This is a genomic window from Acinetobacter indicus CIP 110367 (genome assembly GCF_000488255.1).
GTDB classification, from domain to species: domain Bacteria; phylum Pseudomonadota; class Gammaproteobacteria; order Pseudomonadales; family Moraxellaceae; genus Acinetobacter; species Acinetobacter indicus.
Window position 1 is genome coordinate 519,043 of record NZ_KI530754.1, and the last position, 57,671, is coordinate 576,713.

43 protein-coding genes, 8 tRNA genes and 2 pseudogenes (2 of these 53 only partly in view) are annotated in these 57,671 nt (G+C 45.9%); 18 read left to right on the forward strand and 35 right to left on the reverse strand.

Going from position 1 to position 57,671, the window contains the following annotated elements:
- The 5 genes from P253_RS07220 to P253_RS07240 all read right to left on the reverse strand — a co-directional run.
- Positions 1-547, reverse strand: the start of a protein-coding gene (locus tag P253_RS07220; protein WP_016659320.1) for an MFS transporter. The gene continues 653 nt to the left of window position 1, outside the view; 547 of the gene's 1,200 nt are visible here — the first part of the coding sequence; it begins with the start codon at positions 545-547; its stop codon lies beyond the left edge, outside the window.
- A 4-nt stretch (positions 548-551) separates the two neighbouring features.
- Entirely contained in the window at positions 552-1,133 is a 582-nt protein-coding gene (locus P253_RS07225; RefSeq protein ID WP_016659321.1) for a TetR/AcrR family transcriptional regulator, read from the reverse strand.
- Positions 1,134-1,284: 151 nt separating this feature from the next.
- Complete coding sequence (locus P253_RS07230; RefSeq protein WP_005179490.1) at positions 1,285-1,800, reverse strand: acyl-CoA thioesterase; 516 nt, start codon at positions 1,798-1,800, stop codon at positions 1,285-1,287.
- Positions 1,801-2,085: 285 nt separating this feature from the next.
- On the reverse strand, positions 2,086-2,265 hold the full coding sequence (locus P253_RS07235) for a hypothetical protein (protein ID WP_227543056.1): 180 nt from the start codon (positions 2,263-2,265) through the stop codon (positions 2,086-2,088).
- 270 nt (positions 2,266-2,535) lie between these two features.
- Positions 2,536-3,567: a patatin-like phospholipase family protein gene (locus P253_RS07240; RefSeq protein WP_016659322.1), complete on the reverse strand. Its 1,032-nt coding sequence runs from the start codon at positions 3,565-3,567 to the stop codon at positions 2,536-2,538.
- A 129-nt stretch (positions 3,568-3,696) separates the two neighbouring features.
- Between P253_RS07240 and chrA the strand changes: the two genes are divergently transcribed.
- The gene (chrA, locus tag P253_RS07245) at positions 3,697-4,896 is read left to right on the forward strand and encodes a chromate efflux transporter (RefSeq protein ID WP_016659323.1); all 1,200 of its coding nucleotides are present in this window, start codon (positions 3,697-3,699) and stop codon (positions 4,894-4,896) included.
- Positions 4,897-4,960: 64 nt separating this feature from the next.
- On the opposite strand, the gene P253_RS07250 is transcribed toward chrA, so the two are convergent.
- The 3 genes from P253_RS07250 to P253_RS07260 form a co-directional block, all read right to left on the reverse strand.
- Positions 4,961-6,436: an alanine/glycine:cation symporter family protein gene (locus P253_RS07250; protein ID WP_016659324.1), complete on the reverse strand. Its 1,476-nt coding sequence runs from the start codon at positions 6,434-6,436 to the stop codon at positions 4,961-4,963.
- 74 nt (positions 6,437-6,510) lie between these two features.
- Positions 6,511-7,749: a sodium/glutamate symporter gene (gene gltS, locus P253_RS07255; protein WP_016659325.1), complete on the reverse strand. Its 1,239-nt coding sequence runs from the start codon at positions 7,747-7,749 to the stop codon at positions 6,511-6,513.
- 597 nt (positions 7,750-8,346) lie between these two features.
- Positions 8,347-9,600 carry a DcaP family trimeric outer membrane transporter gene (locus P253_RS07260; RefSeq protein ID WP_016659326.1) on the reverse strand — a complete coding sequence of 418 codons (1,254 nt, stop codon included), beginning with the start codon at positions 9,598-9,600 and terminating at the stop codon, positions 8,347-8,349.
- A gap of 383 nt (positions 9,601-9,983) precedes the next feature.
- Here P253_RS07260 and P253_RS07265 point away from each other — a divergent pair, with 383 nt between their 5' ends.
- Complete coding sequence (locus P253_RS07265; protein WP_016659327.1) at positions 9,984-10,688, forward strand: nitroreductase; 705 nt, start codon at positions 9,984-9,986, stop codon at positions 10,686-10,688.
- 93 nt (positions 10,689-10,781) lie between these two features.
- Here P253_RS07265 and P253_RS07270 read toward each other — a convergent pair whose 3' ends face one another.
- Complete coding sequence (locus tag P253_RS07270; protein WP_016659328.1) at positions 10,782-12,005, reverse strand: multidrug effflux MFS transporter; 1,224 nt, start codon at positions 12,003-12,005, stop codon at positions 10,782-10,784.
- A 135-nt stretch (positions 12,006-12,140) separates the two neighbouring features.
- On the opposite strand from P253_RS07270, the gene yccS reads away from it, so the two are divergent.
- From yccS to P253_RS07290, 4 genes are all read left to right on the forward strand, one after another.
- A complete protein-coding gene (gene yccS / locus P253_RS07275) occupies positions 12,141-14,315 on the forward strand; it encodes a YccS family putative transporter (protein ID WP_016659329.1) in 2,175 nt (724 codons plus the stop codon).
- Positions 14,316-14,399: 84 nt separating this feature from the next.
- Positions 14,400-14,960: a YcxB family protein gene (locus P253_RS07280; protein WP_005179510.1), complete on the forward strand. Its 561-nt coding sequence runs from the start codon at positions 14,400-14,402 to the stop codon at positions 14,958-14,960.
- Between the two features lie 166 nt (positions 14,961-15,126).
- Positions 15,127-17,748 carry a PepSY domain-containing protein gene (locus P253_RS07285; protein ID WP_016659330.1) on the forward strand — a complete coding sequence of 874 codons (2,622 nt, stop codon included), beginning with the start codon at positions 15,127-15,129 and terminating at the stop codon, positions 17,746-17,748.
- Positions 17,749-17,862: 114 nt separating this feature from the next.
- Positions 17,863-18,657: a YdcF family protein gene (locus P253_RS07290; protein ID WP_035363296.1), complete on the forward strand. Its 795-nt coding sequence runs from the start codon at positions 17,863-17,865 to the stop codon at positions 18,655-18,657.
- Positions 18,658-18,670: 13 nt separating this feature from the next.
- Here the strand turns inward: P253_RS07290 and P253_RS07295 are convergent, their stop codons facing one another.
- The 11 genes from P253_RS07295 to P253_RS07345 all read right to left on the reverse strand — a co-directional run bounded on the left by P253_RS07295 (position 18,671) and on the right by P253_RS07345 (position 21,340).
- Positions 18,671-19,132: a DUF2750 domain-containing protein gene (locus tag P253_RS07295; RefSeq protein WP_005179520.1), complete on the reverse strand. Its 462-nt coding sequence runs from the start codon at positions 19,130-19,132 to the stop codon at positions 18,671-18,673.
- A gap of 75 nt (positions 19,133-19,207) precedes the next feature.
- Positions 19,208-19,283 (reverse strand) — tRNA-Val (locus P253_RS07300).
- 99 nt (positions 19,284-19,382) lie between these two features.
- Positions 19,383-19,459, reverse strand: a tRNA-Asp gene (locus P253_RS07305).
- Positions 19,460-19,510: 51 nt separating this feature from the next.
- Positions 19,511-19,586: transfer RNA gene (locus P253_RS07310), tRNA-Val, on the reverse strand.
- Between the two features lie 65 nt (positions 19,587-19,651).
- A tRNA-Asp gene (locus tag P253_RS07315) sits at positions 19,652-19,728 on the reverse strand.
- Positions 19,729-19,743: 15 nt separating this feature from the next.
- Positions 19,744-19,819, reverse strand: a tRNA-Val gene (locus P253_RS07320).
- 20 nt (positions 19,820-19,839) lie between these two features.
- A tRNA-Asp gene (locus tag P253_RS07325) sits at positions 19,840-19,916 on the reverse strand.
- Between the two features lie 51 nt (positions 19,917-19,967).
- Positions 19,968-20,044 (reverse strand) — tRNA-Asp (locus P253_RS07330).
- A 26-nt stretch (positions 20,045-20,070) separates the two neighbouring features.
- Positions 20,071-20,146: transfer RNA gene (locus tag P253_RS07335), tRNA-Val, on the reverse strand.
- 277 nt (positions 20,147-20,423) lie between these two features.
- On the reverse strand, positions 20,424-20,954 hold the full coding sequence (gene elsL / locus P253_RS07340) for a cell wall-recycling L,D-carboxypeptidase ElsL (RefSeq protein ID WP_005179524.1): 531 nt from the start codon (positions 20,952-20,954) through the stop codon (positions 20,424-20,426).
- The gene (locus P253_RS07345; RefSeq protein WP_005179527.1) at positions 20,951-21,340 is read right to left on the reverse strand and encodes a YbaN family protein; all 390 of its coding nucleotides are present in this window, start codon (positions 21,338-21,340) and stop codon (positions 20,951-20,953) included. Before P253_RS07345 ends, elsL begins: the two co-directional genes overlap by 4 nt.
- 90 nt (positions 21,341-21,430) lie before the next feature.
- Between P253_RS07345 and P253_RS07350 the strand changes: the two genes are divergently transcribed.
- The 3 genes from P253_RS07350 to dapE all read left to right on the forward strand — a co-directional run bounded on the left by P253_RS07350 (position 21,431) and on the right by dapE (position 23,841).
- Positions 21,431-22,333: a DUF1853 family protein gene (locus P253_RS07350; protein ID WP_016659332.1), complete on the forward strand. Its 903-nt coding sequence runs from the start codon at positions 21,431-21,433 to the stop codon at positions 22,331-22,333.
- A 100-nt stretch (positions 22,334-22,433) separates the two neighbouring features.
- Positions 22,434-22,580, forward strand: coding sequence for an entericidin A/B family lipoprotein (locus P253_RS07355; RefSeq protein WP_005179532.1), 147 nt, complete (start codon positions 22,434-22,436; stop codon positions 22,578-22,580).
- A gap of 127 nt (positions 22,581-22,707) precedes the next feature.
- A complete protein-coding gene (gene dapE, locus P253_RS07360) occupies positions 22,708-23,841 on the forward strand; it encodes a succinyl-diaminopimelate desuccinylase (RefSeq protein WP_005179534.1) in 1,134 nt (377 codons plus the stop codon).
- Between the two features lie 69 nt (positions 23,842-23,910).
- Here the strand turns inward: dapE and P253_RS07365 are convergent, their stop codons facing one another.
- The 6 genes from P253_RS07365 to pilG form a co-directional block, all read right to left on the reverse strand.
- Positions 23,911-24,372, reverse strand: a complete 462-nt coding sequence (locus tag P253_RS07365; RefSeq protein WP_016659333.1) for a hypothetical protein — start codon at positions 24,370-24,372, stop codon at positions 23,911-23,913.
- On the reverse strand, positions 24,369-28,862 hold the full coding sequence (locus tag P253_RS07370; RefSeq protein ID WP_016659334.1) for a hybrid sensor histidine kinase/response regulator: 4,494 nt from the start codon (positions 28,860-28,862) through the stop codon (positions 24,369-24,371). Before P253_RS07370 ends, P253_RS07365 begins: the two co-directional genes overlap by 4 nt.
- 156 nt (positions 28,863-29,018) lie before the next feature.
- A complete protein-coding gene (locus P253_RS07375; RefSeq protein WP_016659335.1) occupies positions 29,019-31,091 on the reverse strand; it encodes a methyl-accepting chemotaxis protein in 2,073 nt (690 codons plus the stop codon).
- A gap of 45 nt (positions 31,092-31,136) precedes the next feature.
- On the reverse strand, positions 31,137-31,673 hold the full coding sequence (locus tag P253_RS07380) for a chemotaxis protein CheW (RefSeq protein WP_005179538.1): 537 nt from the start codon (positions 31,671-31,673) through the stop codon (positions 31,137-31,139).
- A 3-nt stretch (positions 31,674-31,676) separates the two neighbouring features.
- Complete coding sequence (locus P253_RS07385; protein WP_005179539.1) at positions 31,677-32,045, reverse strand: response regulator; 369 nt, start codon at positions 32,043-32,045, stop codon at positions 31,677-31,679.
- A gap of 16 nt (positions 32,046-32,061) precedes the next feature.
- Positions 32,062-32,445 (reverse strand): twitching motility response regulator PilG, encoded by a 384-nt coding sequence (gene pilG, locus P253_RS07390; protein WP_005179541.1) that lies wholly within the window; start codon positions 32,443-32,445, stop codon positions 32,062-32,064.
- Positions 32,446-32,774: 329 nt separating this feature from the next.
- Here pilG and P253_RS07395 point away from each other — a divergent pair, with 329 nt between their 5' ends.
- From P253_RS07395 to P253_RS07410, 4 genes are all read left to right on the forward strand, one after another.
- A complete protein-coding gene (locus tag P253_RS07395) occupies positions 32,775-33,368 on the forward strand; it encodes a hypothetical protein (protein ID WP_171525083.1) in 594 nt (197 codons plus the stop codon).
- 54 nt (positions 33,369-33,422) lie between these two features.
- A complete protein-coding gene (locus P253_RS07400; RefSeq protein ID WP_016659336.1) occupies positions 33,423-34,568 on the forward strand; it encodes an efflux RND transporter periplasmic adaptor subunit in 1,146 nt (381 codons plus the stop codon).
- 6 nt (positions 34,569-34,574) lie between these two features.
- Positions 34,575-37,679: an efflux RND transporter permease subunit gene (locus P253_RS07405; protein WP_016659337.1), complete on the forward strand. Its 3,105-nt coding sequence runs from the start codon at positions 34,575-34,577 to the stop codon at positions 37,677-37,679.
- A 97-nt stretch (positions 37,680-37,776) separates the two neighbouring features.
- Entirely contained in the window at positions 37,777-39,492 is a 1,716-nt protein-coding gene (locus tag P253_RS07410) for a proline--tRNA ligase (protein ID WP_016659338.1), read from the forward strand.
- A 55-nt stretch (positions 39,493-39,547) separates the two neighbouring features.
- On the opposite strand, the gene P253_RS07415 is transcribed toward P253_RS07410, so the two are convergent.
- From P253_RS07415 to P253_RS07440, 6 genes are all read right to left on the reverse strand, one after another.
- Positions 39,548-40,867 (reverse strand): hypothetical protein, encoded by a 1,320-nt coding sequence (locus tag P253_RS07415; protein WP_016659339.1) that lies wholly within the window; start codon positions 40,865-40,867, stop codon positions 39,548-39,550.
- A 29-nt stretch (positions 40,868-40,896) separates the two neighbouring features.
- A complete protein-coding gene (locus P253_RS07420; protein ID WP_016659340.1) occupies positions 40,897-43,152 on the reverse strand; it encodes a DUF6160 family protein in 2,256 nt (751 codons plus the stop codon).
- Between the two features lie 27 nt (positions 43,153-43,179).
- Positions 43,180-43,833, reverse strand: a complete 654-nt coding sequence (locus P253_RS07425; protein WP_016659341.1) for a hypothetical protein — start codon at positions 43,831-43,833, stop codon at positions 43,180-43,182.
- A 13-nt stretch (positions 43,834-43,846) separates the two neighbouring features.
- A complete protein-coding gene (locus P253_RS07430; protein WP_016659342.1) occupies positions 43,847-45,307 on the reverse strand; it encodes a hypothetical protein in 1,461 nt (486 codons plus the stop codon).
- 244 nt (positions 45,308-45,551) lie between these two features.
- Positions 45,552-46,121, reverse strand: a complete 570-nt coding sequence (dcd, locus tag P253_RS07435) for a dCTP deaminase (protein ID WP_005179553.1) — start codon at positions 46,119-46,121, stop codon at positions 45,552-45,554.
- A gap of 112 nt (positions 46,122-46,233) precedes the next feature.
- Entirely contained in the window at positions 46,234-46,827 is a 594-nt protein-coding gene (locus tag P253_RS07440) for a LysE family translocator (protein WP_016659343.1), read from the reverse strand.
- A 407-nt stretch (positions 46,828-47,234) separates the two neighbouring features.
- On the opposite strand from P253_RS07440, the pseudogene P253_RS07445 reads away from it, so the two are divergent.
- Positions 47,235-48,236: pseudogene (locus tag P253_RS07445) on the forward strand (TAXI family TRAP transporter solute-binding subunit).
- A gap of 48 nt (positions 48,237-48,284) precedes the next feature.
- Here P253_RS07445 and P253_RS07450 read toward each other — a convergent pair.
- Complete coding sequence (locus tag P253_RS07450; protein WP_016659346.1) at positions 48,285-49,436, reverse strand: IS4-like element ISAbe18 family transposase; 1,152 nt, start codon at positions 49,434-49,436, stop codon at positions 48,285-48,287.
- Between the two features lie 123 nt (positions 49,437-49,559).
- Between P253_RS07450 and P253_RS07455 the strand changes: the two genes are divergently transcribed.
- The gene (locus tag P253_RS07455; protein WP_016659347.1) at positions 49,560-50,012 is read left to right on the forward strand and encodes a DUF1850 domain-containing protein; all 453 of its coding nucleotides are present in this window, start codon (positions 49,560-49,562) and stop codon (positions 50,010-50,012) included.
- Positions 50,009-52,031 (forward strand): annotated as a pseudogene (locus tag P253_RS07460) (TRAP transporter permease). Before P253_RS07455 ends, P253_RS07460 begins: the two are co-directional and overlap by 4 nt.
- A 53-nt stretch (positions 52,032-52,084) precedes the next feature.
- Here P253_RS07460 and apbC read toward each other — a convergent pair.
- Positions 52,085-53,362: an iron-sulfur cluster carrier protein ApbC gene (gene apbC, locus P253_RS07465; RefSeq protein ID WP_016659350.1), complete on the reverse strand. Its 1,278-nt coding sequence runs from the start codon at positions 53,360-53,362 to the stop codon at positions 52,085-52,087.
- A 250-nt stretch (positions 53,363-53,612) separates the two neighbouring features.
- On the opposite strand from apbC, the gene metG reads away from it, so the two are divergent.
- The gene (metG, locus tag P253_RS07470; protein ID WP_016659351.1) at positions 53,613-55,673 is read left to right on the forward strand and encodes a methionine--tRNA ligase; all 2,061 of its coding nucleotides are present in this window, start codon (positions 53,613-53,615) and stop codon (positions 55,671-55,673) included.
- Positions 55,674-55,742: 69 nt separating this feature from the next.
- On the opposite strand, the gene P253_RS07475 is transcribed toward metG, so the two are convergent.
- Positions 55,743-56,798, reverse strand: coding sequence for a hypothetical protein (locus P253_RS07475; protein WP_016659352.1), 1,056 nt, complete (start codon positions 56,796-56,798; stop codon positions 55,743-55,745).
- A gap of 98 nt (positions 56,799-56,896) precedes the next feature.
- On the opposite strand from P253_RS07475, the gene P253_RS07480 reads away from it, so the two are divergent.
- Positions 56,897-57,671, forward strand: the 5' portion of a protein-coding gene (locus P253_RS07480; RefSeq protein ID WP_016659353.1) for an MBL fold metallo-hydrolase. Its footprint extends 197 nt past the window's final position; the window shows 775 of its 972 coding nt (coding positions 1-775); its start codon is at positions 56,897-56,899; its stop codon lies off the right edge, out of view.

The following is a 57,671-nucleotide window of genomic DNA, read 5'->3' on the forward strand; positions in this document are numbered from 1 at the left end:
ACAGAAAACCCATCGCCATAATCACTGCCAGCACGGCAAACAACACCCGAAAACTGGTGAACTGGATGGTGGTTAAGGCAATTAAAGGCCCAAAAACCACGCCCAAATTGGTCGACATCACAAAATAACCAATGCCCTCGCCTTTACGCGCTTCTGGAATAAAGTCACTGGCCACCGGCACCGCCACCGTGGTTAAAATACTGAACCAGATGCCATGTAAAAAACGCACCAGCAGCAGGCTCCACATGCTGTCAATCCAGATATAGCAAAAGGCAAACAGCACAAAGCACAGCTCAGAACCACGAAAAGACAGTTTCTTGCCCAGCTTTTCCACGATTAAACCGGAAAACGGCCGGATGGCAATCGAGGACACCAGAAACAGGGTCAGAGCCAAACCGGCTTCTTTGACCGTGCCGCCCAGATCATTCATGATATAAATTGGTAATACGGCTAGCAGGGCAAAATAATAAACAAACAGAAACAGGTTATTGAAAAGACACAGAATAAATGCACGATTCCATAATGCAGCAGAACTTTGAGCAGACATAGGCTTAGCGCTCCTGCGCATCAATAAGCGGCTGAACCCGGACTGGTGCCAGCACCATCTCAATCAGCTGCTGAATATAGTCGGCATCGGGCATCCGGTTAAAGAAAATAATCTGGTAATGAATCGGTGCATATAGCGTGTCGAGCATCAGTTCAAACGGATACTGCGCCACAATTTCGCCACGCTGAATCGCCAGCTGAATCAGCTTGCGCATCTGTTCACGCCGTGGCAGCAAATATTCACGAAAAAATGCTGCGGCAGTTTCACGCTGCTCGGCCATCACCACCAGTACCGCCCGCCCAACCTGATGGTTCAGCGCCTGACTCAGCTTAAACAATTGCTGGGTCAGGTTAAACTGCAAAGACTGGCTAAAGTCGAGTTCAAAAATCGAGGCGGTTTGCAGCTTAAAGGCATCGAACACCAGTTCGGATTTATGTTTCCACCAGCGGTAGATGGTCGATTTCCCTACGCCGGCCCGCGCGGCAATATCCTCAATGGTCAGATGGCTATAGTCATACTCTGCCAGTGCCTCGACTACGGCATTTAAAATACATTGCTGCCGCCGTGATGATTTTTCAGTTTCCATACCCAGCCCAAAACGAAACGATACGTATCGTTTTATAATAAGCCAGTTGGTGCCAGATGGCGAATGATTCTTCTGTCGTCTGGTATAAAAAATGTGGCAATAAAAAAGACCTGAAATTTCAGGTCTTTCTTCAACACAGTGAAAGTCAGACTTAAATCGACTTCTTGTAAATACTGCAAGATGGATGAGTACCTTCCTGTAAACGCGCCACTTTACGCTGTTCTGCCGCTTCAAAACGGCAGCGTTTCCAGTCATTGTCCAGATTTAAGGCCGGCACCTGTTTGGGTTTGCCCTGCTCATCAACTGCGACCATGGTAAAATAGCAACTGTTGGTATGACGCACGGTGCGTTTTTGAATGTTCTGCGCTTCGACGCGAATGCCAATTTCCATGGAAGTACGGCCTACATGGTTCACACTGGCCAGGAAAGTCACCAACTCGCCGACATGAATTGGTTCCTTAAAGTTCACTTTATCTACCGAAAGTGTCACCACATAGCTGCCTGAATAACGGCTGGCACAGGCATAAGCCACCTGATCCAGTAATTTTAGAATTGTTCCCCCATGAACATTACCGGAAAAGTTTGCCATATCTGGCGTCATTAACACCGACATGGTTAATTCAGATTGATCTTCTAAGATGGGTTTAAGCTGATCTAATGGGGACATCTTGTTTTCGGCTCTTATAAAAGACAGGATATGTGAATATTATTATATCGTTTTTAACACAAATTAAATGTTCAATTCGGCAATAAAGTCATCATTATTATTTATGGTGATTGGGGTATTATTTAGAAAAATATATAGTGTTTTGTGCTATTACTTGAATTTTCAATTATTTATCCACATCCCGACACCACTTGAACAGGCTTTCAGCAGGTGCGTCAGGAGGTGGATTTTTTCCATTCGGGCCGATGAGCTCAGCCCAAAATTGGACTTTTACTGCCTGAGTTTTTAAGCCGGGTTGATATGACGCAACATTTCCGGCGACACATGACCATAATTTAAAACATTTTGTGCATCGAGCTGGGCTTCAATTTCATAGGAACCATCGGCATTAATTTTTTTAATGGTAAAAATAATTTGTTCCATGCTGGCCAGTTGTACAGATTGTCCAATGTGTAATTGCTTCATGCTCATGCCCTGCTCAGTTTTAGCTTCTAAGATAAATCATTATATTCTAATGCGGCCAGTATAAGAGCTTTATTAACAATAGGTAAACTTAAATAGCTGAATTAAAATACACTTATATATAAACTTTAAATATTAATCGCAACCTTTTGAGCATGAATCGAAATACCTTTATTGAATAACATCAGGCAATTAACGCCAAAAGCAAATTGCAATATGAGCATTCTTGCCATTTTTATTCGACTTAAGTTATAGAAAAAAACCGGCAGCATTCTAGCGCCCCGAATGTGTATCAACAGTATTTTGTTGCAGGTTATAGGTTTGAATCCGGTGACCATCGGCATAGCCTTTATGCTGATAGACCTGCGAAATCTGCCCCAGCTTGCCATAGGCGGCGACCACACCGGCCTGCATGGTGGCTTCGCGGCCCTGCACATCAAAAATATGTGCTTTTTCGCGTAAATCTGGCTGAATCACAATATCGGCATGTTTCAGCTCTTCCTGAGCCAGATGCTTCTGCATGATATTAATATTCTGGTTAAACAGCCCCCAGACATGGCTGGTTTCGGTATACATCGGCTGGGCCAGAATATCGACCGCAATCACAATGTCCGCACCCAGTTCGCGGGCGACATTTACCGGTACCGGACTGACCAATCCACCATCGACATATTCGGCATCGGCAATTCGGGTTGGAATAAACATGCTTGGAATTGACACCGACGCCCGTACCGCCTGTCCGGTATTGCCGGCATTAAACACCACTTTCTTGCCCTGTTTTAATTCAGTGGCCACCACATACATCGGAATTGGCATCTGCTCTAACGGCAACTGGTTGACCTGCGTATTGACATAGTTCTCGACTTTTTTGCCATCGAAGAAACCTTTCATATCCAGTTTGATGTCACGGACATCATTGGCTTTCATGTTCAGGGCAATCTGACGCAGCTCATGCGCACTTTTGCCGCTGGCATAAATCGACCCGACTATACTGCCGGCACTGGTCCCGACAATAAAATCTGGACGGATGCCATTTTGTTCCAGCACTTCAATCACGCCAATATGGGCATAACCGCGCGCGCCGCCGCTGCCCAGTACCAAGGCAATGACCGGGTCCTGTCCGGTATATTGCGGCAACGTTTTAAAATTCATGCGTGCGTTCTGCTGGCTGGCCTCTGCCATTGCCGGGGTTGCCATTAATTGGGAGGACACCCGCTGATGCTGTTCTGGCAGATGCTGACAGGCGCCTAAGGTCAGCATGACTGCCCCCATCACACTGATAAAGCCAAGATTTTTATTCAACATGGATTCCTCGATCTGAACTCGACAGACCTGCTGTAGTCTAAGGAGATTTTCTGCAGTGCATTGTTTAAATTCGTTAAACTGTCATCTATTCAGTTTAAACTTAAGTCAGGTTTTTTAAAATTCTAGCCAATGTCTTCTTTATCTTATTCACAGATTTTTCTGATTTTCTTTAAGCTGGGATGCTTATCTTTCGGGGGACCAGCCGCGCATCTGGTGTTTTTTCACCAGACTTTTGTGCAGCGTTTACACTGGCTCAAAGATGAAGACTATGCCCAGGTCGTCGCTTTAGCGCAACTGTTACCCGGCCCGACCAGCAGTCAGGTCGGACTGGCCATTGGCTATTTAAAACGTGGCTATTTAGGCTCGGTGGTGGCCTGGCTGGGTTTTACCCTGCCCTCGGCCTTGCTGATGACCCTACTGGCCTTTATCGGTCAGCAGTTATTCCCGTGGATCAGTTCGGCGTATTTTCATGCCATTCAACTGATTGTACTGGCGGTGGTGTTCTGGGCCTTCTGGCAAATGCTGCAAAGCTTTTGCAAAAGCTGGTGGCAATACCTGCTGATGCTTGTGTCTGCGCTCATGATCTGGTTCCTGCCACTGTCATATAACCAGATTCTGGTGATTGTGCTGGCTGGTCTGGCAGGCATGTGGATTGCCAAAGCACAACCTCAAACTGGTAGTAATACCGCACCGAGTTTTCAGCTGGAACAGCGCAGTTTCGGCTCGACTACACTCTGGCTAATCTTATTTATCTGTCCGTTTCTGCTGCTCGGTGCGCTGAACTGGACCAATCCGAATCTGCTGGCTGAAGGCTTTTTGGGCTTTTATCAGTCTGCTGCACTGGTCTTTGGTGGTGGGCATATTATTTTACCGCTGCTGCATCAGGACTTTGTCAGTACCGGCATGATCTCAGCCCAGCAGTTTGATTTAGGCTATGCCTTTGCTCAGCTCATGCCCGGTCCTTTATTCAGCTTTGCCAGCTATGTCGGCTATTTTCTGGATTTAACTGCCTATCCGGTGCTGAACGCGATCATTGCCACCATCGCCATTTTCCTGCCCTCGTTCTTTCTGATTTTTGCTACCCTGCCGCATTGGTCCTGGCTGATGCATCAGGACAAAATCAAACATGCGGTGATTGGTATTAATGCCGCGGTGGTGGGTTTATTGCTCGCGCTCATTGTTGATATGGGACAGGATTATTTAACATCAGTGCTGGATCTGGCGTTTGTGATGTTTGTGATTGTTTTACTGAAAAGCAAACTGCCGGTGTGGGTCAGCCTGATTGGTAGCTTTGGCGTGTATATGGGTTTGCTGTCTTTGCTGAGCTAACGCATCTAAAAGAATATTCTCTTGATAAAACAACAGCCTCATGATGAGGCTGTTGTTGTTTGCATTACCAGATATCGGAATTAACCCGGTCTTTAAATTTAGGATGATTGTCCAGTTTAAATTCCGGCTCTTTCACGCCACGCTTCAGCTGTGCTTTGAAGTCTTTTAGCAACATCAGCACAAATGGCGTCAGCAGTAAAATGGCAAACAGGTTGATGGTGGCCATCACGCCCATAAACAGATCGGCCATCGACCAGATCAGTGGTACGGTGGCAATCGCGCCGAAATACACCATAAACAGCACCAGCAGACGGAAAATCAGCATGATCTTGCGGTTGTTGTTAATGAACTGCACGTTACCTTCGGCATAGGCGTAGTTCCCAATAATCGACGAATAAGCAAACATAAACAGGATAATGGCCAGGAAGTCATCGCCCCAATGGCCAATCTGGCTTTCCAGCGCCATCTGGGTCAGGGTCACCCCTTCAAAACCGGCATTCTGATATAAACCGGAAGACAAAATGATGATTGCGGTACATGAACAGACAATAAAGGTGTCCACGAATACGCCCAGCATCTGTACCAGTCCCTGATTGACCGGATGTTTTACATCCGACACAGCAGCCGCGTTTGGTACAGAACCCATCCCCGCTTCATTGGAGAACAGACCACGCTTGATGCCCATCATCATCGCCATCGACACCATCGCCCCAAAGAAACCACCGGCAGCGGCATCAAACTCAAAGGCCTTGCTGAAAATCAGGCGGAAAATATCCGGAATAATCGGTATATTAATCACTGCGATATATAGCGCCACCACGAGATATAACAGCGCCATAATCGGGACAAACTTCTCTGCGACTTTGGCAATACGTTTAATCCCGCCAAAAATAATCATGGCGGTCATGACGACCAGAACCAGCCCCAACCAGGACAGTTCAAAACTGAATGCACCCATTGGCACAGTCAGATTGGCCTGATTCCAGCCCCAGGCATGTGATGTGGCACTGATAATCGAGTTGGCCTGCACCGCGTTAAACACGAAACCGTAAGTTAAAATCAGGGCAACCGCAAATACTACACCCAGCCATTTCTGTTTCAGGCCTTGGGTAATGTAATAGGCCGGACCACCACGGAACTGATGGTTGCTGGTATCACGCACCTTAAATAGCTGCGCCAGTGAAGATTCGACAAAGGCCGAACTCATGCCTAAAAATGCGGTAAACCACATCCAGAACACCGCACCCGGACCACCAATCGCAATCGCAATCGCAACACCGGCAACGTTACCGACCCCGACCCGACTGGCCAAACCGGTCACAAGGGCCTGAAATGGGGTAATCCCATAACTGTCTTCGCCTTTTTTACGGCTCGACCTCATGGCTTTAATACTGTGCCAGAACAGGCGAATTTGTACAGCGCCGGTGATCAGGGTATAAAATATCCCGACACCGACCAGAAAGATCACCAGAAAATCCCACAGCGGGGTATTTAGAAGCGTCACCCAGGACATTAGGGTTTCATTTAATTGTTCATTCATTTTTTCGCACCCTTTGCTGATTGAGTCATCCTAAAAAGAAAAGCCTTTTAACAAGGCTTTTCCACTCAAATTACTTAAACAAAAAACTTAAGAATGACTTGAATGACAGTCGCATTAATCAAGTCGACAAAGAAAGCACCACACAGCGGTACAATCAGGAAGGCTTTATGAGAAGCACCGTACATATTGGTAATGGCCTGCATGTTGGCAACCGCAGTAGGTGTTGCACCCATACCAAAACCACAGTGACCCGCAGCCAGTACAGCAGCATCGTAGTTTTTACCCATAACACGGAAGGTAATGAAGGCCGCATACAAGGCCATGGTGATGGTTTGCGCGCCTAGAATGACCATTAGCGGGCCCGCCAGATCTGCCAGTTGCCATAATTTCAATGACAGCAATGCCATCGCCAAATATAAAGACAATGATGCATTACCAAATACGTCAATCGCACGGTCAAAAATAGTGACTTTGAAAATACCTTCTAATACGTTACGCAGAATTACCCCACCAGCCAAAGCCCAGACGAAAGTTGGCAACTCAAACAGCGTACCTTTGGCATAACCAGTCATAAACTCGGCAAAGGCCAGACAGGCTGCAAATAAACCTAAAGTGGTAATGGCATTGTCTGCGGTAATTAAACGCACCTGATGCGGATATTCAAATGGTACAAACTCACCCGGTACCGGTTCAACTGGCGTATTGTCACGCTGTTCAATTTGCGCATCGGTACTTGGTGTAGCCAACTGATAACGGTTGATCAGCAGTTTGGCCAATGGCCCACCAATAATACCGCCAATAATCAGACCGAAGGTCGCACTGGCCATCCCCAGGGCCAAAGCCCCCTGAATACCATGTTCAACCTCAAGGATTTCACCCCATGCACCCGCAGTCCCGTGACCACCGGTTAAGGTAATGGAACCGGCAATCATACCAATTAGCGGATCAATGCCCAATACTGTCGCCAGACTAATCCCGACAAAGTTTTGTACAATGATGAATAGTGAAATTGCGATCAGAAAGATCACCAGACCAATACCGCCTTCACGCAGTTTGGCAAAGTTGGCACTTAAACCGATGGAGGCAAAGAAAATCAGCATAAAACTGGTTTGTAGCGCACTACTGGTGGTAATGCTATAGCCCCAGAAATTGTGCACGATTAAAGACACCACCGCAGCGACCAAACCGCCCGCGACAGGTTCCGGGATGTTGTAACGTCTTAGAAAATCAATATTGTTAACTAAAAAACGTCCCAAAAGGAGAACGATTACAGCCGCAATTAAGGTGTAAAACGCATTAAAAGTAAATTCCATGGCAATATCCATTTAATATGGTCAATGCTTATTGTTTTCCGGTTCTGATTATTTAAACCTGATGATATAAGCACCTTTTATGATAAGGCTGCCCTGTTTAATTTAAATAAACGGGAAAACTCTGCAATATGAATAATGTAAATCAGAAAAAGTTCTGAGTTGGCGAAGAAGCATCTGAGCTGGAGCGCAAGACTCAGCGTCGCTCCTCAAATTCATATCAACCGGCACTGCCTGAAAAAGAGGGAGTGAAAAATAAAATACAGACACTTCAGTGGCAGGGTAATGTCAGGCTGAAATCTCTGAATAGGCTTACTATAGAAAGATAATCTCATATAGGCTCCTAAACATAGAAAATGCATTGCTTCATGTAGCCAACAAATACATCTTAATTCATAGAAAAAGCTGAACAATACAGCTTAAAAAATCGCACATTATGCATCTTTTTCTCTAAAAATCTTTATTTTTTTAACGCTATTCGCTATTAGTCTAACTTATTGCTTTTAACTATAAATTTAAGCAACTGAATTTAAAATTGTTTTTTTAAAATTGGTAAATAAAAAAAAGAGGTGGCAAGCCACCTCTTTTTGGGTTCAGCACTTAGAAGTTATAACGTGCCATTAAACCAAAACGGTTGTCTTTAAACGTTTCACCTGCAAAGGTTTCACGCTCACCGTTGATATATTCAATACCCAAATCAACCGGTTTTACTGGCGAATAAATGAAGTTTAACCATGCTTGATACACTTCTTTATTTGCATCTTCATTTAAGGCTGCGTAGTCTGTGCCATCATCTGCAAAAATAGCACCATAACCGAGTGTTGAACGCAGGTTTGGCGCAAACTTATAGGTTGCACCGACCTGGAAAGCAGTAAACTCATTTTGTTCAATATTTCTGCCGTCTAAACTGTAAGCCGTATTCGAACCATATAAATAATTACTATTGCCAACTACATGAGAGACATCTGCTGAAATTTTTAAAGGTTCTGTCACCTGATAGTGCGCACCAGCAGCTACACCCCAACCTGTTTTATCATCATTTGCAGTTGTTGATTTATAATTTTCAACCATAGCACGTGCTGAGGCTGCACCTTTACCATTCGCAAAACCTTGAGTGACTTTAGCAGTTAACACTGGCAAACGATACGTTAAACCTGTACCAGAACTATCCCCTTCTTCAGCAGAAACCAGCAGTTGAGTGGCTGGTGCCAGTTTATGGCTATAACGCACTTGTGGAATACGGGTAATACCACCGCCGACGTTGGTACCAAAGTCAATCATTTCTGGTGCATGGTTTGACAGGAAGTTAGAGGTAGTTTGACCCAATAACCAGTTGTCCAGCGTTAAATATGCATGACGGATACGTAATGCATCGTTGGTTCCAGCAAAGTCAACTTCAATTTTACCGCCCACTTTACGGTCACCTACTGGTGAAGAGAAATCGAGACCTAAACGTGTAGTTTTTGGGGTTGCACGTAATTTGTCTTTAGCAGCACCTGTGCTGGTATGTACCGAGTTGAAGTCATTGTCTGCACCTTCAACAATATAGTTGGCATCACCACGCACAAAACCGTACAGATTGACTTCAGCACCGCCCTTCGACTTTAAGGAAAATGGTGAAGCCGATTTTGCTGCAGGTGCCGGTTGCGCCTGAACTTGCTGAATCTGGACTTGTTGCTGTTGCTGAACCTGTTGCTGCTGTTGAATTAAAGCTTTGAGTGCTTGTACTTCCTTGCGTAATTCTTGAATTTGTTGTTGTTCAGTGCTTGCCGCCTGTACCGTAGACGCCATTGCTGCTGTAATTGCGACCGCTAATGTTTTTGTGATAAGTGAAGTTTGGATTTTACGATCCATGGGTTTCTCCAGAGTAAAAAATAATGCGCATCCGTGCTCTTTTAAGACATTTTAAATACTGACTCAGATGGCAAGCATCCCTGATTTAAATGTCATTTAATCATCACACTTTTGCTATTTATCAAATAATTAAAAGTCTTATCGATAAGAATTACACAAAACTGTAATCGTTTTATGCTTTCAATCTAACAATTAATTTATTTTATTAAAATCACTTTTAACGTATAAGGATAAAGGACTGATCAATTTTTCTAATTCTCGTTTGTAAAAATATCGAATTATCATAGTTTTATCGAAAAGCAAAAGTTACCCACCCGGTTAAATATTAGACTATTGTATATAGCAACAGTTGATTAGAACATAAACATTTTAAGGGATTTTTCATGGATAAAGGACTAGTACAACTGGTCGATCAGGCCATTAGCTCGCGTCATTCAGTGCGCGCCTTTTTAGATCGGCCGGTCGATCCGCAAATGATTAAAGATATTCTAAGCGTGGCCAGCCGCGCACCATCCGGCACCAATATTCAGCCGTGGAAGGTGTATGTGGTGACCGGTCAAAAGCGTCAGGAACTCATTGATCGGGTCTGTCAGGCACAAACTGAACTGTATTTACATCCTGAACGTGCGGCCGATTATCAGGCCACCTTTTCCTATTATCCGGAACAATGGTTCTCGCCGTTTATTGAGCGGCGCCGTGAAAATGGCTGGGGGCTGTATGGCCTGCTCAATATTGGAAAAGGCGAAAAACAGAAGATGGCCGCGCAGCATCTGCGTAATTTTCAGCTGTTTGATGCACCGGTAGGCCTGTTTTTCACCCTGCATCGTGACCTGGAAATTGGTTCGAAAATGGATCTTTCCATGATGATGCAAAACGTGATGATTGCCGCCAAGGCACGCGGGCTGGACACCTGCCCACAAGCCGCCTGGAATAGTTTTCATCGCATTGTACTGGAGGTCTTAAACGCCCCGGCCGATGAAGAACTGGTCTGTGGTATGGCCCTGGGTTATGCCGATCCTGAGCATATTGTAAATAGCTTTATTACCCCACGGGTACCGGTCGAAGAATTTGCCGTGTTTATAGAATAATTGTTTAGCTCTGGCCCTCACGCTGCAACAGCTTAAAGAGCAAAGAAGAAACCGCCCGGGTTTCTTCTTTTTATTTATAAGAATGAATCGGGGTTAGGCTGTTTTTAATTTCCGCTCCCGATGCATGATATACATCGCACTCACCCCAATCAGAATAAACAGCAGCATCACACTGCCCATATTTAATAAAGCATCCCAGATCAGTACATTCAACATTAAGCCGCCAATTAAACCGCAGCTAAATTGCATACTGCCCATAATCGCACTGGCTGTACCGGCACGGGCACCCTGCTCCGACATCGCCAACGCCATGGCATTGGGGCCGGTAAAACCAATTCCGGCCACGGCTAAAAACAGCCCGGCAAAAACCACAACAATCGGGGCATGACTCATCAGCCCGGCGATGACCAGAATTAGCGCGCCAGTGCCCTGCACCGTACCGCCTATTTTTAAACGGGTCATTAGAGAACTGCGGGTTGCCAAATGCTTGTTTAAGGTCGAGACCAGCATAATACCGACCGCATTGGCACCAAAAGCAATCGAAAACTGCTGCTGGTTCAGGCCATAACCATCCATCAGAACAGCGGCAGAACTGCTGATATAACAGAACATCGCCCCACCGGTAAAACAGCCGGCAATCATCGGTAAATAAAAACTGCGGTCCTTAAAAATCGCCAGATAGAGGGTCAGCACCTGATAGAAATTCAATTTCAGACGGCGCTCTGGCGGCAAGGTTTCCTGAAAGAAAAAATGAACACATAACCAGCAGACTAAACTCATGATGGCCAGACAGACAAAAATCGCCTGCCAGTCAAAAAAGCTCAGCACAATCGCCCCCAGACCCGGCGCAATAATGGGCGCAATGGCGGTCACAATCATCATGCTGGAAAAAGCCTGCGCGGAGGCCTGCATATCCAGCCGGTCACGAATTGCCGCACGGGCAATTACCACCCCAACACAGCCCCCTAAGGCCTGCAACACCCGCGCCGCAATCAGGCTCCATTCATCCTGGGCATAAACACAGAGCAGACTGGCCAAAAAATACAGTCCCAAACCAAAATACAGTGGGGTTTTACGGCCAATCCGGTCACTTAAAGGACCATAAATTAACTGTCCAATTGCCAGGCCCAGAAAATAAGCCGGCAGACTGTTGGCCACCATTTGCGTGCTGACGCCAAAATCATCTGCCATTTGGGGCAAGGCCGGCAGATACATATCAATCGACAGCGGACCAAGCGAGGTCAGCAATGCCAGCAGTAAAATCCAGGAAGATGGATACTGCTGCTGCGGGCTTGCACTGGCATGGGAATCGGACATATTCATATTTCTTTTTTAAATGACTGATTTAAAGACAAGGTACACAGTCCATAGTATTATTTCAGGGTACTGAAAGTGAAGTTTCACATAATTGCTGCCCGCTGCATAGCATCTGGCTTCGTTTAAGGAACAGTCTTGAAATCCTGGCTCACACGTCTCAAACACATTGCCTACAACACGGCCTTTATCTATAACATCCGGATGATGATCGCCTTTGCCGGCACCGCCTTTGTTCCTTATCTGCTCGGCTATCAGCTGGCCACCATTCCGCTAACCTTGGGCGTGGTCGCAGCCGGTTTAAGCGATATTGATGACCGCTTCTCTTTAAGAATCCTGAACCAGACTTATACCTATATCGGCTTTTTTATTACCGCCGCCTCCATTCAGCTGCTGTTTCCACATCCGGTGCTGTTTGCCATTGGCCTGATTATCTCCTGTATTGGCCTGATTCTGCTCGGTTCTCTGGGCCGGCGTTATGCCACCATTGCCTATGGCTGTCTGGTGATTTCGGTTTATGCCATGCTCGGTGTGGACCTGTTTGAAGACTGGTACACCCAGCCAGCCTTGCTGGTGGTTGGTGCAGTCTGGTACGGGCTGATTTCCACCATCAGCTTTTTACTGTTTCCGGTACGGCAGCTACAAGACAAACTTTCGCAAAGCTATGCCTCGTTAGGCGATTTTCTGTTTGCCAAATCCAATCTGTTTGATGTCGATATGACACCCGGCAGCTATCAGCAAAGCCTGATTGACCTGTCAATGGAAAACGGCAAGTTGATTGGCCTGTTTAATGAACTGAAAACCGCGCTACTGACCCGTTTAAAAGGTGACCGCGGCCAGAAAGATACCCGCCGCAGCCTGCAATATTATTTTATTGCCCAGGATATTCATGAACGTGCCGACTCTGCGCATATTGACTATCAGAAACTGGCCAAAATTTTTGAGCACAGCGACATTCTGTTCCGTTTCCAGCGCATTCTGGCGATTCAGGGCAAAGCCTGTAAAGATTTAAGCGAAAGTATCCTGAAGCGTGAACCTTATATTCACAGCAAACGCTTTAAACATGCCTTTGAAAACCTGAAACATTCGCTGCAAAAGCTGCGTAGCGAACAGCAGTATGATCAGGTCTGGGTCAATGCCCTGTTTGCCCTGTATCAGAACCTTAAATCTATTGACGCGCAGTTACGCAACCTGGAAACCGAGCGTTATATCAAGCTGGATAAAACCAAACATATTGAAAACCAGCTTAAAGATGATGACCTGAAAGGCTGGGATGATATGGTCATCCGCATCAAGCAGCATTTAACTCCGGAATCGGTGCTGTTCCGGCATGCCATTCGATTATCGGCGGTGCTGCTGATTGGCTATATTTTTGTCCAGGTCACCAATATTGAATACGGCTACTGGATTTTACTGACCGCACTGTTTGTGACCCAACCCAACTTTAACGCCACCAAACGCCGCTTACGCCTGCGGATTGTCGGCACCCTGGTCGGGATTCTGGTCGGTTATAGCATCTTATATTTTATTCCGTCGGTCGAAGGTCAGCTGTTGCTGCTGGTAGTCAGCGGAATTCTGTTCTTTGAATTACGCAGTAAGCAGTATGCCCAAGCCACCGCCTTTATTACCATTCTGGCGCTGATTAACTTTAACCTCGATGGCATGGGCTTTGCCGCCGCCCTGCCGCGTATGATTGATACTTTAATTGGCTGTGCACTGGCCTGGTTTGGCGTCAGCTTTATTTTCCCGGACTGGAAATTCCGCCGTTTACCGCGCACCATTCGCCGTGCCTTAAATGCGCAGTGTGATTATCTGACCGAAGTGGTCGAGCAATACAAAACCGGGCGCAATAACGGCCTGACCTATCGCGTGGTACGCCGTGCAGCGCATAATACCGATGCCGAACTGGCCTCGCTCATTTCTACCCTGGCCACTGAGCCGGATTTTGATGCCTCGCAAAAAGCCCAGGCTTTTGAATTGCTGTGCCTGAATCATACCTTTATCAGCTATATTGCCGCGCTGGGCGCACACCGGGAAAAAATTGAAGATCCGGAGATTTTAACCCTGCTGGATAAAGCGCTGGAAGATATTCGCGGTGCCTTGCTGAACGATGAAGTACCGGATCTGTCTTCGCAAAATATGCTGCATACCATCCGGCAGCGTTTAAGTCAAAATCATCAGGAAGATCAACAGGGATTGATTATTTTGCAGCAGTTATCGCTGATGCTGACCATCCTGCATCAACTGAGTCAGCTGAAGCAGAGTTTAAGCCATGACCGTGATCAGAATGCCACCGAACTGGCCTCGTTATAATTCGGATGATTTTGCAACAATAGACTCCTGAAATGCTGTAATTAATGCTAAACTTTTCTGAGTTTGAAATTTGTTAGTTCCACTATGACCGCGAAAAATTTATACGCTTATACTTTACAGCCTGTGAACTACGACATTAGCGAAGCCGAGCAACGTCATGCCCAGCTTTTAATTTGGCGTAGCACCAACAAAATTGGCACCAAAGCCTGGGCGATCATGGGCATTATTACAGCCCTGTCTATTCTGGGGATTATCCTGATCAAGAACTATTCCACCATTTTCTGCTGGGTGGCTCTGGTCTGTGTGGTGCTGTACTTCCTGATCCGTAAATTCGGTCTGGAATGGTATGCCAAACGCAAAATGAATGAATTTCCGGTACAGGAAATTAAAGGCATCCGTCTAGGCGTACAACCGCATGGCATCATCATGCGTCAGCAAATGGGCCTGCAAGAAGGCATGGGCGCGATTAGCTGGAAAGACATTTATGAATGGTATTCTACCCCGGATTTCATTCTGGTGAACTTTACCGTCAAAGGTCAGCAAGGCGCTTATATCTTGCCAAAACGTCTGGATTCTAAAAACTTTTCTTTTAAAACCATTCGTAAGCACCTGCTTGAATCTGTAGGTGAGCCAAAACAGCTTTAAGCCTGTAAGCTCAAAAAAACCTCCACCCTGCTGGAGGTTTTTTTATCCGGTTTGTACCAATCTAAATGATAATGAGAATAAATATTATATTCAAACTCTATTCCATCTCGCTATTCTTCAGTTATAATTTCGCCCATTGTTCTCTTCACACTGCTGCTGTATTGCTATGCTTAAAAAAATATTTTTCCAGCTGCACTGGTTCCTTGGAATTAGTGCAGGCCTGATTCTCGCACTGATGGGTGTTACCGGTGCGATTTATTCCTATGAACAACAAATTCTAAAATGGATGAATCCGGACAGTTATACCGTGCAGGTCGAAAACCGGGCCAAGCTCACCCCGGCGGAAATCTATCAGCATTTTCAGCTGACTCAACCTGAAACCAAAATTAATAGCATTACTATCGCCTCCGATCCGGCAGCATCTTCGAGTGTCAATATTGCCAAAGAAGGCGCACGTCGCGGCCAGAATGTGCTGATTAACCCCTACAGCGCAGAAGTGTTACCCGAGATTAAAGGCCGTGAATTTTTCCAGTTTATCCAGCAGTTACACCGTAACCTGACCGTTGGCCCTGTCGGCAAGCAGATTACCGGCGCCTGTGCCTTGATGCTGATTTTCTTTGTCTTGAGTGGTCTGTATCTACGCTGGCCGAAAAAGCATTCGGTAAAACAGTGGTTCTTTGTGAAGCCGAAACTTAAAGGCCGGAACTTCATCTGGGATTTACACGCCGTTGTCGGCACCTGGGTGGTGATTTTCTACCTGATTCTGGCCTGTACCGGTCTGTACTGGTCCTATGACTGGTGGCGTAATGGCATGTTCAAGGTGCTGGGCGTAGAGCGTCCACAACCGCAAATGCAGGCCAATGCCGCGCCGCAAGGTCAGCGTGGTGCGCCGCAAGGTCAGCGTGGTGCGCCGCAAGGCCGTGAACGTGGCGAAGGTGCTGCGCGTGAAGGTCGTGGTGAGCGTGCGGAAGGACTGGATTCGCTGCAAATGCAGGCGGTATTGAACCAGACCTGGACTGGCGTACAGGCACAACTGGGACGTGACTACTCAACCATGACCCTGAACCTGCCCAAACAGGCCAATGGTGAAGTCAGCCTGAACTTTGTCGATGCAGTACCGCAGCATGAACGTGCCCGCAATAGTGCAACCTATAACTATCAGACGGCCAGCCTCACCGACATCAGCCTGTATGAAGATAAAAAACTCAATGAAAAAATCATGAGCAGCATGTTACCGGTTCACCGTGGCAGCTTCTTTGGTCCGGTGTACCAGTTCTTTGCCATGGTCGCTTCCCTGCTGATGCCGCTGTTCTTTGTCACCGGCTGGATGCTGTATCTGAAACGTCTCAAGCAGAAGAAACTGACCCAGGCAGCACGGAATAGCGCAAGCGCCGTCACGGTTGATCCAAATGCCAAACCGTGGCTGATTGCCTATGCAACCCAAACCGGCGTGGCGGAACAGCTGGCCTGGCGTACTGCGACCAGTTTGCAGGAAGCGCGTCAACCAGTGACCGTGAAACCGGTACAGCAATTGAGTCTGGAAGATCTGCAATCGGTAGAACAGGTGCTGTTTGTAGCCAGTACCTATGGTACCGGTGAAGCACCTGATTTAGCCTCCAGCTTTGACAAGAAAATCCTGAGCAGCTCGGCCAATTTACAGCATCTGCGTTATGCGGTACTGGCGCTGGGCTCCAAGGAATATCCGGACAGCTACTGCAGCTTTGGTCATAAAATTGATCAGTGGTTACAACGCAATCAGGCGCAGCCTCTGTTTGCCACCATTGAAGTGGACAATGCCAGCAATGAAGATATCCAACGCTGGAATACAGCACTAGCTCAAGCCACCCAGCTTGAATTGCAAGGCATGGACATTCACAAGACCTTTGACAGCTGGATTCTGAAACAGCGTGATCTGCTCAATCCGAACAGTCTGGGGGCACCGGCCTATAATATCGAGCTGGCGCCGCAACACGAAGCACACTGGGAAGCCGGTGATATTGCCGAAATCCAGCCAGGGAACAGTCCTGAGCGTCTGGCAGCCTTCATACAACAGCATCAGATTCAGCCGGGTACCCTGCTAGATTCGACCGGTGAACCGATTGAACAGGCACTCTGGGACAAAGACCTGACGGTTGAAATCGAGCCGTTTGCCAATCTGGAGCATTTACTGGAACAGTTACCGACCCTGCCTGCACGTGAATATTCGATTGCCAGCATTCCATCGCAGCAGATTTTGCGTCTGGTGGTCCGTCAGCAATCCGATGCCCAAGGTCAACTGGGCCTTGGTTCGGGCTGGCTCACCCAGCATGCGCCGCTACAGAGCAGTATTGCCCTGCGTATTCGCACCAATGAATCGTTCCACCTGATAGATGACAACCGTCCAATCATCTGTATTGGTAACGGGACTGGTATTGCCGGACTGATGAGTCTGTTACAGGCACGCATCCGTCATGACTATACCCAGAACTGGCTAATTTACGGTGAACGTCAGCGTGCGCACGACTTTTTCTATGAAACTATTGTGTCTGCATGGCAAAGCACCGGCATGTTGCAGCGTCTGGACGTGGCCTTCTCGCGTGATCAGGAACAGAAAGTTTATGTACACCATAAATTGCGTGAACAGGCCGAAGAACTGCAACGCTGGATTGAGCAAGGTGCCGTGATTTATGTCTGCGGCAGTATTGATGGTATGGCCAGCGATGTTGACCAGACCCTGATTGAACTGCTTGGTGAAGCGACGGTGGATCAGTTACGCAGTGAAGGCCGTTACCGCCGTGATGTCTACTAAGTTTAGTTAACTTGCTGAAAACTAAAATTGAAAAAACCGGACTTGATGTCCGGTTTTTTCATCTTGATCTTTTATAATCTGCAGATACATCACGCTATTTATGATCATTCCGCCATGCAGAGTCACAGCCACGCCCCACTGAAACGTCTTCTGAGCCTGATGGCTGCAATTCTACTACTGGCCAATGGTCTGTGGTTGCTCAGTCTGAACAGCTTTCATTTTGGTACCCTGCTGCCGATGCTGTTCGGTGCAGCACTGTTCATTTATGCCTTGGCTTATGTTCTGCTACAGCGCTGGATTCGACAGCGCCCGATCTATCAACAAGGCTGGCGTTTAGTATGGGGTGCTTTCTGGATCTGGCTACTCAGTGTAGCGCTGTTCTTTGGCTACTTACACTGGCAAAGCCTGCATAGCCAACCCAATCCAAATACGCAGGCGATTCTGATTTTAGGCGGGGGAATCCAGCACAACCAGCCGACGCCGACCTTGGCCAAACGCCTAAATGCAGGTGCCACGTTGGCCAAGCAGCTGCCACAAATTCCCATTATCGTCAGTGGTGGCGCCGCTTTTGGGAATCAGTGGACCGAAGCCGAAGTGATGGCGCACTATTTAACAGAGCAGCATCATCTTCCGAAAACACGAATTCTATTGGAAGCACGCAGTACCAGTACCGCTCTGAATTTCCACAATTCCAAGGCCTTGCTGGTACAACACGATATTCAGCTCAGTGATCCGATTGCCGTGGTGACCAGTGATTTTCATTTACCGCGTGCACTGGCGATTGCCCGCAAACAGGGCTATCAGCAGCCCTTGCCCTATAGCGCTCCTACACCACTCTATATTCGCTATAACTCCTGGTTACGCGAATATTTTGCTTATGTAAGTGGTTGGCTACTCAATGAATATTAATACCCAATAAATATTAATTAAGGCGAATGGAACGTGGCGAAGGCAGTTGCAGGTTTTTATAGACTTCAGGTTTTTGCAGATAAATCTGGTAAAGATAGTTTTTAATATCCAGCAGCAGCTTTTCCGGTGCTACCAGCACATTCTGCCCTTCAGGACTAAGATTCATCGACACCAGTGTGCTTTCCTGCCTTAAAAATGGCAGGACTTTTTCAATAAAATCTTTAAAGCTGACTTCCTGAATATCGTAATTTTCCCAGTTGTCTTTGACCAGCAGTTTGGCCAGACTTTTATTTTGCCAGACCGCAAAAGCGCGCTGTCCGGTGGGTGTGGCACATAAGGCCCAGCCGTCATGATACAGCGCAAACACTTGTCCCTGGCTGACCATAATTTCAATAAACTGTTTGTAAATATCTTGAACGTTATAGCTTGAAGTTTGAGATTTAGACGCGGCCTTGCGTTGATATGGATTGCGCATAGATCATCCAGTCCATTTTATTGTTTTATAATGCTGGGATTCTATGGAATATTTAAGATTTAGGCAAGAAAGATATGGTGGGCGCTGACGGGATCGAACCGCCGACATTCTGCTTGTAAGGCAGACGCTCTACCAACTGAGCTAAGCGCCCTGAAGAGTAAAAAATAATATATTATTTTTTACGACGCAAGACCAATGAAGTGTGTAGTCTTGGTAATTGATCACATTTTTCACATCAGGGCATGAAAAATGGCGCAGCGGACGGGGCTCGAACCCGCGACCCCCGGCGTGACAGGCCGGTATTCTAACCAACTGAACTACCGCTGCAACGGTAATTGCGTAAGCAATTAAGGTCTTTTAAGCTTTACAGCTTGAATATGGTGGGCGCTGACGGGATCGAACCGCCGACATTCTGCTTGTAAGGCAGACGCTCTACCAACTGAGCTAAGCGCCCTGATTAAGATTGTCAATCTTGATTCCACTATAAGCTCAGGAAACTTATAGGGCTATTCTTTGAGATGGCGCAGCGGACGGGGCTCGAACCCGCGACCCCCGGCGTGACAGGCCGGTATTCTAACCAACTGAACTACCGCTGCATCGCAAAAGAATCATGGTGGGCGCTGACGGGATCGAACCGCCGACATTCTGCTTGTAAGGCAGACGCTCTACCAACTGAGCTAAGCGCCCTCAAAAGCGTTTTATGTAAATGGCGCAGCGGACGGGGCTCGAACCCGCGACCCCCGGCGTGACAGGCCGGTATTCTAACCAACTGAACTACCGCTGCACTTACACAAAGTCACTATTGTGGTTCAAACGAATATTAAAGAAGCTTAAGTGGCGCAGCGGACGGGGCTCGAACCCGCGACCCCCGGCGTGACAGGCCGGTATTCTAACCAACTGAACTACCGCTGCACGTAAGAATCTTTAACGTAAAGGCTTGGTGGGCGCTGACGGGATCGAACCGCCGACATTCTGCTTGTAAGGCAGACGCTCTACCAACTGAGCTAAGCGCCCTTAACGTCTTCATCGTTTGTGAGGTGCATTATAGAGAATCTTTACCGCCTGTCAAACGCTTTTCTGCCAGTTTTCACTTTTTTATGACTGAGTGATTAAAAAATAAGTGATTCACTAGAAAAACAAACAAATTCTGTATGTTATTTGACTTTATTCAAAAAATTTTATTTTTAGCCCACTAGGGAATAGAAGAAATTTCTTGCAATTACCCCCCTGCTCGCCTGCACATTTTTATTTTTTCCCTGTGAAAAATGCCAGTAAAATTCAGGCTTAAGTCTTATGGCTGGGGTTCAATGGCCAAGGGACTAAAATCCAGCCGCTCTTCAGACAGATACACCAATGCCTGTTCTGGAATCAGCTCGAACAGCTCGATAATGTCGCGATTGCGCATCCGGATACAGCCATGTGACTTGGGAATACCCATCGGTTCAGTATCTGGCGTGCCATGCAAATAAATATAACGTTTAAAGGTGTCACAGCCAGCGCCCTGGTTAAAACCATCCTCCAGCCCTGATAGCCATAAAATACGGGACAAAATCCAGTCACGTTCAGGAAACTGTTCGGCCAGCTCATCATCATAAATTTCACCCGTCGGCTGACGGGCAATAAACACGGTATTTTCCGGCGCATCTGCACCAAACTTGAGGGCCACCTGATGCCAGCCACGCGGGGTTTTGCCACTATTTTCCGCTTCACCAATGCCCTTTTCACCGGTAGACACCACATACAGTTTATTGTGTTTTGGCAGATATAAGGTCTGCTCAGATAAATCGACCAGAATATCCGCAGCATGTAGAGGATAGATCATTCTTGCTTTACCTTTGGTGGAGTGACAACAACAGGTTCAGGACGTAGCCATAACCAGATTGCCACCACAAACATGGTCAGGTTGGTAAAAATTTTGACGGCCAGCGGAGCCGTGGTAAGTAACATGATGCAGGCACTGATCAGCATCATGATGGTGGCAAACCATTTGGCTTTACGCGGTACGGTGCCATTGGCACGCCAGTCTCTTAAGGTCTGGCCATATTTGGGATGGTTCAGCAACCAGGCATCCATTTGCGGCCAGCCTTTGGACGCGGCCCAGGCCGCTAAAATCAGAAAGACTGTTGTTGGCATACCGGGCAACACTGCACCAATGAAGCCGAGGATGACAAAAATCACCACCAAACTTCGCCAAAACAATACTCTCATACCGCAACCCTACCCGTCGAATTGCGCTAGTATAAAGCGTTTTTAAACTTTTCTTCGTTGTAATTCTGCTGTTTAACCATGGATTTACTGATGTCGCCTAACACCTTTACTGATATTTCTGCTGAACCCTGGTTAAATTTCCGCAATCCGCTGGTGCGGCAACTGGCCTTTAGCGTGGCCAGTCCCAACATTTTACAGCAGCTGCCACCAGCACTGGAGCAGCGTTATGGCTTTGATTTTCATCCTACAGATTGCTGGTTGCAGCACTTTGATCATTATCAAAGCCGGCTGAAGCATTTAGACCAGCATCCGGCTGCACTGGAAGATTTTTTAAGCCAGCTCAAAAGTACCCGGCTAGGGCTGCGGTTTGAAATGCTGCTCTGGTTCTGGCTGACCGAGCGTGACTATCATCCTTATGAATTGCTCGGACATAGCATTCAGATAATTGATGGACCACGCACCACGGGCGAACTCGATTTTCTGCTGCTAAACCATGACCACCAGCAAGTTGAACATTGGGAAGTGGCGCTCAAATATTATCTGGCTGAACGTGATTTGAGTCTGCCCTACTGGTATGGGCTGAACCGCAGCGACACCTTATTACGCAAGTTAACCCACTTTACCCAAAAGCAGTTTCAGTTTCAGCAGGCCCAAGGTCATACCATTCAACAGCGCTTTGCCGTGTTAAAAGGCCAGCTGTATCTGCCTGAACATGCTACTGCACAGGCTCTTCCTGACTGGGTCAATCCCGAGCGCAGAATTGGCACCTGGGGCCAGCATTTGCCGAAAAATCATCAGGATTTTTACCGACTGCAACGGCATGAATGGATTTGCCCACATGCCAGTCCAAGCAGTTCAGCCAACGCATTCTGGAGCAATGGCTTATATCTGAATCAGGATCAGTCAGCATTTTATATGTATCGTAACCCGGTGCTGATGGATGCCTGTTATCAGCACTATTGGACTAAAAGCCTATCTTTGAACAACATTTAATTACTCAACCACAATCAAAGCACTATATTTTTTTGGCTGTATATTTCTTACTCTAATTTTCACATCAGAATAATTTATGCTTAATGATACGGAGATGATGATGAAAAAAATTCTAGCGACTTCATTACTAATGATGTTTGTTCTGACTGGTTGTAATACAGTAAAAGGTCTAGGTGAAGATGTCTCTTCAGCAGGTAATGCGGTAAGTAATACGGCTGAAAAAACTCAGGACGAAATCCGTCAATAATCAAATTTCAATGCAAATTCCCGGCAAAAACCTTATCTCCTGATAAGGTTTTTTTTATATTTAAAACTCCCCTTCTCGGCATGATTCCCCTATTATAGGGGCAAATTTTTTGCATGATTCCAAAGCCATGAACCACTCAGATACGCTCGAGCTCAGCTTACAGTTATTACGTCAACCTTCCGTAACACCTGTTGATCATAACTGCCAAGACATCATGGCGGAACGCTTAAAAAAGATTGGCTTCAACATTGAATCAATGCGTTTTGAAGATGTCGATAACCTTTGGGCACGTAAAGGCACAGAAGGCCCGGTGTTCTGTTTTGCCGGTCATACCGATGTGGTCCCTACCGGTAGTTTAGATGCTTGGCATTCTGACCCGTTTGCTCCAGAAATTCGTGATGGCAAGCTCTATGGCCGCGGTAGTGCCGATATGAAAACGGCATTGGCAGCCATGGTGGTGGCTTCAGAACGCTTTGTGGCCAAACATCCAGATCATAAAGGCTCAATTGCGTTCTTAATTACCTCAGATGAAGAAGGCCCATCCATTAACGGTACCGTAAAGGTGGTTGAAACCCTGGAAGCACGTAATGAAAAAATGGACTGGTGTCTGGTCGGTGAACCATCAAGCACCCATCGTCTGGGTGATATTGTCAAAAATGGCCGTCGCGGTTCATTAAATGCGGTATTAACCGTGAAAGGCAAACAGGGCCATGTGGCTTATCCACATCTGGCAATTAACCCGATTCATACTGCCTCTAAAGCGCTGGCCGAACTGTGCGAAACCGTTTGGGACAATGGCAACGAATACTTCCCGGCCACCTCTTTCCAGGTGTCGAATATTCAGGCCGGTACCGGTGCAACCAACGTGGTACCAGGTACCATGACCGTGACCTTTAACTTCCGCTACTCGACTGAAGTGACTGCTGAGCAGCTCAAAGCCCGGGTACTGGAAATTCTGGACCGTCATCAACTGAACTATGACATTCAATGGACACTGTCCGGTTTACCATTCCTGACTCCAGTCGGTGAACTGGTGAATGCCGCCAAAAATGCAATTCGCAATGTGACTGGTGTTGAAACTGAACTGTCTACTTCGGGCGGAACATCAGATGGCCGCTTTATCGCGCCAACCGGTGCGCAAGTGCTGGAACTGGGTGTGCTGAACGCGACCATTCACCAGATCAATGAACACGTGAATATTGATGATTTAGAGCCACTGGCTGAAATTTATGAGCAGATTCTTGAAGGCCTGCTGACTTAATTTTTTGCTGTTACATAAAAAAGGAACTCCGTAGAGTTCCTTTTTTTGTAGCTGTTGCCAACTGTTAAATTAGCTATTCAAACCCAGACTGGCCTGAATATGTGCCAGATTTGGGACATGGAATACCTGCTCACCCATACGCACATACTGGAATACCGCCGGATGCTGGCCTTCACGCTCATCATCAACCACTTCCGAAATACGCAAACGGATGGTTTTTGGCATGGCATTGCACATCAGGGCAAAGCGCTGGTCAATTTCATCGCCTTCAATCACCAAGGCAACGCCCTGATTTTGCGCTGGATGGGTAACACGATATACCGGCAGTTTTAGATCATGCCACTCGACATGATCGACTGCGGTAGAACTGTCCAGCGCCGACAGGACAATATTCTGCGGAATCAGCATATCTTCCTGATCATGACATTCTACAATATAGGCATCAATAAAACCGGTCGAAACGGTAATCAGATGTTGCAGTTCCTGCTGGCTAATCTGGTCGATTTTGCTGGTGCTGTTGCTTTGACTCATGCTTTAGCCTCACTGCTATGCAAAATGTTTTCAATATTGGCAAGCAATTCTGCTTCCTGGAACGGTTTACCCATATAGTGCGTTACCCCCAAGCTAAAGGCACGTTCACGGTGTTTTTCACCGGTACGCGAGGTAATCATGATAATTGGCAAGTCACGATGGATGTCATGGCGGCGTACCAGGGTGGTCACCTCAAAGCCGTCCATACGCGGCATTTCAATATCCAGCAGCATCAGATCCGGTTTAACATTTTCAAGCTGCTCAATCGCATCGACACCGTCTTTGGCTGTGACCACATCAAAGCCCTGACGCTCGAGGAGACGTGACGTGACCTTACGTACGGTCACCGAGTCATCCACAATCATTACCAGATGACGGGTATCACGACGCTGTACTTCACGCGGCTCCATCACATGCTTGATGCGCTGGGTTGCCTGAATCTGACGGGCAATATTCTGACCATCCAGAATCAGACAGACCTGACCATCACCAAGAATGGTCGCGCCGGCAATCGAGCCCACGCTGGAAAACTGCTGGCCAATCGGTTTCATCACAATCTGGCCACGCGAACCAATCAGCTGATCGACCAGTAAGGCAATGGTCTGACCAGTATTGCCTTTAATCAGCAGCACCGGCAATGAATGTGCGATATTGCTTAAACGCGGCAATGGCTGATTAGCGACAAACTCGGACAGATAGCGCAACTTATAGTTTTGCTGATCAATCTTGAAGTAGTCATCTTTGCTGCTGAAGTAACTTTCCAGTGCAGAAGGTGAAATTCGTACAATACGGTCAATTTGCGCCAATGGAATTGCGAACTGCTGATCGCCAACTTTTACCATCAGGGCATCGGATACCGCCACTGTGGTTGGTACGCGAATACTGAAGGTGGTGCCCTTACCAAGTTCAGAATCGACCTCGACATGGCCGCCCAGCGCTTTAATTTCGCTTTGCACCACGTCCAGACCGACGCCACGACCTGAAATCTGGGTCACGGCTTGTGCGGTACTAAAGCCCGGATGGAAAATCAGCTGCAGAATTTCTTTCTTGTCCAGCTGCTGCTCTGGCTGAATCAGGCCAAGGCTCAGGGCTTTGGCGTGAATTTTGGTTTCATCAATACCTTTACCATCATCGGTAAAGCTAATCAGTACATCGGTACCCTGACGGCCAATGTTCAGCTCAATCTGGCCCACTTCCGGCTTCGCTGCCTGTTTACGTACAGCGGCATCTTCCAGACCATGGTCCACCGCATTACGCAGCATGTGTTCAAATGGTGAAATCAGGCGTTCCAGAATAGTCCGGTCCAGCTCGCCTTCGGTATTGTGTACCACCAGCTCGGCAGGACGGTTTAAGGTCGATGAAGTCTGACGCACAATCCGCTGTAAACGTGGCAACATGCGCGAGAACGGTACCAGACGGGTGCGCATCAGGCTTTCCTGAATTTCTGCCTGAATCCGCGACTGTTGCAGTAACAGACCTTCAGCATCACGAATCTTGTCCGCCAGCGTGGTCTTAAAGTCCACCAAGTCCGACGCCGATTCTGCCAACGATTTCGACAGCTGGTTCAAGGATGAATACTGGTCCATCTCCAGCGGGTCAAAGTCGGTATAGCGTGAATGTTCATCACCATGTTTGGCAATAATCTGGCTTTCCAGCTCGCCTTCCATTCGGCGTAACTGATCGGCCAGACGTTTAATCGCGAGTTCCATTTCATTCAGGGTACCGCCCAGCTGACCCAGCTCCATCTCGATTCGCGAGCGGTTAATCGCGTTTTCACCCGACAGGTCAATCATCTTCTCAACCAGATCAGCCGAAATACGGATCATCTCATTGCTGTTATCCAGCTGTGCGGTTTCGCTCCATTCGCCCTGCATGGATGGCGGCTCGGCACCATCACCCTGCACAAATTCGAAGGTTTTGCTTGGCGCCAGCAGATCGGCGGTATTGAAGCGTTCTGGCAGCTGCGCCGTCGCATTGACGTATTCAATCGACTCCAGGCTGGCTTTCAGGCTATCAAAATTGCTGTAATCGCGCTGGAAGATGGCTTCTTTTAACCAAGCCACAGTGGTGTTCAGCAAGGCATCATAGGCATTGGAATTAAACTGATGCACCGCGAACTGTTCAAAGGTATTTTCCAGCTGATAAGCAATCACGGCCACCGGCTCGATTTCGGCCATACGCGCGCCGCCTTTCAGGCTGTGCGCAGCACGTTGTAACTGCAGCAAAATGCTTCGGTCACTACGATGGTCAAACCACTGCTTTAACAGGCTTTCTGTGGTGTCGAGCAGCTCTTCAGCTTCTTCCAGGAAGGTTTCTTCCACAATCGAATGCAGATTGTCTTCACCGTCATTTTCAGTAGTAGATACCGCATCTGTAGGGATGGTTTGCTCAGCCAGGGTCGGTGCATCTTCCAGTACCGGTTCGCTGCTGGTGTCTGGCTGCTCATCTTCAGGCGCAGTATAGGCTGTTTCTGCAGGTGCTGGCTGTTCCAGTTCAAACTCAAGTGCAGATGCATCAGACTGTTGTACATCTGCGCTAGAGGTTGCTTCAGCCGCCACTGCCAGCGATTCAGCTTCAACCAGTTGACCTTGGGCCAGTTCGCTAATATTTTCCAGAATCGCCAGTGATTCTTGCGCCGGATAATCGACCTGCTGTTCACGGATGGTCTGGATACGGTCCGCAATATTGTCCTGAACCAAACGGATAATCTGAATCAATGCGGTCGATGCGCTCATCTGACGGTTAATGATGCGCTCATAAATGGTTTCTAAATGGTGCGCAATCAGACCGATATGGCTGGCTGTAATCATGTTGGCGCCACCTTTTAAGGTGTGCAAATGGCGCATAAGATTGTTCAGTGCAGCAGTATTGCTCGGGTCTTGGCTCCAGCTATTAACATCCTGGTCAATACCCGCGAGTAACTCTTCGGCTTCTTCCAGGAAAATGTCCAGCAAGTCTGGATCAAAGTCCTTGTTGGCCTCAGCGCTGTCCATGTATTGACGGTCAGCTTCCAGACGCTGTGACAATACGGCCAGATTCAGCCCTGCACCGGCTTCAGCCGTTTCGGTGACAGCTTCTGTGGTATCAGTTTCTGGGCTTAGTGCTTCAATATCCTGCTGTACAAAGGCACTCAGGTTATTGATGATCTGCTGGGCATCCTCGCTTAAGCTGACGCGTTGCCCGGCAGCCAGGGTATCAAACAGATGGATAAATTCCTGATGCGCCTGTCCAAATAATTCAAAGGCATAATCGCTATGCAACAAGCTTGGCTTGTCCAGCAAGGCCGCATAGGCCAGTTGTAATTCTTGGGTAAAATCATGAATACCCTGAGAGGCGCGGTTATCGGTACGCTCTACCAGCAGCTTCGCCTGATGGCTCAGGGTCTGGATATATTCCGGATATTCAGCCTGCGCACGCTGGTCAAATTCGAACTCGGCATCGAGTAACTGATCAATATTCAGTTCAATCAGCTTGGATACCAGACCTTGCGGATTCACTGACTCATCAACATCTTCCAGGCTAAAGCCGTAGTTCTGCCATGCAGTATTGAAGGTCTGATAAATCCGGTCCATGCCGGCACTGTCATTCTGCGGCAACAGATGTAGATAATCCCGCACAAATTCAGCATATTGCAGCAACAGTGCGGTTTCTTTAGAGGTCGATTCAATTTCATCCTGCAACAGGGTCTTGAACAGGTTTTCGACCTTGGAGCTGGCATCAAAAATCTGCTCGATGTGTGCCATGGATGAACTGCCGCGCAAGGTATGCAGGGCACGAATCAGGCCATTGTAATCTTGGGTTTTCAGCTCATCGTGTGCCAGGAAGCGATCCACCGTTAACAGGTGTTCTTCCGCTTCTTCAATAAAGATGGCCAGTGTTTCCGCTGCTAGCGGATCTTCTTCAACACTATCAGCCACAGCCAGCTCGGTGTCTGCAGCAACCTGCTCATCAGTACTTGCTGTATCAAACTCCAGACCGGTGATACTGTCGCTGGACCTTAGGCTGCTTGCCAGTTGTAACAGCTCTTCTAAAGCCGGTTCAGAACTTAAATTTTGTTGTAATTGTTGTCCTAATAGCACCAATGGACGCAGGTCCAGCGCCATCGGCTGGGCATGTTTAAAGCTTGGATAAAGTTTGTATTCAAAGACGTTCGCCACCGCGGTTGCAAACTGCTGCACCTGCGCTGACAGGGTCAAACTACCGGAAATGACCCGGTTTAAGGTATCTTCAACCGTCCAGGCCAGCTCCCCTGCCGACTTGGCCCCAACCATACGTCCCGAACCTTTTAAGGTATGAAAATGACGGCGAATGGTGGTTAGCGTTTCCTGATCGTTAGGCTGCGTGGCCCATTGAGCCAACAGGTCTTTTAGCTCAACGAAGATTTCTTCAATTTCTTCAACAAAAATTTCTAGAATTTCTGCATCTTGATCAAGATAACTATCTTCAGGAAGCGCAGTCGTTTCAACTAAATTTTTTAATATTTCTTTCATAGCTAAGGCTTCTTATGTTTTCAGCGCCCAGCGGCACTCAAACTTAATTGTAACCATCACGTGTAACCTAACCCTGAAGTTAAGCTGATCTTGTCGATGCTTGGCTTGATCTGTGTAAAACAGAGAGCTTCCCGAAAGAAGCTCTCTGTGGCTTCCTTAGTCCGGAAGTTTAAAGTCGGTTACAGATTCACGTAATGATTCTGCCATGCTGGCCAGTTCAGAAACCGAACGTGCCGTATCGAAGGTTGCTGTTGTGGTTTGCGAGGTAATTTCCTGTACGACGTTCATCGTGGTCGCAATATGACCCGCCGAAGCCGACTGCAGTTTCGCAGCGTCAGAAATGTTGGCAATCAGTTTCGCCAGGTTATTCGATACAGTCTGAATTTCATCCAGTGCCACACCGGCATCCTTGGTCAAGTTCGCACCACGAACAACCTCAGAGGTGGTTTGTTCCATCGAAATTACCGCTTCGTTGGTATCGGTCTGAATGGTTTTAACCAGGGTTTCAATCTGCTTGGTTGCAGATGCTGAACGTTCCGCAAGACGCTGTACTTCGTCGGCTACGACCGCGAAACCACGACCTGCTTCACCGGCCATCGACGCCTGAATTGCTGCATTTAAGGCCAGAATGTTAGTCTGGTCGGCAATATCGTTAATCAGGGAAACGATGTTACCAATTTCCTGCGAAGATTCACCCAGACGTTTAATACGTTTCGAGGTTTCCTGAATCTGCTCACGAATGATATCCATACCCTGAATTGAACGGTTTACAACTTCCGCACCATTCGATGCAATTTGTACTGAACGTTCCGCAACCGCTGCAGATTCTTCGGCGTTGGCAGATACCTGGTCAATCGACATCGCCATTTCGTTAATCGCGGCAGATGCACCGGCAATTTCCTGCGCCTGGTGTTCAGATGCTTCGGCCAGCTGGTTGGTAATTTCCTGAGTATTGGCGGTATAACGCGCTACTTCGTGAGAAGTTTCATGAATACGCGATACCAGGTCACGTAACTGGTCAATTGCGAAGTTAATCGAGTCGGCAATCGCACCGGTAAAGTCTTCCGATACGGTCGCGTATGAACGCAAGTCACCATCCGCCAGGTCGGCAATTTCATCCAGTAAACGTAAAATCGCGTTCTGGTTACGGTCATATTCGTCTTGCAGACGGGTTACACGCTGTTTATCGGATTGACCACGTAAAGTCAGTAATTTGAATACCAGTACCAGGAAGACCAATAAGCTGGCAATTAACAGTACGGCCGGAATAATGACTGCCGGGCCTGCACCGCTAGATAATTTGTTTAACTGGTTTAACAGCTCATCTGACTGACTGAAAATGTCCGATGCAGCCTGACGTACACGTACAATCTGCGCCGAGTTATTTAATACCGTTGCCGATGCAGATTTTAAAACGTCATCATATTCAAACTGGATGCCTTCTAAAGCTTCACGCAGGCCTGGGTCCGCAATACGCTGTACACCGAGCTCTGCACTACCGTTCAGCTGGGCATTCAAGTAAGCACCGAATGTTTCGGTATCGGCACTGAAGTCATCAGCAGATTCACGCGAGTTTTCTGAACCGGTTAATACCGAGCTGATTGAACGCAGGATACGTTCTGCAATGAACACCTGGTTCTTGGCAATAACCACCTGGCTACTTGGCATGTCCTGACGTGCCATCTGGTCAACCATCAGGTTATATTCGGCCTGAATCCCCGGAATGGTTTCACTGATCGCGATGTTGGTGTCATACAGTTTGCTAATAATAGCCTGTTGCGAGCTGATCGCATCAATATTCTGAGAAACTTTGGCCCAGTCGGCTTCGACTTTTTCCAGCTCGGCCGAGTTACTGCCAATATCTTTTACCGTTTCCAGGTTGTCTTTAAAGCTTTGTTGTGACTGGGTCAGCTTCTGGATCGATTCTTTGGTGCCTGAAGCAGTGGCTTCAGTGGCCTGACGTGAAATGGTCTGCGATAACAAACGTAATTCACCCAGACTCTGGGTTAACTGGTTGGTACGCGGTACGCTATAGAATAAAGACAAAAGACTGATAATCGAGACCAACAGCGCAACTGCGGCAATGAAAATAAGTGGCTTTGATTTATTGGTATCACCGAATACACGCGCAAACTGGTCAATTTGCGTCTGTAATTTTGCGACTGATGCCGAACCGCTTTTGCGGTTGGTTCCATCGCCTGAGTTTTTCTTTTTAAGTTTAAAGCCCATGCAGCTTCTCCCCGATTTTCGCCTTTATATATGCGTACGCGATAGTTAATTTATAAATTTTATAGATGCGTTCATAAATTTTGGGTTTTGCAATAAACGACTAAATAAGAAAATATGCCATTGCTGGTTATGCTGGTGGAAATACCCCTGACAATATTCTTGTAAATTACTATCTAAATCATTGTGTTTAGAAAAGAAACTTTTCTTATTAAAGTGTTGGATCCCCAAAACTTGATCTACAACCAAACCGACATAATGGTCTTGATGACTAATACACATTACTTTTTGAGTCGGTGAATAAGCACTGCTATGTCCAGAAACATAATGTGCCAAGTCTGAAACTGAGAGTAATCGGCCCCGGATATTGGCCAGCCCCATGACCCAGTTCTGGGTGTTGGGTACCGGCGTATATTTTGGTGGATAGATAACCTCAGTGACTTCCCCCAACGGGGCAACGAAATATTGCCCCATCATCTCAAACGCAATGCCAGACCATCGGTTTACTTCATTTTCAGTTGTAACGTAGTTTTTATTTCCCCGTTTAGACAACCGAAGTAATTCGATAAATCCATTTGCGGCCATAAGTTATCCTGCATTCAGGTGTTGATTAATAACATCTATTAATTGTTGTTCATCTACAGGTTTAGTCAGATAATCGCTGGCACCCTGACGTTTCCCCCAAACGCGGTCAGTGGCTTGGTCTTTGGTACTCACGATCACAATTGGAATATGCTTGGTGGTATCCCCACGGGCAATTTGACGGGTCGCCTGGAAACCGTTTACACCCGGCATCACCACATCCATCAGCACCAAGTCAGGAAGCTCGGCCTGTGCCATGGTCACCCCGTCTGCACCATTGGCTGCTTCAAGCACTTCAAAACCATGCTTGGTCAGAATTTCTTTGAAGCGGAATGTTTCTGTTGGAGAATCATCTACAATTAAAATACGTGCCATCTTTATATTCCCCGAGTTATGCGCTTACGTGATTACGAATCGCGTTTAAAAGCTCATCTTTACTAAAAGGTTTGGTTAAATATTCATCTGAACCCACCACGCGGCCTTTGGCCTGATCGAACAGACCATCTTTACTGGACAGCATGATGACTGGAATATTCTGGTAGTTTTGCGAGTTTTTAATTAATGCGCAGGTTTGATAGCCATCTAGACGTGGCATCATGATGTCAACAAAAACGATATCCGGATTTGCATCGGCAATTTTAGACAATGCTTCAAAACCGTCGACGGCAGTGACCACTTCATAGCCTTCACGCTGTAATAAAGTTTCAGCTGTACGACGAATGGTTTTTGAATCATCAATCACCATGACTTTTAGATTTTGGAGTTTATCGTCCATTTAATGACCCTTCCCATTTTGTTTGTACAAGCAATTCGGTGTAGTAGAATTTTATTTACATAATTATGGTTATTTTTAACATATCTTTACTTTAGGTTTCAATGAACAGTTTTTGCCCAAACCTACACTTTATAGAAACTTTGTATAACTGCTTCACACTTTTCCATGACCATTGATTTTTTTTTGTCTATTGTATTTTTTAAATTTCTGATTCTGGTCTAATATAACAGTTTAAAGACTTAAAAATAAGTAAATTAGTCAACTTTATCTCGGGGAAGCTTGTGCGTACTTTTTTTCAAAAAGCTCTCACAAAAAGGGCGCATACATCATTGTTCAGTAAATCGTTGCTGGGCCTGCTGCTGGCTTTACAGATAGGACAGCTGTCTGCCAATACCGACAACAAGCCGGCGTGGTATCGCTACTACGATAAAAACGGCGTGGCCAATATCAGCAGCAATGTTACGCCAAACCATATCCGCTATGGCTATGAAGCACTGGACCGCAACATGCAGGTGATTCAGCGTGCGCGTCCCTATAATAGCGAAACCGATGCCCGTCAGGCGCCACAACGTGCCGCGCAGGCCCGTCAGCGCGAGCAGGATTTAAAACTAAAACAGGCCTATACCAACAGTCATATTGCTACCCAGCAACGTGACAATGCGCTGGCACATATTAAAAAGCAGATTGCCTTTCAGCAGGAACAGTTAAAACAATTACAGAATGACCGGATTGTGTTTAAACGTCAGGAAATGGAATATCTGCGCAAAGTCAAACCGGTCCCGGAACAGCTGAAAAACAATTTAAACAACAACCTGACCAACTTAAATCAGAAAAGACAGCAGATTCAATCGTTACAAACGAGCTATCGAAAAACACAGGCAGAATACGACAGAATTATTACTCGCTTAAAAGCACTTGAATAAAGTGAAGTTTTTAATTGAATTGTCATGTGACAAGAAAAATAAGGATAAATATGCATGCGACCAGCACCGCGTATATCACATACTTCTACCCGTTTTCGCACGCCCCTGCTGAACCTCAGTACCCTTTGCCTGTGTCTACTACTGACCGCCTGCCAGAACTCAGAACCGGAACAGGCCCGTAGTGAAGCAGAAACCATTGAACTGATTCAGGATGATGTGGTGGCCGTACAAACCGGCGACTCGGTGTCCAAAACTGCCTTTACCGGCACCATTCGTGCCGTACAACACAGCAGCATTCAGGCACAGGTCACGGCCACCGCCAGTGCAGTCAATGCGCAAGTGGGCCAGCGGGTTAGCAAAGGTCAGGTGCTGGTCCGTTTAAACAATCAGGATAATGCCGCGCGTCTGGCGCAAGCACGCGCCAACCTTGCCTCCACGCAGGCACAAGCCAATCAGGCCCGGGTGATGATGGAGCGTAAACGTCGCCTGCTGAATCAGGGCTTTATTTCCAAAGTTGAATATGAACAAAGTCAGGTCGATTATCGTGCCCAGCTGGAAAATGTCCGTGCCCAGCAGGCCAACGTCGATATTGCCGAAAAAGCCGACCGTGATGGCACCATTCTCAGCCCGATTAGCGGCGTGATTACCCAGCGTCAGGTTGAACCCGGCCAGACGGTTTCTGCCGGCCAGACCCTGTTTGAAATTGTCAATCCGGACCGGCTGGAAATTCAGGCCAAACTGCCAAGTGACCAGCAGTCTGCGCTCAAGGTCGGCCAAAAGATTGAATATAAAATTCAGGGCAATCCGGCCCAGTTGACTGCCACTTTAAGCCGGGTATCCCCGATTGCCGATCTGGCCAGCCGTCAGATCGAGTTTTTTGCCACACCCAATGAATCCATCAACTCGCTCAGCATCGGTGCCTTTGTTGAAGGCAATATTGTTTCATCCAACTCGATTTCTGGTCAGCTGATTCCTTTAGACACCATTCAGGATATACAAAACAAACCTTATGTCTGGGCCATTCGCCAGAACAAGATTGTCCGGATCGATATTCACGTGCTCGAGCAGCGCTATAGTGACAATACCGCCATTGTAAGCGGATTGCAGGCCGGCGATTTAGTGAGTCGGGTCAAGTTTAGTCCGCAGAATGAACAGCAACCGGTCAGCATCAGCCAGACCGCCGAAAACGCCTCAGGATAGAAAACTATGTGGTTTACCCGAATTAGTGTCAAATATCCCGTTTTTACGGTCATGATGATGCTGTGTCTGATGGTGCTGGGTCTGGCTTCCTGGCAGCGTATGGGCGTTGAAGAATTTCCGGATGTCGATTTCCCGTTTGTGGTGGTCTATACCAACTATCCGGGCGCCTCGCCGGAAACGGTTGAATCTGAAATTACCAAGAAAATGGAAGATCAGATCAACACCATTTCCGGTCTCAAACAGGTAATTTCCCAGTCCAGTGAGGGCCTCTCCACCATTATTGCCGAGTTCAATCTGGATGTATCTTCTGCCGTAGCAGCGCAGGATGTACGCGATAAAATTGCCAGTGTCACCGCCGAATTCCGTGATGAAATCCAGGACCCGGTGGTGGAGCGTTACGACCCGACGGCCAACGCGATTATGTCGATTGTGTTTGAATCCGAGCAAATGTCACTGCGTGATTTAAGTGCTTATCTGGACCAACGCATTGTGCCGCAACTGCGCACTGTACCGGGGGTGGGAACAGTCAATTTACTCGGTGATGCACAGCGCCAGATCCGGATTGAAGTACAACCGGAAAAACTGCAAAGTTTCGGGATTGGTGTAGATCAGGTCATCAACACCCTAAAAGCAGAAAATGTTGAAGTGCCGGGCGGCACCCTGAAACAGGCCAACAGCGAACTGGTGGTTGAAATTAATTCCAAGGTTATCCATCCGCTGGCCTTTGGGGACCTGATTATTGCCAATAAAAATGGTGCACCGATTTATCTGAAACAGGTCGCTGACATTCAGGATAGCCAGGCCGAGCTAGAGTCCAGTGCCTTTTTAGATGGCAAAACTGCGGTTGCGGTGGATATTCTGCGCAGTTCAGATTCTAATGTCATTGAGGTGGTCGATAACACCTATAAAGTGCTGGATGACCTTCAGCAACAATTGCCTGAGGGCACCACAGCCAAAGTGGTGGTCGACAGTTCCAAAGGCATTCGCGGCAGTATCCGTGATGTGGCCCGCACCATTATTGAAGGTGCAGCACTGGCAGTACTGATCGTCCTGCTGTTTTTAGGCTCGTTCCGCTCCACCGCCATTACCGGCCTGACCCTGCCAATTGCCCTGCTCGGCACATTGACCTTTATCTGGGCCTTTGGTTTTACCATCAACATGATGACCTTGCTGGCCCTGTCCTTAAGTATTGGTCTGCTGATTGATGACGCGATTGTGGTGCGGGAAAATATTGTCCGTCATGCCGATATGGGCAAAGACCATGTTAGCGCAGCGCTGGATGGCACCAAAGAAATTGGGCTGGCGGTTCTGGCCACCACCCTGACCATTGTCGCAGTATTCCTGCCGGTGGCCTTTATGGGCGGGATTATTGGCCGTTTCTTCTATCAGTTTGGGGTCACGGTCAGTACCGCAGTTCTGATTTCCATGTTTGTTAGCTTTACCCTGGACCCGATGCTGTCGGCACACTGGGCCGAGCGTAAGAACCCCAACAAACAGCCAGGCCGGCTGAAACGTTTTCTGAACTGGATTTCCACCAAACTGGACAATCTTAGTCATATCTATGAAAAGCTGCTGAAACTGGCCTTACGTTTCCGCCTGATTACCCTGCTGATTGCGGTGGCCTCGTTATTTGGCGCACTCGGTTTATCCAAACTGATTGGTACCGAATTTGTACCGGTACCGGACAAAGGTGAAATCCGGATTAAATTTGAAACTCCGGTGGATGCCTCGCTGGAATATTCACAGGCCAAACTGAAACAGGTCGATCAGATTATTCGCCAGCATCCACAGGTTATTTCTACCTATGGTTCGGTTAACAGTCTGACTGACCGCGGTAAAAACCATGTCAATTTACGCGTACGCGTTACGCCGCGCAATGAGCGTGAACAAACCCTGACTGACCTGAATAATGAATTCCGTGAACGCTTGCAAACCGTGGCTGGCATTCGTGTCACCTCGGTGGCCTCGGCAGATGAAACCGTATCGGGCGGGCAAAAACCGGTGATGATTTCGATTAAAGGGCCGGATTTAAACCAACTACAACAGATTTCCGACCGCTTTATGCTGGAAATTGCCCAGGTAGATGGTATTGTCGACCTGGAAAGCTCCCTGAAAGAGCCGAAACCGACGCTGGAAGTGCAGATCAACCGGGTACTGGCCAGTGATTTAGGCCTGTCTGTGAACCAGATTGCCAACGTGATTCGTCCACTGATTGCCGGCGATGATGTCACCACCTGGCAAGATGAAAACGGCGAAACCTATGATGTAAATGTCCGTCTGACTGAAGACCGCCGCAGCCTGCCGGGTGATGTCCAGCAAATGTCGCTGACCTCACAAAAAACCGATGCCAATGGTCAAGCCATTCTGGTGCCGTTGGCCAGTGTGGCCAGCTTTGAAGAAAACCTCGGCGCTTCACAGATTAACCGTCGTGATCTGGCCCGTGAGGTTCTGGTCGAAGCCAATACCGCAGGTCGCCCAGCTGGTGATATTGGCCGGGACATTGAAGCCATTCAAAACAACTTTGAATTGCCGCCGGGTTACAGCTTCGATACCCAAGGTTCCAATGCCGATATGGCTGAGTCCGCAGGTTATGCACTGACCGCCATCACCCTGTCGATTGTGTTTATTTATATTGTGCTGGGCTCGCAATTTAACAGCTTTATTCACCCAGCTGCGATTATGGCCTCGTTGCCACTGTCGCTGATTGGGGTGTTTTTGGCGCTGTTCCTGCTGAACTCCACCATGAACCTGTTCTCGATTATCGGGATTATCATGCTGATGGGACTGGTCACCAAGAATGCCATCTTGCTGATCGACTTTATTAAAAAGGCCATGGACAGAGGTGAGCCGCGTTATGAGGCGATTATTCAGGCCGGTAAAACCCGTTTACGCCCGATTCTAATGACCACGTCTGCCATGGTAATGGGCATGGTCCCGCTGGCACTCGGTCTGGGTGAAGGCGGCGAACAGAGTGCCCCCATGGCCCATGCGGTAATTGGCGGGGTGATTACCTCGACCCTGCTCACGCTGGTGGTGGTGCCCGTCATCTTCACCTATCTGGATGATTTCAAGAATTTCATGCTGCGCCAAAGCCGCAAACTGATGTCTTGAGTCAGAAGAAAACACAATGAGGTGACATTCCGAATGTTCACCTCATTTTTTTATCGTATAATCTCTGCTTTCACGATTAATTATCAGGACAGTTTCCATGCGCGCGAGTCGCTTTTTGTTTGCTACGTTAAGAGAAACCCCAAATGATGCTGAAGTGATTTCACATCAGCTCATGTTACGTGCGGGGATGATCCGTAAATTGGCTTCAGGTCTGTATACCTGGTTGCCGATGGGGGTACGCGTATTAAATAAAGTCGAAGCGATTGTCCGTGAAGAAATGAACCGCGCCGGCGCTTTAGAAACCTTTATGCCAGTGACTCAACCTGCATCTTTGTGGGAAGAATCGGGCCGTTATGTGCAATATGGTCCGGAATTACTGCGTTTTACCGACCGTCACAACAACCCATTTGTGCTGGGCCCAACCCATGAAGAAGTGATTACCGATCTGGCACGCACTGAACTGAAAAGTTACAAACAGCTGCCAATGAACTTCTACCAGATTCAGACCAAATTCCGTGACGAAATCCGTCCACGTTTCGGGGTGATGCGTTCACGTGAATTCATCATGAAAGATGCCTATTCTTTCCACGTTGATCAGGCTTCTTTGCAAGAAACCTATGATGTCATGTATGACACCTACTGCCGTATCTTTAGCCGTCTTGGTCTGGATTTCCGTCCGGTACAGGCCGATACCGGCTCAATTGGTGGTTCAGGTTCCCATGAATTCCACGTTCTGGCAGATAGCGGTGAAGATGATATCGCCTTCTCGACTGAATCAGATTACGCAGCCAATATTGAAATGGCGGAAGCGATTCTGGTCGGTGAGCGCGCAGCGCCAAACCAAGCCTTAACTGTTGTAGATACTCCAAATCAAAAGACCATCGCGGATGTATCAAGCTTCCTCGGTACTGATCCTGCGCATTCTGTTAAAGCTTTACTGGTACAAGGCATTGCCGATGAAAATGGCAATGTTCCGGTGATTGCCCTATTCCTGCGCGGTGACCATGAACTGAATGAAATTAAAGCTGAAAAACATCCTTTAATTGCCGCGCCATTAACCTTCGCTACTGAAGAGCAAATTGCTGCGCTTGGTCTGACCGCTGGTTTTGTGGGCCCACAAGGTCTAGTTGAAAAAGGCATGACCGTAATTGTCGATCGTGCTGCTTCTGTCTTGTCTGACTTTGTTGCAGGCGCCAATGCCGCAGATCAACACGCTACGGGTGTGAACTGGGAGCGTGATGCACAGTTTACTGAGGTCTATGATCTTCGTAATGTGGTGGAAGGCGATCCATCTCCAGATGGTAAAGGTGTACTTCAAATTAAACGCGGAATTGAAGTGGGCCATATTTTCCAGCTGGGCCAAAAATATTCTGAAGCACTGAACTGTAAAGTGTTAGGCGAAGATGGCAAACCATTTGTAGTAACCATGGGCTGTTATGGTATTGGTGTGACCCGTGTCGTGGCTTCTGCAATTGAACAGAATTACGATGAGAAAGGGATTATCTGGCCAGCTGCCATTGCTCCATTTGAAGTCGCAATTGTACCAATGAATGCACACAAGTCACCGCGCACATTAGAAGCTGCAGAAGCCTTATATGCAGAATTAAGTGCTGCCGGTTATGATGTACTACTGGATGACCGTAATGAACGCCCAGGAGTGAAATTCTCTGATCTGGAGTTAACCGGTATTCCACACCGTATTGTGATTGGTGAAAAAGGCTTAGATGCGGGTACTTTTGAATACAAAGGTCGTCGTGATGCTGAATCAACCAACTTAAGCAAAGATGAGTTATTGGCGAAGCTCGCAAAATAATAAATCTTGGCTTATAAAAAAATCCCGCTTCAGCGGGATTTTTTAGTTTTAAGGCTTAGCAGAATTTCATACCACCGTAGCAGTTTGATTTAAACTCCTGCCCCTGCAAGACCAGATTTGTTAAAGGAAAATCCAGATCAGTTGTCAAAGGAATATTTCCGACCTCTAAAGCATCACCACCTATACACCCCGTTAACAAGTTACCACATGCTCTTGGATTATTTGTTAAATCTGCATTAATTCCATTAATTGTCTGCTGAAGTACAGCATTACTAATTGCAACGTTAGTAGTTGGACTTAAACTTCCTAATTCAACCTCATCTTCCAGAGCAAGCCACCAACCTCTATTTGCCCCCACTGAAGCACCTGGCCACAAAATATTCTCAGCTTGCAAAGAAAGAGAGGCAGGGTTATTTAAATATAACGCATGAATCAGGCCAAGGTCTTGAGATACAGTAATATCTGTTGTTAATCCCGTAATATTACCCGTTACCTGTTTTTCTAAATTTAAAAAACCTAAAACAGTTGCTGTTAATGGTCCCTCAAAGTTAATTTGGCCAACCGTCCCTGCTCCTTTCAATTTAACATCTGTTAATCGCGTACCCGAAACCACAGTAGACTGAATAGTAAAAGGAGCATTTGTAGAACTTAATTTTAAATTATACTGGTCTGACTCGTACGCAATATCTAAACAAGGGTTAAAGAGTCCACCACAATTACCACTCCGCAGCCCCCCTGATACTTCTCCTTTAATTTTCATACCTGTATAAGCATAGGTCATATTACGTTCTTCTGTAATCGCAACACCTGAGGCTGTTTTAGTTTTCATATAACCGCTAAAAGTATTAATACCATTCGGAACATTGCTATTTTCAGTACCTAACGTCATTAAACCGGCGATTTTTTCAGCACTTATACGAAAACCCAATATTTCGCGAGTTGCTGTTGAATTTCCATTTCTAATTGCAAACTGAATAAAAGGGTTAGTAATGATTGCAGAACTTGCTGCCCGCTGATCTGCTGTGTAATCAGTACTTGCAGGTAAACCACTTAAAGAAATATTATCGATATCAATATCACAGGTATTTGAAATAAGTGAGTTGTTAACTCCACCACAACCCAGTTGTAGTTTTTTAATATTCGCATTCAGCTCCATTTCGGCACTTAAACCTAACTTATAAAAGCTAATATTCGATTGATTATAAGTGTTATTTAAAGCATCTCTTGTATCTTCACCCATTTGCATTTCTAAATTAAGTAAAGCCTGTCCTGTCACATCCGATAATTCAGCATCTTCAAGCACAGATAAGGCATGACTTGTGTTCGTCATGGATAAAGCTGAACCTATAAGAGCCCACATTATTGTTTTTTTCATACTCAAATCCTTAAGCCAATTTCATCTACTTAGCGTGGTGTGATCCCTAAAGTGCTACGCATATTGCCACCAGGAATGGCAAAATCAGCAATTTTTTGCATCGTTCCAGATGGAGACATCGCCATTTCTGCTTTAAAAGCTTGTCCCAATCCAGACTGCATTGTCGCTTTATAATTAAAGTTCACCTGATTATCTAAGACCACCGTATCTTGTTTCACTAGAACACGGGCATCTAAACCCACATGACCTTGCATTTTGTTTAAATTTACACTGGAGGTTTTAGTCCCGACGCCATTCCGGTCTTCATTAATCAGGCTGATATAACTGCCCAAAACACTTGGATTATCTTTATCTGTCTCTGCAATCGGATTAAATTCAAAATTTGCTTTTAAAGATAAAAAATTAGTATCGGGTGTGGCATTCGTGGACTCAAGACCAGGAATAATCATAAGTTCACCTTTACCATCAAGCTTGAAGGCTAAAGAAGCCAAGATGTCATCTTTTCTGGCAAAGTTATCGATAGGAACTACCCGGTTCTGACATTCTACTTCAGCACAGTTATATAAAGAGCCTGGCAACTGACCAATTGCAATTTCAGCTTTTGCAGCCAGCAGCAAGTTATCTGCCTTGACATAAATGCCATCTTCTTCAAAACCAATCACCCCATCCGATTTCAAGTACGCATCTATATTTCTTAGGCCCGCATAATAGTTGACTTCTTCACCACTATATTTACCGGTCGCACCATCAATAATCAGAATAGAGGTTGTACTTGGTGCGCCTGTTTTCTGGTCAATACCATAGCCTTCCGTCGAAAGTGCCAGGTTATAGCCTAAACCAGAACGGTCAACGCCATTACGACTATAATTTTTTGCATACAAAGCCAGGTTGGTATTTAAGTTAAAGATTGGAATACCAATCCCCCACTCGCCAGAAGTCGCGGTAATGGCATCAATCGAGTTATCTGAAATGAATCTGGCCTTACGCGCGATGGCCTGAAAATCCATACCTCGCACCGCAATAAGCGCTAAATTTTGTGCATTCTGATCAGGGCTAATGTTATAAATCAATTCTAGAGTATTACTGCCCAGCACCTTTTGCATATTCTCATTGATAATAAAGTTTAAAGATTTGGCCTGAACGGTATTAATAAAAATATCACCAAAATCAATATAGGCGTTGCGTTTAGTCAAGTCATCAACATTATTACTATCACGTACTGCAAGTGGCGATAAGTTAGAAAATTCAATTGCATAGCTGCCTGTACCTGTATGCCCAATCTCGAGTGTAGTCGGAGCCCTGCCATTGAGTAGCGGGTTGCCTTCTCGGGTAAATTCGGCAGACATACCCAGATGTAAACCACCCGGACCGGCTATATCATAACCACCGGCTTGCCGTGTTGTTTCAGTCAAATCGCCTGAATTACGACTAACCGTATTAAACTTCCCAATTCCAGCCTGGTTGGCATTAATAAAGAGCTTACCATTGGTCACTGCTCCAGAAGCTCCCATACGAATCAGGTTATTCTGGCTTCCCTCTGGACCATAACGTAAATCGATATTCACCCCTGGATTGGTTGCTCCTGACCGGTTATCGGATACATTGGTCAGATCTTCTACCCGTCCTAAATTTACAATATGGTCTTGGCCAGTAGGACTGTTTTTAGTTGCCAGCACAATCCCTTCATCCTGATCCAAATACATATACCCATCTGCAGACAGGTTAAAGTTAAAATCTTTTAAGGTCAGGTTCTGGCCATTTAGACCATAAGAAATACTGGCATTTTTAAGCTCAAAATCTAAATGAGCCAGATCATTTCGGTTAAATAATCCATTACTGGTAATTAAGTTAAAACGTAGTGGTGAAATAGTATGAAAGCTTAAAGACCCCAGGTTCTGATCCGTTTGGTTATCACCACAGTTCGGCTCACAAATGAGCATGATGTTCTGAACCGTAGATTTAAATGGTGAAATACTCGCCTGGATATGCATGCCGACACCATTTGCTGTGGTACCAACGTCAACATCAAGGGTACTTTTAATATTCTGCCCCCCCGAGCTGAGCACTTCAACATCATGCATCCCCAGTTTCATACTTCCGGTATTGTGATAGTCCACCCAGTTCAATTGATCAATTGTCACCTTCGAAACTTCATGGGTAATGGAAATACCATCCTGCCCTGTCACCTGACTGAGACTACGATCAGAAATAGGCTGTAGTGCGTATGCCTGCTGAGCTAAACAGATAGATAAGGCAAGTACATTTAATTTTATTGTTTTATTCATTTCAATGTCCTTTTGAAATCCCAACGCTTAACAGCGGCTGGTTGCAGCTCCTGAGCAGTTATAACTGAAAATTTTGATATCTCCTGACAGATGCAAGTTGCCATGAACATTCAGTCCCATAAATCCCTGTTCCTGTCCCTGATCAAATGAAGGAACCTGAGAACCATTGTTATAGGTGGTATATCGGGTATTGTTTAAATAACCTTCATTACCTGACTCAACCGCCAGACTCGCAAAACCTAGATTCCTGATTTTCAGAGGATGCTGATCATAAAATTTAAGCAGCATCGCTGTTTGTGGATTTTTATCCTTATTAATAATGGTGGTGCCTTCCAAGGAGAATTTATCAATCTGAATCGTGCCTTGAATCTGTTTAAACACCAGCCACTTCTGACCATTTTCATCACGATGATTATTGGGAGAAAAAGCAAAACGGCATAACACATCATTGCTACATTCATACTGATAATTTGCCGTAGTGACCTCACCATTACTGAGTTCGGAAATATTCTTGAGACTCATGTCATTGGCATATTTATGGTTTAAAGAAAGCGTCCAGCTTAAATCGGCACCGCCCTGCCCGACCGTATTTAACAGTTCATCTTGATTTAAACTGACCAGTTGAGCAGAACTGAATGTACTGACACAAAGGGTCAGTGGAAAACAGATTTTTTTCAGCATCTCAAGTTCCCTCTTATAGTCCCGTGGTCTTAAACTTCAAGTGCTGGATCAGCACACCATCAATTGCCACCGAGCCCAAGTTTACAGGTGCTGTAGTTGCATGCGGACTTCTAAATACCACACCGGTAGAATTACTCGCAGTGTTGGCTTTTAACAGATTCGTGGTCGGATCACGTGTCACACTACCAATTGAAATACTGCTATGTGTTGCATTGGTTCCCTGATAGTTGGTGGTTCCTGCCCCTGAAAGTACTTGGGAAATATTAGAGCCACAATAAGCGACATTACAGGTTGAGCCTTTATAGTCAGCAGGGTTGATCTCGGTGTTATCACCATCAATATCGGCATAATAGGTATAAATCTGTTTATAAATTTCAGGGACATTCGGAATGCGGGTCACTTCTAAAATAATATTCTGACCTTCCGAGCCCAAAATAAACGGTTGGTGCATATTGCCGAGCACTAAATTGATGTTAGGGCTATACAAATACAAACCCTCTTCAGCATGGAAAATTGGGGCTAAAGAACGGTCGAGTGCAGGCGTAACCGCGGTACCATCATTGAGGGTTGCTGTACTTATACGCAAACCTCTGACATTGAGCAGTTCTTTATTAGCCTGGGTATTTTCATAAATTAGAGCTTCAGGATTATCATTGGTATTCAGACGGATAAGACTGGCCATACCTAAAGTCTGACTTTCTACCGCATTGGTAGAAGGCATGGTTTGAAACAGTCGAACCTGTGAACCACTTAGGCTTAGACCATTGGCCACCAATTGCAAACGAATTCGCTGATTTTTTAATAAGTCAGGATCATTGACCGCATCGGTCGTGACAGGTGCCCCCGTAATTGGGTCCACCTTGTTACTTGAGTTCCAGCTGCGTGAAAAAGCATCTAACCAAAGCCCAAGTTTAATATTATTGTCCTGATCATCAGCATCCACTTTGGCCAAAGGAGCTTCTAAAGAAATATAACTGATATCGGCCGCTGCATTCGTACTGTCAAATTGACGGATATTTTCGGCTGTACCAGCGCGAAATAACCAGGGATTCGCAGCACTGCCCCAATCAAACCCTTGATTACTATAGCGCTGGTTCATATTGTTATTGGTTTCAGAGAGCGCCAGACCATAAATAAAAATATCCGCTTTGGTTCTCTGATTGGCAGCATCAGTCTGACTGAGGGTTAAATTATCGTAATTTTCACCTACCGGAATGATGCGAATAAAACCGGTGTCATATTGTTCCGGATTATCGAGATTACGGGTATAACTTGATGCCGCAGACACATCATTCGGGCGCTGAAATACCATTTTGAAATTTTCAGGAAGCAAGGCAATCCCTTCACCTGTGGTATTTGCCAGATGTTCATCGGATAGATTCTGTAAAGCATATGCAGGAGAACTTAGCAACATCCCGACCAAGGCAGCTAAGCAACTTTTTCTAAAATTTAGGCCAATTCCATATTCAGTCATCTCGACCATCCTATTCCCAGATGCTCCGCATCATTCTTTTATTTATCCAGAACTTGGCTATTTATTTATGTGTTTTTATCCTTAAAAACATGCGATTACCAAGTCATAATTGTTGTTCATTATGCGTAATAATTTATCAATTGCAAAAAAATACGGGCCAAAAAGCCCGTTTTTCCGATGAATGAATTGGAGAAAAAACAAGCGAGCACAACGGCTCGCTTGTTTTTATTTTAAGTTTCCACTATCAGGCTTTCGGTAAGGTTACCCCGGTTTGGCCCTGATATTTACCACCACGATCTTTATAGGAGGTTTCACACACTTCATCTGATTCAAAGAACAGCATCTGTGCAACGCCTTCACCCGCGTAAATACGTGCAGGCAGGTTGGTGGTATTAGAGAATTCCAAGGTCACATGCCCTTCCCACTCTGGTTCGAGCGGCGTGACATTGACAATAATACCGCAGCGCGCATAGGTCGATTTGCCCAGACACACGGTTAAAACATTACGTGGAATACGGAAATATTCAACTGTACGCGCCAAGGCAAACGAGTTTGGTGGAATAATGCAGACATCCGATTCAATATCAATAAAGCTTTTTTCATCAAAGTTTTTTGGATCAACAATGGCAGAATGGACATTGGTGAATACTTTAAATTCACGCGCACAACGGACGTCATAACCATAACTTGAAACGCCATAGGAAATCAGTTTGTTGCCATTTTCATCAAATCGAACCTGATTATGTGCATACGGTTCAATCATGCCGTGTTTTTCGCTCATTTCGCGAATCCAACGATCAGACTTAATTGCCATTTATTTCTATCCAAAAGCGAATGTTTTACTGCGCTGTACTTTAACTGAAATCGGCACCAATGGAAATAAGCAGGCATGAAGTCGACTTTTCCGCCTGCTGTAGATGGGTCATTTAAAGCCTTAAAAGCGCCGAATAACTTAACGGAATTGAAAAGCTGAACAGCAGCAAGGATGCTGTTTTTTGCAGATTGGCCGGATTAAGCCAGCGGATTTTATTGCTGGCCAAAAAGGAACCAATCAGGGTCCAGAAAAATGCAATGGGAATAATCAGGATCAGAAACATCAGAATATGTGCCACATAATGTGCGGCGCTGGTCCAGGCGATGGCCGGAAAAATTGCAGAAGCAAACAGCAAGGCCTTCGGATTTAGTAAAGTGGCCACAAACAGTTCACGTGCACGAATGGTCGGCTGCTGAAACTGCTGTTCGACATTGGCAGTACGCCACAACTTGATGGCCAGATAAATGATATAAACCGCACTAAACAGTTTGAGCAAAGTGGGCAATAACGGTAACTGGCTCGACACCTGCCCGATTAGCATGCCCCATAGAGTAATGGAAATCAGGTAACCAAAGGCTTCAGCGGGAATTAAATGAAAAGATTTACGGATGCCGACCTGAATTCCGGAAGAGGCCAGCAAGGTGTTGGTTGGACCAGGTGTCAACAAGATGGTGATCACCAAACCAATAAAAAACCATGAAATCATAGCCAGCCTCATGCGCGAATGCTGCAAATGTAATGGAGTTGCAAGGCATAGGCAAAAAATAAATTGTAACTGGCCTCATTGTGCAGCAAAACAGAGGAATTCCTCAACTAAAAACACAGTCAATTACAATATATTTATTATTAATTATCATAAACTTAAAAACATATTAAAGAATATATAACAGTCATCAAAACTGGGCCGTTCATCTCTAATGTATCAAGGGTTTTTAGTCCATTTTTACTCTCCCCCAATTGTATAAATGCGTAAAAAAACTGTTCAAGTTCAAATTATTCAGTTAATTTTTAACTCAACAAGCTGCCTTAACCAGAATAACCAGAACCAGCTTTAAGTTTGAAATCTTTCAATATTTCAACAATGGATGACGATAATAATCACAGGAGAAGTCAATGAAAAAATGGACGCAACTGACCTTACTGACGCTGGCCTTAGCTGGTGTAAGTGCTTGTTCCAATGATCCGGGCCAGAACAACACCCAGGCCGATCCACAAAGCAGTGCCGCTGCTGCCGACAAACTGCAAACCCGTTTTGTCAGTATTGCCACGGGTGGTGCCTCCGGTCCCTATAACGTGATCGGGACCAGTCTGGCCGAACTGTAAAACAAAACCTACGGCGTTAACTCCAAAACCCAGACCACCGGCGCTTCGGTTGAAAACCTGAACCTGCTAAAACAGAATAAAGTCGAAATGGCTTTTGTGATGAGTGATAGTCTGACCGAAGCCATTCAGGGCACAGGCAGCTTTAAAGATAAAATTGGCAAGGTGCAGCAAATTGCGGCTTTATATCCTAACTATGTGCAGATTGTGGCTTCAAAAAAATCCGGGATTCGCTCTATTGAAGATTTAAAAGGCAAACGTATTGCCGTGGGTGCACAAAACTCCGGGGTGGAAGTTAATGCGCGTACCCTGCTGAATGGTTTTGGGATTAGCTATGACGATGTCAAAGTCGATTACTTGGGCTATGCCGAAGCCGCCGATGCCTTAAAAGGTGGCAAACTGGATGCGGCCTTCCTGACCAGTGGTATTCCAAATTCATCATTGATGGAACTACAGCAGAGTTTTGATCTGCAACTGGTGAGTATTAATGCAGACAAAGTCAAACAGATTGCCCAGAACCAGTCTTACTTCCTGCCGATGGTGATTCCAAAAGGCACGTATGGCAATACAGAAGATGTGCAGACCGCGGCCATTATGAATGCCTTGGTGGTACGTTCCGACCTGTCTGAAGATGATGTGTATAAGCTGACCAAAACCTTCTTTGACAATTTAGGCAATTTAGCCAATGCCCATCAGGCCGCTACAGATATTACTCTGGAAAAAGCCCAGCAAGGTCTGGTTGCACCGCTGCACCCAGGGGCGAAACGTTATTATGATGAGGTGGCAGCACCTTAATGTTCAGCCATAAAAGTGCAGTTTGGGCCATTGCTGTCCCACAATTTTTCACAAGAGGAAGCTCATTTGAGCTTCCTCTTGTTTTATGGGTATTTTATCGGGTGAAAATAAAGCTTTTAAAGTTCTTCTTTCAAACAAATTCACTTGAATTATTCTGAGTAAACGTTGAACTGTCCAACCTGTTTTTCCTAAATGTCGAGCGAAACTCACCAATAAATAGGCGATCATCGCAATCCAGATTTGTGTCTGAATTGCGTTCCTGCTGCGGCCTAGAAACGCTTTTAATTTGAGATTCTGCTTAATCGCCTTAAAGAACAGCTCAACTTTCCAACGATCTTTATAAATCGCCGCAATGGTGGAGGCGGCTAAATGAAAGTTATTGCTGAGAAAGCTAAAGTGCTTGCCACTTTGCTGATCTCTATATTCAATTCTTCTTAACACTGGGGCTTTTCTTTTTAGGGCATGTGCGCTATTCAGCTGAATGGTTTCATCTTTTAGAATACCTTTGGATTCAAGCACTGGATGTTGCTGGATCACCTGATACACAGATTTAGGCCTAAAACGTGTGACAAATCCAATGTTTTGAGCAGTCAGATTTGCATACCATTGGTAATCGACATAGCCTTTATCAAAAACTACAATGCTGCCAGCAGGAAACTGGAATTTGCGGCCTTGTACCATGTCATTTTCTTTGCCATTTTCAACTGCAACAAACTCAGGAATATCATTGCTGTGATTCAATCCTATACTGAGTTTCATGCTGGCTTTTGAGTCGTGAACTTTGGCCCATTCACATAAGGAAAGCGACAGGTCAATATGACTGGCATCCAAGGAATACAAGGGATTCTTAAAGCGAAATTTATGAGCTACTTTTGAGTGTTCATAGTATTTAAGCAACTTGTAAAATGGCTGTTGATACAAGGCAGCAGGCTGCTGCTCATTGATTCGTGCCAGCGTGCTTCGGGGAATAGACTTTGCTCCGAGATGACTCAGCTTTTCCTGTTGGCACTCCAAATTGGATTGAATATCTCTCAGACTTTGCCTACAAGAGAATTGAGACATCAATATGGCAATAAACTGATCCCACCGGGAAGCCGCTCTAAATTTCTGTCCAACATGGTGTACTTTAGCAAGTTGTTCAAAATCCTGTCGCACAACAGGTTTAATTAGCTCATGAAATACGGTATTCTGATGTGACAAAACCTGAATCCTGGTCGTTAAAGTGTTTGTTTACACTCATATTTTAACTGTTAGGACTCAGGTTTTTTTATTTAAAGCAAACTATGGGACAGCAGTGCAGTTTGGGCTGCACTTTTTCTGTTGATGCTGATCATCCTGCTCGGCTTGTGGTTTCCGCAAAGTTATACCCTGGTCAAGATTGAAGAGAGTCACAAAGGTCCTAACACCAGCTGTGTGATTCGCCCGCAACAGTTTCAGTTGCAGTGGCAACATTCGGTAGAAAAAACCCGCTGGCAGGAACATTATCAGCGTGAAGATCAGCATTTTATTTTAACGCATACCGACCTGGTGTCCTTTGGTGCCGGTACACCGGATCATTATCCTGTGCTGCGCCAAGCCAATGGCCAGGTACGTATGCAGGTCAATCATCATTTAAAAGAATTACATTGGACCATTTCACGCCGTATGCAAGGACAGCTCCAGATCAATCAGAAACGCTGGCCCATTGCCGAAGATTTTCCTGATTACACGGTGGTGCATTTTTCGGTACAGCAACGACCGTTCTGGAAATGGTGGGGTCAAGGAGACTGCGTATGACACGACAAGAAAAAGTAACCATTGAACAGCTGGATGAAAAAGAACAGCAGGCCCTGCTGGAGAAATTTGACCGGGAATCGGTCACGCGTCAGCCTCGCAGCAAATCGGTCAGCTGGTTTATTGCCGCGATTGCCATCAGCTATTCGCTGTTTCATCTGTTTATTACCTTTAACCCGCTTCCAGAACTGCTACAACGCTCGGCGCACGTGGCCATTGGTCTGGTACTGGTGTTTTTACTTTATCCGGCACGACAGTCCAGTTCCCGCCAGCATGTGGTCTGGTTCGACTGGATTCTGGCCCTCGCCTCTCTCGCTTCATTTTTATATTTATGGAAAGAATATCAGGCCATTATGACCACCCGCGGCGGGATTCCCAATGTACTTACTGGATATTGTGTTTTCAATTATGACCGTGGTGCTGGTAGTGGAAGCAGCACGACGGGTCATGGGCTGGATGCTGCCGATTCTCGGGCTGATTTTCCTAGCTTATCCTTTTATCAGTCATTTTAACTGGATGCCAGAACGGCTGCTGACCCGGCCTTATACCGTGAGTGATATTTTCGGGCAGATGTATCTGAAAACCGAAGGCCTGTATTCATCGGCGATTGGCGCATCGGTGACTTTCATTTTCCTGTTTATTTTATTTGGCGCCTTTCTGGCTAAATCGGGGATGGGCAAATTATTTAATGATCTGGCCATGGCCCTGGCCGGGCATAAACAGGGTGGCCCGGCCAAGGTGGCGGTTATTTCCAGTGGCTTTATGGGCAGTATTAATGGTACGGCAGTGGCCAATGTGGTCGGTACCGGTTCCTTTACCATCCCGCTGATGAAAAAGATTGGTTATCACAAAAATTTTGCCGGCGCGGTGGAAGCCAGTGCTTCAGTCGGCGGACAGATTTTACCGCCAGTGATGGGCGCCAGTGCCTTTATTATGGCGGAAACCACCGGCGTCAGTTATGGCACCATCGCCCTAGCCGCGACCCTGCCGGCGCTGTTGTATTATTTAGGCGTGATGGCCCAAGTCCATTTTCGTGCCGGGAAAGACAACCTAAAAGGGGTACCGAAAGCAGATTTGCCAAGAGTCAAAGAAGTGCTGAAAGAGCGCGGACATTTGCTGATTCCGATTGTGGCGCTGGTGTTTTTCCTGTTCCAGTCAATTCCGGTCAGTTATGCTGCGGTGTATACCATTGTGCTTACGGTTATTGTGGCAGCCTTTAGAAAATCTACCCGCATGGGAATTCGGGAGATTCTGGATGCCCTGGCCGATGGTGCCCGGCAGTCTTTATCGGTGATGGCGGCCTGTGCGGTGGTCGGGATTATCATTGGGGTGGTTAGCCTGACCAGTTTCGGTACCGTCATGACCTCATCCATTATGAGTATTGGTGCGGGCAGCCTGTTCCTGACCCTGTTCTTTACCATGCTGGCCTCCATGATTCTGGGCATGGGCCTGCCTTCGATTCCGGCCTACATCATTACCGCGACCATGGCTGCACCAGCCTTGGCCCATTTTGATATTCCGACCTTGGTAGCGCACATGTTTGTGTTCTATTTTGGTCTGTTTGCCAATATCACCCCGCCAGTGGCGCTGGCCGCCTTTGCCGGTGCCGGGATTGCTGGCGGCGACCCGATGCGGACCGGTTTTCAGGCACTGAAACTGTCACTGGCCGGTTTTATTGTGCCGTTCCTGTTTGTATATAACCCGGCCATGCTGATGATTGATACCACCAATGTGGCCGTTAATGCGCGTGAATTTGCCTTCCCGGCCTGGACCACCATTGTCAGCATTACCGTGACTTCGGTTATTGGGATTCTAGCCTTGGGCGCGGCGGTCGAGGGCTATTTCAAAACCGGTTTAAACTGGTTCTGGCGAATTTTCATGGGGGTGGGTGCCTTAATGATGATTATTCCGGAAACCTATACCGATATTGCCGGTACCATCATGGTGGTGATTGCAGTGGCTGTTAATGTGCTGCAAGCCAGAAAGCAAAAATCGACGCCATCCGGTTTATCATCTGCCTAAAATAAAAACCCAATCTGAAGATTGGGCTTTTTTCTATTCACTACATTACAGAATTAAAAAATCCGGTTCTGGTCTTTGTCTGCTTTTGGCAGTTTATCCATGATTTTCTGGGCAATTTCCCGATAGCTGTCGGCTGCATCATCTTCGGCAATCACAGACGGTTTACCGGCATCGGCATTTTCACGAATCTGTACATTCAGCGGCAAACGGCCCAGTAATGGAATATCGTATTGCTCGGCCAGTTGATCGCCACCACCGGTCCCAAAAATTTGCTCTTCAAAACCACAGTTAGAACAGATGTGCGTCGACATATTTTCAATCACACCTATCACCGGAATCTGTACACGGTTAAACAGCTCAATGCCTTTGGTCGCATCCATTAAGGCTACGTTTTGCGGTGTAGTGACAATTACGGCACCCGTGACCGGAATACGCTGCGCCAGGGTTAACTGGATATCACCGGTTCCCGGCGGCATATCAATCACCAGTACATCTAAATCTGGCCACAAGGTCTGATTGAATAACTGCATCAGGGCACCCGTAGCTTTTGGTCCACGCCAAGCCACCGGGGTATTATGATCACCAGTTAAATGACCAATCGACAGCACCGCCATCCCATAGGCATCTAGCGGCACAAAATGCTCGGCTTCAATCATCGGGGTTTGCCCGGCATTGCCGAGCATGGTTGGAATACTCGGGCCATAAATATCGGCATCTAGCACGCCTACTTTCAGACCCAGCTGTTGCATCGCCAAGGCCAGATTGACCGTGGTGGTTGATTTTCCAACCCCGCCTTTACCGGACGACACTAGAATTACGTTTTGAATACGTGGATGTTTTGGCACATCACGCTGCTGCGGTGCGGCTTTTTGAATTGGCGCTTCTTCTTGCTGGGGTTGATAGTTGGCATTGGCTTGCTTGAGCGCATCTGGACTTGCCGAAGCATCGACCACAGGTGGCAGACTGGATTTTGCTGCAACTTGTGGCTTGCTGGAACAGCTTTCACCTTCGGCATGGTTATGACCACAGCCGCCCTCTTTTTTCGCCCCGGTTTTTTGCTGCACCACATGCAGATTCAGTTCCTTGATGCCGCATTGCTCGAGTGCATCGGCCAGTTCATCATGAATCTGCTGCAAATACTGTTTTTCTTCCGGATAGGTATTGATGGTTAATTGCAGGATGCGTCCCTGTACATTGACCTGAGAAATACGCTCTTTGAGTGCGTTTTGGGAAGCAGGAAGTACATAGTTTTGCAGTACCTTCTGGATTTCTTCCTCTTTCACCTCCTGTGCAGGAGCAAAGACCGATTTTAGTGAAGAAAGCCACGACATAAAGTTACTCCAAATCTGGATATACAACCGAATGCCCTAGTTTAACGGGTATTTAAACGAAGGTTAAGCCAGTGCAGCCACAGGAATTATAAATCTTAGTCAAAGACTTGGTTTTTTCTGTTTTTTCGGCACAGAAATGCAGATTTTATCCGGTCCTGAAAAGAATTCACCGATTCCCTTGTGCAAGCCTGCATCATCTAAGGTAAAATCGCGGACATTGCATAATGAATACGAATGAGAGAGTTAATCCGTGCGTAAAATTTTAGTCACCAACGCCCTTCCATACGCCAATGGTCCAATCCATATGGGCCACTTACTCGGTTATATCCAGGCAGATATCTGGGTTCGTGCCATGCGTGCAATGGGCCATGAAGTGACTTATGTCTGTGCGGATGATGCTCACGGTACCGCCATCATGCTACGTGCTGAAGCCAACGGTATTTCACCAGAACAGCAGATTGCCAATGTTCAGGCCGAACATATGCGTGATTTTGCCGGCTTTAAGGTCGATTTTGATCATTATGATTCCACCCATAGCGACACCAACAAGGCGCGCGCGCAAGAAATTTATCTCAAGAACCGTGATGCCGGCAATATTGCAGTTCGCCCTGTAACCCAGTTATTTGATCCTGAAAAAGGCATGTTCCTGTCAGACCGTTTCATTAAGGGTACATGCCCGAAATGTAAAGCCGAAGATCAGTACGGCGACTCATGTGAAGTCTGCGGAACCACGTATAACGCCACTGAACTGTTAAATCCGAAATCGACGTTAAGCGGTGCCACGCCGATTGAAAAATCATCGGATCACTACTTCTTTAAATTGCCAAACTTTGGTGAATACCTGCAAAAATGGACCCGTGATGAAGGCCGTTTGCCGGTATCAATTGCCAACAAGTTAGATGAATGGTTTGACAATGGCCTGAACGATTGGGACATCTCCCGTGATGCACCTTACTTCGGCTTTGAAATTCCGGATGCGCCAAATAAATATTTCTACGTTTGGGTTGATGCACCTATTGGCTATATGTCGAGCTTTGAAAACTACGTCAAAACCAAACGTCCAGACCTGAATTTTGATGATTACTGGAAAAAAGATTCTGACAATGAGGTCTATCACTTCATTGGTAAAGATATTGTCTATTTCCACGCGCTGTTCTGGCCAGCAATGCTGGAAGGTGCCAACTACCGCACCCCAACCGGTTTATTTGTAAACGGTTTCTTGACTGTAAATGGTCAGAAGATGTCGAAATCTCGCGGTACCTTCATTAAAGCAGAAACCTATTTACAGCATCTGAATCCGGAATACTTACGTTACTACTTTGCCTCTAAACTGTCTGATAAAGTTGAAGATTCTGACCTGAATCTGGATGATTTTGTGCAGAAAGTAAACTCTGACTTGGTGGGTAAAGTAGTGAATATTGCCAGCCGTTGTGCCAAATTCATCAACACCAAATTTGATAACAAGTTAAGTGCAACCTGTGCCGAGCCTGAACTGGTGCAAAGCTTTATTGACGCTGGTGATTCAATCGCGCAAGCATACGAAGCACGTGAATTCTCTACTGCGATTCGTGAAATTATGGCACTGGCGGATAAAGCCAACCAATACATCGACGAGAAAAAGCCTTGGGCGCTTGCGAAAATTGAAGGCGAAGAACAGCAAGTGCATGATGTGTGTTCTGTCGGGATCAACCTGTTCCGTCAATTGGCGGTTTACTTGGCGCCTGTATTGCCAACATTGGCTGAACAAGTTCAAGCCTTCTTACAACTCGACAGCTTTGACTTTGCATCGCGTCAGCAAATTTTGCTTGCACATGAAATTGCACAGTTCCAACCATTGATGCAACGTGTAGATCCAAAAGCTGTTGCTGCAATGGTGGATGCATCTAAAGATTCTTTGGCTGCGCCTGCTGAAGCGCCAAAAGCGGAAAAGAAAAAAGAGAAGAAAGCAGCTGAGAAAAAGCCAGAACCTAAAGTCGGTGAAGCTGAAATTATTGGTATCGAAGACTTTATGAAAGTTGACCTGCGTGTGGCTGAAGTTTTAGAAGCAGCTCACGTTGAAGGTTCTGACAAGCTTCTTCAATTGACGTTAAATGTAGGTGAAGCTGAACCACGTAACGTATTTAGCGGTATTCGTGAGTTCTACCAACCTGAAGACTTAAAAGGCAAATTGGTGGTGATGGTGGCAAACCTTGCACCACGTAAAATGCGTTTTGGTATTTCAAACGGTATGGTACTCGCTGCGGGTAATGGCGATGGTGTTTGGGTGATTTCACCTGAAACTGGTGCTAAACCGGGTGATAAAGTGTCTTAAATTTTAAAAGTTAAGATGAGAAAAAGCCTCTACGATGTAGGGGCTTTTTGTTATTAGGTATCATTGAAATTAATTAATATCAATTGTAAAAATTTGAGTAGCAATATTTAAGTATTCATATGCGACAGCTGTTTTTTTAGAAAATGCCTTATCTCTAGTAAAAAGATATTCACAAAAACAACCATAAGAAGCGTGAGACATATCACTAAATGAAGCTATAAATCTTTTTTCTTTATGTAGACCCTCATCTTGATAATAGCCAATCATATTTAGCATCGTATATATTTGATTCACTTTCTCAAAAATATAGTATTCTTTTTCAGAGTTAATATCCTTTTGTAATTGAAAAAATTTATCTAATTCAAGATTTTCTAATTGCGGGTTGTTCTTTTGAAGCATTTCCCATATTTGGTTTAAAACATTTGGAAATTCAATTTTTTGTAATTTGTCGTGATTAATTTTTAATGATTCTCGAAAATTTTTATTGGCAGCTTGTGTCCGATTAGATTCTTCCAAATGTTGTATAGATAATTTGATATGAGATTCATATTTAAGCTTTTCTGCTCTTAATTTTGGGAGTTCTTCTTTGTATTTTTTTATTTCTGCACAAATATATTCATCTTTGTTCTCAAAAATTTGTAAATAATTTAGTAAACTTTCAATAAAAATCAAAATATTTTCAAAGTTTTCAAGCTGTTCCGTTTCAAATTTTTTATAATCTTTAATCCCGCCATAAATAGCAAATAAGTTATTTTTAAGCGGTTTAATAAATTTATCTAGATAATTATTTTCAACATAGTAATTAAAATGCACTAATGGTTCTTCCCAAGATCTAAAAATTGTATTGATAGTTTTACCATTTTCATTTATCAAAGTAATAAATTGTGCATCTAATTCTTTCAAAACATTTAAAAATGCTAAGCCATATGTATTACTTTTACCATTCACAATTGACCTATAAATTTCTTCTAACGTAATAGGTGAATAAACAACTTGTACTTCATTCTTCAAGAGCTTAAATAAATCGGAATCCTTCCCTAATAAGCATTTTGGCTCTGTAAAGAGGTCTAAAATATTGTGGTCTAGATAAGCTAAAGGTTTTACTGAATCCTGTGGTTCAATCATGCGATTCTCTTATTGGATAATTGTTTATTTTATAACCAAGAAATTTTTTAAACAATGTGCTAAAAATAGAATATGTTCCTGAAACCAATAAGAATCCCATGAAAACTTTAAAACCCTTATTCCTAACATTCGCTTTAAGCACCACAACTATCACCACAGTCCAAGCCGTTGAACCAACCATCCCCCAACAAAAACAGGTCGCGGGCTACTATCATCACCAAATTGGTAATACTCAGATTACCGCCCTTCTCGATGGTACAAACTACTTAAATCCATCAATGTTTAAAGGCCTAAGTGATATAGAAAAAATTGAGATTTTAAAGAAATATCATGCCGATCAAGCCAAAGGTATACAGACCTCAGTCAATGCTTTCCTGATTAATACAGGCAATCAACTGCTCATGGTGGATAGCGGTGCTGCAAGCTGCTTTGGTGCACACTTGGGTTCAATTTATAACAACCTCAAAGCATCAGGTTATCAGCCTGCACAAGTGAGTGATATTTTTTTGACTCATCTCCACCCCGATCATGTCTGTGGGATTTCTAACAACAGTGTAGCCAATTATCCAAATGCGACCTTACATATTGCCAAAACTGAATATGATTTCTGGCTCAATCCCAATACCGTAAAAAAACTACCGAAAGACAAACAGGCTGGCTTTTTGGGTACGGTGGAAAAAATCAAAGCGGCTTTAGCACCTTATGAAAAAGCCAAAAAGATTAAAGTCTTCTCCGATAAATCTCTGGCCTTTGGTGGTGTCGAGTTTAAACCGTCATTCGGGCATACACCGGGACATTACAGTTTTAAATTAAAGCATGAGCAGCAGGAACTGGTATTTATTGGTGATATTGTACATTCGCATACCATTCAGT

Coding starts and splice junctions, on each gene's coding strand:
- P253_RS07225 (WP_016659321.1), bottom strand. CDS start 1,133: ATGGAAACTGAAAAATCATCACGGCGGCAGCAATGTATTTTAAATGCC.
- P253_RS07230 (WP_005179490.1), bottom strand. CDS start 1,800: ATGTCCCCATTAGATCAGCTTAAACCCATCTTAGAAGATCAATCTGAA.
- P253_RS07235 (WP_227543056.1), bottom strand. CDS start 2,265: ATGAAGCAATTACACATTGGACAATCTGTACAACTGGCCAGCATGGAA.
- P253_RS07240 (WP_016659322.1), bottom strand. CDS start 3,567: ATGTTGAATAAAAATCTTGGCTTTATCAGTGTGATGGGGGCAGTCATG.
- chrA (WP_016659323.1), top strand. CDS start 3,697: ATGTCTTCTTTATCTTATTCACAGATTTTTCTGATTTTCTTTAAGCTG.
- P253_RS07250 (WP_016659324.1), bottom strand. CDS start 6,436: ATGAATGAACAATTAAATGAAACCCTAATGTCCTGGGTGACGCTTCTA.
- gltS (WP_016659325.1), bottom strand. CDS start 7,749: ATGGAATTTACTTTTAATGCGTTTTACACCTTAATTGCGGCTGTAATC.
- P253_RS07260 (WP_016659326.1), bottom strand. CDS start 9,600: ATGGATCGTAAAATCCAAACTTCACTTATCACAAAAACATTAGCGGTC.
- P253_RS07265 (WP_016659327.1), top strand. CDS start 9,984: ATGGATAAAGGACTAGTACAACTGGTCGATCAGGCCATTAGCTCGCGT.
- P253_RS07270 (WP_016659328.1), bottom strand. CDS start 12,005: ATGTCCGATTCCCATGCCAGTGCAAGCCCGCAGCAGCAGTATCCATCT.
- P253_RS07280 (WP_005179510.1), top strand. CDS start 14,400: ATGACCGCGAAAAATTTATACGCTTATACTTTACAGCCTGTGAACTAC.
- P253_RS07285 (WP_016659330.1), top strand. CDS start 15,127: ATGCTTAAAAAAATATTTTTCCAGCTGCACTGGTTCCTTGGAATTAGT.
- P253_RS07290 (WP_035363296.1), top strand. CDS start 17,863: ATGCAGAGTCACAGCCACGCCCCACTGAAACGTCTTCTGAGCCTGATG.
- P253_RS07295 (WP_005179520.1), bottom strand. CDS start 19,132: ATGCGCAATCCATATCAACGCAAGGCCGCGTCTAAATCTCAAACTTCA.
- elsL (WP_005179524.1), bottom strand. CDS start 20,954: ATGATCTATCCTCTACATGCTGCGGATATTCTGGTCGATTTATCTGAG.
- P253_RS07345 (WP_005179527.1), bottom strand. CDS start 21,340: ATGAGAGTATTGTTTTGGCGAAGTTTGGTGGTGATTTTTGTCATCCTC.
- P253_RS07350 (WP_016659332.1), top strand. CDS start 21,431: ATGTCGCCTAACACCTTTACTGATATTTCTGCTGAACCCTGGTTAAAT.
- P253_RS07355 (WP_005179532.1), top strand. CDS start 22,434: ATGAAAAAAATTCTAGCGACTTCATTACTAATGATGTTTGTTCTGACT.
- dapE (WP_005179534.1), top strand. CDS start 22,708: ATGAACCACTCAGATACGCTCGAGCTCAGCTTACAGTTATTACGTCAA.
- P253_RS07365 (WP_016659333.1), bottom strand. CDS start 24,372: ATGAGTCAAAGCAACAGCACCAGCAAAATCGACCAGATTAGCCAGCAG.
- P253_RS07370 (WP_016659334.1), bottom strand. CDS start 28,862: ATGAAAGAAATATTAAAAAATTTAGTTGAAACGACTGCGCTTCCTGAA.
- P253_RS07375 (WP_016659335.1), bottom strand. CDS start 31,091: ATGGGCTTTAAACTTAAAAAGAAAAACTCAGGCGATGGAACCAACCGC.
- P253_RS07380 (WP_005179538.1), bottom strand. CDS start 31,673: ATGGCCGCAAATGGATTTATCGAATTACTTCGGTTGTCTAAACGGGGA.
- P253_RS07385 (WP_005179539.1), bottom strand. CDS start 32,045: ATGGCACGTATTTTAATTGTAGATGATTCTCCAACAGAAACATTCCGC.
- pilG (WP_005179541.1), bottom strand. CDS start 32,445: ATGGACGATAAACTCCAAAATCTAAAAGTCATGGTGATTGATGATTCA.
- P253_RS07400 (WP_016659336.1), top strand. CDS start 33,423: ATGCGACCAGCACCGCGTATATCACATACTTCTACCCGTTTTCGCACG.
- P253_RS07405 (WP_016659337.1), top strand. CDS start 34,575: ATGTGGTTTACCCGAATTAGTGTCAAATATCCCGTTTTTACGGTCATG.
- P253_RS07410 (WP_016659338.1), top strand. CDS start 37,777: ATGCGCGCGAGTCGCTTTTTGTTTGCTACGTTAAGAGAAACCCCAAAT.
- P253_RS07415 (WP_016659339.1), bottom strand. CDS start 40,867: ATGAAAAAAACAATAATGTGGGCTCTTATAGGTTCAGCTTTATCCATG.
- P253_RS07420 (WP_016659340.1), bottom strand. CDS start 43,152: ATGAATAAAACAATAAAATTAAATGTACTTGCCTTATCTATCTGTTTA.
- P253_RS07425 (WP_016659341.1), bottom strand. CDS start 43,833: ATGCTGAAAAAAATCTGTTTTCCACTGACCCTTTGTGTCAGTACATTC.
- P253_RS07430 (WP_016659342.1), bottom strand. CDS start 45,307: ATGACTGAATATGGAATTGGCCTAAATTTTAGAAAAAGTTGCTTAGCT.
- dcd (WP_005179553.1), bottom strand. CDS start 46,121: ATGGCAATTAAGTCTGATCGTTGGATTCGCGAAATGAGCGAAAAACAC.
- P253_RS07440 (WP_016659343.1), bottom strand. CDS start 46,827: ATGATTTCATGGTTTTTTATTGGTTTGGTGATCACCATCTTGTTGACA.
- P253_RS07455 (WP_016659347.1), top strand. CDS start 49,560: ATGCTGATCATCCTGCTCGGCTTGTGGTTTCCGCAAAGTTATACCCTG.
- apbC (WP_016659350.1), bottom strand. CDS start 53,362: ATGTCGTGGCTTTCTTCACTAAAATCGGTCTTTGCTCCTGCACAGGAG.
- P253_RS07475 (WP_016659352.1), bottom strand. CDS start 56,798: ATGATTGAACCACAGGATTCAGTAAAACCTTTAGCTTATCTAGACCAC.